Origin of the sequence: Thalassolituus marinus (assembly GCF_020320395.1) — a bacterium.
Classification (GTDB): Bacteria; Pseudomonadota; Gammaproteobacteria; order Pseudomonadales; family Oceanobacteraceae; genus Venatoribacter; species Venatoribacter marinus.
The window spans coordinates 1-55,206 of the sequence record NZ_JAEDAH010000010.1 but is presented as its reverse complement, the minus strand read 5'-3'; the positions used below and the strand labels follow the sequence as shown (position 1 = coordinate 55,206).

At 55.7% G+C, this 55,206-nt stretch carries 53 protein-coding genes; 20 read left to right on the top strand and 33 right to left on the bottom strand.

What is annotated here, in order from left to right:
* Window positions 1-175: 175 nt before the first annotated feature.
* Complete coding sequence (gene argH, locus I9W95_RS02670) at window positions 176-1,567, bottom strand: argininosuccinate lyase (protein ID WP_225671576.1); 1,392 nt, start codon at window positions 1,565-1,567, stop codon at window positions 176-178.
* A gap of 142 nt (window positions 1,568-1,709) precedes the next feature.
* Between argH and I9W95_RS18455 the strand changes: the two genes are divergently transcribed.
* Complete coding sequence (locus I9W95_RS18455) at window positions 1,710-2,774, top strand: sensor histidine kinase (protein WP_225671574.1); 1,065 nt, start codon at window positions 1,710-1,712, stop codon at window positions 2,772-2,774.
* On the top strand, window positions 2,771-3,508 hold the full coding sequence (locus I9W95_RS02660) for a LytR/AlgR family response regulator transcription factor (RefSeq protein ID WP_225671573.1): 738 nt from the start codon (window positions 2,771-2,773) through the stop codon (window positions 3,506-3,508). The genes I9W95_RS18455 and I9W95_RS02660 overlap by 4 nt, the downstream gene beginning before the upstream one ends.
* On the opposite strand, the gene I9W95_RS02655 is transcribed toward I9W95_RS02660, so the two are convergent.
* Window positions 3,509-3,775, bottom strand: a complete 267-nt coding sequence (locus I9W95_RS02655; protein ID WP_225671571.1) for a hypothetical protein — start codon at window positions 3,773-3,775, stop codon at window positions 3,509-3,511. It abuts the gene before it with no gap.
* Between the two features lie 197 nt (window positions 3,776-3,972).
* Here I9W95_RS02655 and I9W95_RS02650 point away from each other — a divergent pair, with 197 nt between their 5' ends.
* From I9W95_RS02650 to I9W95_RS02630, 5 genes are all read left to right on the top strand, one after another.
* Window positions 3,973-4,899 carry an ABC transporter substrate-binding protein gene (locus I9W95_RS02650; RefSeq protein WP_225671569.1) on the top strand — a complete coding sequence of 309 codons (927 nt, stop codon included), beginning with the start codon at window positions 3,973-3,975 and terminating at the stop codon, window positions 4,897-4,899.
* Entirely contained in the window at window positions 4,896-7,355 is a 2,460-nt protein-coding gene (locus I9W95_RS02645) for a putative bifunctional diguanylate cyclase/phosphodiesterase (RefSeq protein WP_225671568.1), read from the top strand. The genes I9W95_RS02650 and I9W95_RS02645 overlap by 4 nt, the downstream gene beginning before the upstream one ends.
* A 3-nt stretch (window positions 7,356-7,358) precedes the next feature.
* The gene (locus tag I9W95_RS02640) at window positions 7,359-8,270 is read left to right on the top strand and encodes a histone deacetylase family protein (protein WP_225671566.1); all 912 of its coding nucleotides are present in this window, start codon (window positions 7,359-7,361) and stop codon (window positions 8,268-8,270) included.
* Between the two features lie 143 nt (window positions 8,271-8,413).
* A complete protein-coding gene (gene cynS, locus I9W95_RS02635) occupies window positions 8,414-8,854 on the top strand; it encodes a cyanase (RefSeq protein WP_225671564.1) in 441 nt (146 codons plus the stop codon).
* Between the two features lie 112 nt (window positions 8,855-8,966).
* Window positions 8,967-10,004 (top strand): hypothetical protein, encoded by a 1,038-nt coding sequence (locus tag I9W95_RS02630; protein ID WP_225671562.1) that lies wholly within the window; start codon window positions 8,967-8,969, stop codon window positions 10,002-10,004.
* Window positions 10,005-10,009: 5 nt separating this feature from the next.
* Here the strand turns inward: I9W95_RS02630 and I9W95_RS02625 are convergent, their stop codons facing one another.
* On the bottom strand, window positions 10,010-10,936 hold the full coding sequence (locus tag I9W95_RS02625) for a LysR family transcriptional regulator (protein ID WP_225671560.1): 927 nt from the start codon (window positions 10,934-10,936) through the stop codon (window positions 10,010-10,012).
* A 119-nt stretch (window positions 10,937-11,055) separates the two neighbouring features.
* On the opposite strand from I9W95_RS02625, the gene I9W95_RS02620 reads away from it, so the two are divergent.
* Entirely contained in the window at window positions 11,056-11,925 is an 870-nt protein-coding gene (locus I9W95_RS02620) for a hypothetical protein (protein WP_225671558.1), read from the top strand.
* A gap of 53 nt (window positions 11,926-11,978) precedes the next feature.
* Window positions 11,979-12,821, top strand: coding sequence for a crotonase/enoyl-CoA hydratase family protein (locus I9W95_RS02615; RefSeq protein ID WP_225671556.1), 843 nt, complete (start codon window positions 11,979-11,981; stop codon window positions 12,819-12,821).
* Between the two features lie 891 nt (window positions 12,822-13,712).
* Here the strand turns inward: I9W95_RS02615 and I9W95_RS02610 are convergent.
* The 12 genes from I9W95_RS02610 to rsmG form a co-directional block, all read right to left on the bottom strand.
* Complete coding sequence (locus I9W95_RS02610; protein ID WP_225671554.1) at window positions 13,713-14,141, bottom strand: F0F1 ATP synthase subunit epsilon; 429 nt, start codon at window positions 14,139-14,141, stop codon at window positions 13,713-13,715.
* 59 nt (window positions 14,142-14,200) lie between these two features.
* Complete coding sequence (gene atpD / locus I9W95_RS02605) at window positions 14,201-15,595, bottom strand: F0F1 ATP synthase subunit beta (RefSeq protein WP_225671552.1); 1,395 nt, start codon at window positions 15,593-15,595, stop codon at window positions 14,201-14,203.
* 38 nt (window positions 15,596-15,633) lie between these two features.
* Entirely contained in the window at window positions 15,634-16,494 is an 861-nt protein-coding gene (atpG, locus tag I9W95_RS02600; protein ID WP_225671550.1) for a F0F1 ATP synthase subunit gamma, read from the bottom strand.
* A 59-nt stretch (window positions 16,495-16,553) separates the two neighbouring features.
* Window positions 16,554-18,092 carry a F0F1 ATP synthase subunit alpha gene (gene atpA, locus I9W95_RS02595; RefSeq protein ID WP_225671548.1) on the bottom strand — a complete coding sequence of 513 codons (1,539 nt, stop codon included), beginning with the start codon at window positions 18,090-18,092 and terminating at the stop codon, window positions 16,554-16,556.
* Between the two features lie 15 nt (window positions 18,093-18,107).
* On the bottom strand, window positions 18,108-18,644 hold the full coding sequence (locus I9W95_RS02590) for a F0F1 ATP synthase subunit delta (RefSeq protein WP_225671546.1): 537 nt from the start codon (window positions 18,642-18,644) through the stop codon (window positions 18,108-18,110).
* 11 nt (window positions 18,645-18,655) lie between these two features.
* On the bottom strand, window positions 18,656-19,126 hold the full coding sequence (locus tag I9W95_RS02585) for a F0F1 ATP synthase subunit B (protein WP_225671544.1): 471 nt from the start codon (window positions 19,124-19,126) through the stop codon (window positions 18,656-18,658).
* Window positions 19,127-19,179: 53 nt separating this feature from the next.
* Entirely contained in the window at window positions 19,180-19,407 is a 228-nt protein-coding gene (atpE, locus tag I9W95_RS02580) for a F0F1 ATP synthase subunit C (RefSeq protein WP_015488783.1), read from the bottom strand.
* 51 nt (window positions 19,408-19,458) lie between these two features.
* Window positions 19,459-20,358, bottom strand: a complete 900-nt coding sequence (gene atpB / locus I9W95_RS02575) for a F0F1 ATP synthase subunit A (RefSeq protein WP_225671542.1) — start codon at window positions 20,356-20,358, stop codon at window positions 19,459-19,461.
* Between the two features lie 23 nt (window positions 20,359-20,381).
* Window positions 20,382-20,750, bottom strand: coding sequence for an ATP synthase subunit I (locus tag I9W95_RS02570; protein ID WP_225671540.1), 369 nt, complete (start codon window positions 20,748-20,750; stop codon window positions 20,382-20,384).
* A gap of 206 nt (window positions 20,751-20,956) precedes the next feature.
* A complete protein-coding gene (locus I9W95_RS02565; protein WP_225671538.1) occupies window positions 20,957-21,868 on the bottom strand; it encodes a ParB/RepB/Spo0J family partition protein in 912 nt (303 codons plus the stop codon).
* 29 nt (window positions 21,869-21,897) lie between these two features.
* Window positions 21,898-22,677 (bottom strand): ParA family protein, encoded by a 780-nt coding sequence (locus I9W95_RS02560; RefSeq protein ID WP_225671536.1) that lies wholly within the window; start codon window positions 22,675-22,677, stop codon window positions 21,898-21,900.
* A 40-nt stretch (window positions 22,678-22,717) separates the two neighbouring features.
* Window positions 22,718-23,365 carry a 16S rRNA (guanine(527)-N(7))-methyltransferase RsmG gene (gene rsmG, locus I9W95_RS02555; protein ID WP_225671534.1) on the bottom strand — a complete coding sequence of 216 codons (648 nt, stop codon included), beginning with the start codon at window positions 23,363-23,365 and terminating at the stop codon, window positions 22,718-22,720.
* A gap of 239 nt (window positions 23,366-23,604) precedes the next feature.
* Here rsmG and I9W95_RS02550 point away from each other — a divergent pair, with 239 nt between their 5' ends.
* From I9W95_RS02550 to I9W95_RS02525, 6 genes are all read left to right on the top strand, one after another.
* Entirely contained in the window at window positions 23,605-24,768 is a 1,164-nt protein-coding gene (locus I9W95_RS02550; RefSeq protein WP_225671531.1) for a YbfB/YjiJ family MFS transporter, read from the top strand.
* A gap of 94 nt (window positions 24,769-24,862) precedes the next feature.
* Window positions 24,863-25,672 (top strand): DODA-type extradiol aromatic ring-opening family dioxygenase, encoded by an 810-nt coding sequence (locus I9W95_RS02545; protein WP_225671529.1) that lies wholly within the window; start codon window positions 24,863-24,865, stop codon window positions 25,670-25,672.
* A 74-nt stretch (window positions 25,673-25,746) separates the two neighbouring features.
* Window positions 25,747-26,331, top strand: coding sequence for a cytochrome b/b6 domain-containing protein (locus I9W95_RS02540; RefSeq protein ID WP_225671527.1), 585 nt, complete (start codon window positions 25,747-25,749; stop codon window positions 26,329-26,331).
* Window positions 26,332-26,381: 50 nt separating this feature from the next.
* Window positions 26,382-26,696: a PepSY domain-containing protein gene (locus tag I9W95_RS02535; RefSeq protein ID WP_225671525.1), complete on the top strand. Its 315-nt coding sequence runs from the start codon at window positions 26,382-26,384 to the stop codon at window positions 26,694-26,696.
* A gap of 8 nt (window positions 26,697-26,704) precedes the next feature.
* Window positions 26,705-27,376 (top strand): response regulator transcription factor, encoded by a 672-nt coding sequence (locus I9W95_RS02530; RefSeq protein ID WP_225671523.1) that lies wholly within the window; start codon window positions 26,705-26,707, stop codon window positions 27,374-27,376.
* Complete coding sequence (locus I9W95_RS02525) at window positions 27,373-28,734, top strand: sensor histidine kinase (protein ID WP_225671521.1); 1,362 nt, start codon at window positions 27,373-27,375, stop codon at window positions 28,732-28,734. The genes I9W95_RS02530 and I9W95_RS02525 overlap by 4 nt, the downstream gene beginning before the upstream one ends.
* A gap of 26 nt (window positions 28,735-28,760) precedes the next feature.
* On the opposite strand, the gene I9W95_RS02520 is transcribed toward I9W95_RS02525, so the two are convergent.
* From I9W95_RS02520 to I9W95_RS02470, 11 genes are all read right to left on the bottom strand, one after another.
* Window positions 28,761-30,314, bottom strand: coding sequence for a methyl-accepting chemotaxis protein (locus tag I9W95_RS02520; protein ID WP_225671519.1), 1,554 nt, complete (start codon window positions 30,312-30,314; stop codon window positions 28,761-28,763).
* Window positions 30,304-32,361 (bottom strand): putative bifunctional diguanylate cyclase/phosphodiesterase, encoded by a 2,058-nt coding sequence (locus tag I9W95_RS02515; protein ID WP_263866069.1) that lies wholly within the window; start codon window positions 32,359-32,361, stop codon window positions 30,304-30,306. Before I9W95_RS02515 ends, I9W95_RS02520 begins: the two co-directional genes overlap by 11 nt.
* 309 nt (window positions 32,362-32,670) lie before the next feature.
* Window positions 32,671-32,904 carry a hypothetical protein gene (locus I9W95_RS02510; protein WP_225671518.1) on the bottom strand — a complete coding sequence of 78 codons (234 nt, stop codon included), beginning with the start codon at window positions 32,902-32,904 and terminating at the stop codon, window positions 32,671-32,673.
* Window positions 32,905-32,969: 65 nt separating this feature from the next.
* On the bottom strand, window positions 32,970-33,683 hold the full coding sequence (locus I9W95_RS02505; RefSeq protein WP_225671516.1) for an ABC transporter ATP-binding protein: 714 nt from the start codon (window positions 33,681-33,683) through the stop codon (window positions 32,970-32,972).
* Between the two features lie 2 nt (window positions 33,684-33,685).
* On the bottom strand, window positions 33,686-34,888 hold the full coding sequence (locus I9W95_RS02500; RefSeq protein ID WP_225671514.1) for an ABC transporter permease: 1,203 nt from the start codon (window positions 34,886-34,888) through the stop codon (window positions 33,686-33,688).
* Entirely contained in the window at window positions 34,885-36,036 is a 1,152-nt protein-coding gene (locus I9W95_RS02495) for an efflux RND transporter periplasmic adaptor subunit (RefSeq protein ID WP_225671513.1), read from the bottom strand. Before I9W95_RS02495 ends, I9W95_RS02500 begins: the two co-directional genes overlap by 4 nt.
* On the bottom strand, window positions 36,033-36,641 hold the full coding sequence (locus I9W95_RS02490) for a TetR/AcrR family transcriptional regulator (RefSeq protein WP_225671510.1): 609 nt from the start codon (window positions 36,639-36,641) through the stop codon (window positions 36,033-36,035). The genes I9W95_RS02495 and I9W95_RS02490 overlap by 4 nt, the downstream gene beginning before the upstream one ends.
* A gap of 527 nt (window positions 36,642-37,168) precedes the next feature.
* Window positions 37,169-37,927, bottom strand: a complete 759-nt coding sequence (locus I9W95_RS02485) for a nucleotidyl transferase AbiEii/AbiGii toxin family protein (protein ID WP_225671508.1) — start codon at window positions 37,925-37,927, stop codon at window positions 37,169-37,171.
* Entirely contained in the window at window positions 37,927-38,862 is a 936-nt protein-coding gene (cysD, locus tag I9W95_RS02480) for a sulfate adenylyltransferase subunit CysD (protein ID WP_225671506.1), read from the bottom strand. The genes I9W95_RS02485 and cysD overlap by 1 nt, the downstream gene beginning before the upstream one ends.
* A complete protein-coding gene (locus I9W95_RS02475) occupies window positions 38,855-41,287 on the bottom strand; it encodes a YbcC family protein (RefSeq protein ID WP_225671504.1) in 2,433 nt (810 codons plus the stop codon). The genes cysD and I9W95_RS02475 overlap by 8 nt, the downstream gene beginning before the upstream one ends.
* Window positions 41,284-42,897, bottom strand: a complete 1,614-nt coding sequence (locus tag I9W95_RS02470; RefSeq protein WP_225671502.1) for an NADH-quinone oxidoreductase subunit L — start codon at window positions 42,895-42,897, stop codon at window positions 41,284-41,286. The genes I9W95_RS02475 and I9W95_RS02470 overlap by 4 nt, the downstream gene beginning before the upstream one ends.
* Before the next feature lie 111 nt (window positions 42,898-43,008).
* Between I9W95_RS02470 and I9W95_RS02465 the strand changes: the two genes are divergently transcribed.
* Window positions 43,009-43,893, top strand: a complete 885-nt coding sequence (locus I9W95_RS02465) for a LysR family transcriptional regulator (protein ID WP_225671499.1) — start codon at window positions 43,009-43,011, stop codon at window positions 43,891-43,893.
* A gap of 4 nt (window positions 43,894-43,897) precedes the next feature.
* Here I9W95_RS02465 and I9W95_RS02460 read toward each other — a convergent pair whose 3' ends face one another.
* The 6 genes from I9W95_RS02460 to I9W95_RS02435 form a co-directional block, all read right to left on the bottom strand.
* Complete coding sequence (locus tag I9W95_RS02460; RefSeq protein ID WP_225671497.1) at window positions 43,898-44,692, bottom strand: substrate-binding periplasmic protein; 795 nt, start codon at window positions 44,690-44,692, stop codon at window positions 43,898-43,900.
* Between the two features lie 50 nt (window positions 44,693-44,742).
* Window positions 44,743-44,976, bottom strand: coding sequence for a hypothetical protein (locus I9W95_RS02455; protein ID WP_225671495.1), 234 nt, complete (start codon window positions 44,974-44,976; stop codon window positions 44,743-44,745).
* Window positions 44,977-45,057: 81 nt separating this feature from the next.
* Window positions 45,058-45,357, bottom strand: coding sequence for a helix-turn-helix domain-containing protein (locus I9W95_RS02450; RefSeq protein ID WP_225671493.1), 300 nt, complete (start codon window positions 45,355-45,357; stop codon window positions 45,058-45,060).
* Entirely contained in the window at window positions 45,354-46,745 is a 1,392-nt protein-coding gene (locus tag I9W95_RS02445; protein WP_225671491.1) for a type II toxin-antitoxin system HipA family toxin, read from the bottom strand. Before I9W95_RS02445 ends, I9W95_RS02450 begins: the two co-directional genes overlap by 4 nt.
* A 246-nt stretch (window positions 46,746-46,991) precedes the next feature.
* Window positions 46,992-48,890 (bottom strand): tRNA uridine-5-carboxymethylaminomethyl(34) synthesis enzyme MnmG, encoded by a 1,899-nt coding sequence (gene mnmG / locus I9W95_RS02440; RefSeq protein WP_225671489.1) that lies wholly within the window; start codon window positions 48,888-48,890, stop codon window positions 46,992-46,994.
* A gap of 390 nt (window positions 48,891-49,280) precedes the next feature.
* Window positions 49,281-50,129: a hypothetical protein gene (locus I9W95_RS02435; RefSeq protein WP_225671487.1), complete on the bottom strand. Its 849-nt coding sequence runs from the start codon at window positions 50,127-50,129 to the stop codon at window positions 49,281-49,283.
* Window positions 50,130-50,361: 232 nt separating this feature from the next.
* Between I9W95_RS02435 and I9W95_RS02430 the strand changes: the two genes are divergently transcribed.
* Complete coding sequence (locus I9W95_RS02430) at window positions 50,362-50,910, top strand: TetR/AcrR family transcriptional regulator (RefSeq protein WP_225671485.1); 549 nt, start codon at window positions 50,362-50,364, stop codon at window positions 50,908-50,910.
* Window positions 50,911-50,918: 8 nt separating this feature from the next.
* A complete protein-coding gene (locus I9W95_RS02425; RefSeq protein WP_225671483.1) occupies window positions 50,919-51,587 on the top strand; it encodes a cupin domain-containing protein in 669 nt (222 codons plus the stop codon).
* 17 nt (window positions 51,588-51,604) lie between these two features.
* Here I9W95_RS02425 and I9W95_RS02420 read toward each other — a convergent pair whose 3' ends face one another.
* Window positions 51,605-53,125: a diguanylate cyclase gene (locus I9W95_RS02420; protein ID WP_225671481.1), complete on the bottom strand. Its 1,521-nt coding sequence runs from the start codon at window positions 53,123-53,125 to the stop codon at window positions 51,605-51,607.
* Between the two features lie 238 nt (window positions 53,126-53,363).
* Between I9W95_RS02420 and I9W95_RS02415 the strand changes: the two genes are divergently transcribed.
* Together I9W95_RS02415 and I9W95_RS02410 are read left to right on the top strand one after the other, a co-directional pair.
* A complete protein-coding gene (locus tag I9W95_RS02415; RefSeq protein WP_225671479.1) occupies window positions 53,364-54,215 on the top strand; it encodes a metal-dependent hydrolase in 852 nt (283 codons plus the stop codon).
* A 223-nt stretch (window positions 54,216-54,438) separates the two neighbouring features.
* Window positions 54,439-55,143: a hypothetical protein gene (locus I9W95_RS02410; RefSeq protein ID WP_225671477.1), complete on the top strand. Its 705-nt coding sequence runs from the start codon at window positions 54,439-54,441 to the stop codon at window positions 55,141-55,143.
* Window positions 55,144-55,206: the final 63 nt, after the last annotated feature.

The following is a 55,206-nucleotide window of genomic DNA, read 5'->3' as shown; positions in this document are numbered from 1 at the left end:
TTCAAGGGTAAACGAGCCAGAACAGCGCGAAGCGGGGAGATAGCCCGTCCGGCGAGAGGGGTAAGGCCCCTCTATGAGGACAAGAGGCCCGGAATATCCCACAAAAGTTCAAATGAAAATTTGTGGGACACTACTAGGTTGATACCGGGCTTTTTTGTTCGTAACCGAAAGCGGATTAACGAGCGTCGATCAGTGCTTTGGCACGTGCTGCTGCTGCACGAACCTGATTCGGTGCGGTGCCACCAATATGGTCACGAGCGGCTACCGAGCCTTCCAGCGTCAGAACGTCGAATACGTCAGCGCTGATTTCGCTGGAGAACTGCTGCAGTTCTTCCAGTGTCATTTCGCTCAGGTCTTTACCAGTCTGCACGCCGTAGGCCACCGCTTTACCAACGATTTCGTGGGCATCACGGAATGGAATGCCTTTGCGTACCACGTAGTCAGCCAGGTCAGTGGCGGTAGAGAAACCACGCTTGGCCGCTTCATACATAAACTCTTTTTTCGCCTGCAGGTGCGGAACCATATCAGCGAAGGCACGCAGCGAGTCACGCAGGGTATCGACGGTGTCGAACAGCGGCTCTTTGTCTTCCTGGTTGTCTTTGTTGTAGGCCAGCGGCTGGGATTTCATCAGCGTCAGCAGAGAAATCATATGGCCATAAACGCGACCGGTCTTGCCACGCACCAGTTCTGGTACGTCCGGGTTTTTCTTCTGCGGCATGATGGACGAGCCAGTGCAGAAGCGGTCAGGCAGATCAACAAACTGGAACTGCGCCGAGGCCCACAGTACCAGCTCTTCAGAGAAGCGTGACATGTGCATCATGATCAGCGACGCCGCGCTGGTGAATTCGATGGCGAAATCACGGTCGGATACCGAATCCAGGCTGTTCTCGGTTGGCGCGTCAAAGCCCAGCAGTTCTGCGGTGTAGTGACGGTCGATCGGGTAAGTAGTCCCAGCCAGTGCTGCTGCACCCAGCGGCATCTGGTTAATACGCTTGCGACAGTCCTGCAGACGGTCAAAGTCGCGGGTCAGCATTGCGTTCCAGGCCAGCAGGTGATGACCAAAGGTCACTGGCTGCGCAGTCTGCAGGTGAGTGAAGCCCGGCATAATGGTGTCGGCTTCTTTTTCTGCCAGTTCCACCAGGCCCTGTTGCAGACGGGTCAGTTCGGCGTTAATTACGTCGATTTCGTCGCGCAGGTAGAGGCGGATATCCGTCGCTACCTGGTCGTTACGGGAACGACCGGTGTGCAGTTTCTTACCGGTGATGCCGATTTTTTTCGTCAGCGCAGCTTCGATGTTCATGTGCACATCTTCCAGCGCCACTGACCACTCGAACTCACCACGTTCGATTTCAATACGAACCTCTTCCAGACCACGCAGAATATCGTCACGTTCCTGCTCAGTCAGAACACCCACTTTGCACAGCATTCTGGCGTGTGCGATGGAGCCCTGAATATCCTGACGGTACATGCGCTGATCGAAGGTTACTGACGCAGTGTAACGGGCAACAAAGGCATCGGTCGGCTCAGAAAAACGGCCACCCCAGGAAGAGTTGGTGGAATCAGACATAGAATCCTCGGTCCGGAATTTAAAAACGGCGCGAATTATAACCAGCCCGGGCCCGGCCTGTCGCCCGATTCGTGACTCATGCCCTTGCTCTGCAGGCAACGTCAGGACAGACTTGCAGCAAATAACACAACGGATACAGACCGTGGCACCGACATCACCGCAGAAACAACAGGATTTGCTCGAGGCATTCTTTCTGCCAGACCTGTGTAACACACGGGCGGTGATCATTTTACTGGGGCTGAGCGAAGCACTGGTACTGGCCCTGACCCTGATGGAAAGTAGTCTGCCGCAGATATCGTGGCAGCGCTTTGCGGTGATGTCCTTCTTTGTGCAATGGGTCTGTCTGTTGTCGGTGGCCCTGCTGTGCCAGCTGCGCCGGGTGCTGGTACGGTTATCCGTTATCCTTGCCTCGATTACCGCACTGATGCTGATCATGCTGGTAACCTTTGCCGTCAGTGTTGCCGGAGAACTGTTCTGGCCTGTAGATAACGGTGAGATTAACTGGCCTTGGGTGCAACGCAATGTACTGATCAGTTCAGTATTTGGCGCCGGCGCCATGCGTTACTTCTATGTGCAGAGCCAGTGGAAACTGAAAACCCAGGCAGAGCTGAAATCACGCCTGGCCGCCCTGCAAGCGAATATTCGTCCGCACTTTTTCTTTAACACCCTGAATACCGTCGCCTCACTGATCGCCATTGATCAGGACAAAGCCGAAACCATGCTGCTCGATCTGGCGCAGCTGTTCCGTGCAGTACTGAAAAGTGATGAGGCACGAGTGTCGCTGGCCGATGAAATCGAACTGGGGCGCCGCTACCTGACCATTGAACAGGTACGCCTCGGTGACCGCCTGAAGGTGCAATGGCAACTACCGCAACGCTTGCCAGCACTGCAGGTACCGCAGCTGATTCTGCAGCCGCTGCTGGAAAATGCGGTCTATCACGGCATCCAGCCGAGTCCGGATGAAGGCTACATCAACATTAATCTGAGCCAGGACGAACATAGCCAGCGCTGGCGGCTGAGCATCCGTAACAGCTGTCCGGCCGAGGGCAGTGACCACATTGGCAATCAGATTGCCCATGATAATATCCGCGCACGACTGGAAGCGATGGATGACCAGGCAGCACTGAGCATCAGTCAGAGCGGGCAGGAATACTGTGCCCAACTGACCCTGCCGTCTGCCCTGTTGTCAGATAAGGACACCCGATGAGCAACTACCGAATCCTGATTGTCGATGACGAACCACTGGCCCGTGAACGCCTGAAACGTCTGCTGCAGGAGCATGATGATTTTGTCGTCGCCGGCGAAGCCGCCAACGGCGATGCGGCGCTGTCGTGGCTGCGCATTCACGATGCAGATCTGGTGTTGCTGGATATTCAGATGCCCGGCCGCACCGGACTGGATGTCGCCAGTGAGATCGCTACTCTGCCGCAGCCACCCTTGCTGGTGTTCTGCACCGCCTACGATGAACACGCGCTACAGGCCTTTGCCGTGCGTGCCATTGATTACCTGCTGAAACCAATTCGCAAGGAAGATCTGTCACGGGCTCTGCTGCGCGCCGGTGAATGGCTGGGCAGCCGCAGCATAACTGACGTCGCGGCCACGGTAGGCGCACGCACGCACCTCAGCGCCCGTACCCACAACGGTCTGCAGCTGATTCCGCTGGATGACGTGTTCTATTTCATCGCCGACCAGAAGTACGTCAACGTGCACCATACCGAAGGTGACACGCTGATCGACGACAGTCTGAAACAGCTGGAAGACGAATTTACCGAGTTGTTCGTGCGCGTACACCGCAGTGCTCTGGTGGCACGTCAGCGTATTGAGCGGCTTGAGGCCCAGCCCGAAGGGGGCCACAAGGTCTTCCTGCGGGGGATGGAAGAAGGTGTGCCCGTCAGCCGACGCCATCTGGCGGACGTCAAACGGGTAATGCGCGGTCTCTGATCAGGAATCGCTGGCCGCACGACGACGAAACAGGCTGGCAACATTCACCACCTGCACAAAGCGGAATACCAGTACCGCATGAATCAGGCCGACAACGGCACCAAAGCCGTACTGTCCATCGCGCAGCACCTCAACCACCAGCATCGGCATCACCAGAATCGGGAACCATGCCAGATAGCGGTAAAAGAATTTCTCAAAGCCACTGACTGCGGCATTCTTCGCTGGGGTTTCAGTGGTCTCGCCACCGTTATTTTTGTTGTTTGCCATCGAGCAGATCTCCTGTCGCTGATATGACAGAGAACCACAGTTTTTCCCTCATCAGCCATTAGCCCTTGGTATAGATCAACATTGGCCATACTGACATAACCAACAGCAGGCACTAACACAGATCCACTGCTAGGCTTTAACCAGTATTAACGATTAACTGGTGCGTCGTGCGGCCTCTTGTTCTCTTGCTGATGTTTATGGCGTCTTCGCTGCTCTTACCGGGCTGTGATTCTTCGTCAGTTCCCCTTCGTCTGGGCACCAATGTGTGGCCGGGCTACGAGCCGCTGTACCTTGCTCGTGAGCAAGGCTACCTGAACCCTGACGATGTAAAACTGGTCGAGCTACCCTCTGCGACAGACGTCATGGATGCCCTGCGCCTGGGACACCTGGAAGCCGGAGCGCTGACACTGGACGAAGTGCTGACGCTGGTTGCCGAAGGAGAGCAGCTATCGGTCATTCTGGTGTTTGATATTTCCGCGGGTGCCGATGTGGTGATGGCTCGCACCGGTATTGAAGGTGTCAGCGATCTTGCTGGACACACCATCGCCGTAGAAACCACCGCCGTCGGAGCGCTGATGCTGAAGTCTGCGCTGGAGATGGGGGAGCTGAAAGCCGAAGACATAAAGGTTGTACACCTGCCTCTGACTGATCACCTTAAAGCGTTTCGTGCAAAGCGCATTGATGCAGCGGTCACTTTCTACCCTTACGCTGCCGATCTGGAAAAAGCAGGTGCACATAAGATCTTCGACAGCTCTGCTATCGAAGGTCAGATTGTTGATGTGCTGGCAGTCCGCAGTGATTTACTGTCGTCACGCAAACGGGATATTGAAAGTCTTCTTAAGGCCTATTATCAGGCGCTGGCTGATATCACCAATCACCCACAGGCCATGCTGCCGATGCTGAACAAGCGCCTGCAGTTAAGCGCAGAAGAAGTTCCGCATATTCTGGATGGTCTGATTCTGCCCGACTACAAGGCCAATCTGGAGTTGCTCAGTGGCCACCCATCAAAACTGGATCGCAGCGCACAGACGCTCAGTGAAGTAATGGCCAGGCAGCGCCTGCTGGCCAGACCACTGTTTATAGACAAACTGACCTTCAGTTTTGAGCTGGAGGGCATGCAATGAATACCCCACGTAAACGCTCTTCACTGCGCCGGGTACTGCATACCTGGTCAGCTCTGGCACTGGGGATTACCGCCATACTGGTCGGCTATTTCCTGTTCGAAGCACTTACCAGTCAGTTTTCAAATACCTGGCGCAGCAAACTGGAAGCTGAAATGACGTCGCTGCGCCTGACGCTGCAACATCAGCTGGCGGAATCCGACTGGAGCCTGGCGGACCAGAGCCTGTCCCGTATGGCGACCCGTCACCACGTAGAGCATATGGAACTGATCGTTGATGGCTACATTCGCCTGTCGACCAAACGCTCTGAGCTGGGCAAAGAATTTTTCCCGGAGTTACTGCCAGCGGGCATGACACTGCAGGGGGCTGAACTGCAATTGCAGCAGGATGGCGTCGATTTTTATGCCGTTCTGCCCATCGTGATTCGTACGGAACGACTGCGTGAAAACCAGCGCGGCTGGTTGATTGCTCACTACAACGCCCGTTTTCAGTACGAGGAATTACTGCACAACGCCATTCATAAGGTCTTTATCCTGATTGGCATGCTGGCACTTTACTCCCTTGGCCTGCAGCACATTGTACGAAAGCAGGTGCTTAATCCGCTGGCACGGCTGGTTGAATTCACCCGTTCGCTGCGCGACGGCCAACTGGGCAGTACCATTCATTCCAGTACCTCCACTGAGTTCTCCCATCTGGAAGGGGCATTCAATAGTTTAAGTCGCCACCTCAAGCACTCGGTCGATCAGATCCACGACCAGCATATGCGCGATCAGGCCTTTACCCGGGCGTTCCCGGACATGGCCTTCCTGATTGATAACGATGGCTATATTCAGGGTCGCTACGGTGCCGACAACAGCCCTATCCCGGAATTGAATCAGAATCTCTCCGGCGAATACTTTTCAGTCTGGGTCAGCCCGGAAGAAGCTGATGCACTGGAAGAGTGCCGGTTAAAAGCCATCACGCTGCACGACACTGTGATATCTGAGTTCCGACATCAGGACTTCTATGTAGAGTCGCGCCTGACCCCCCTGCTGGATGAATCGGACAGCAACAACATTCGTACCACCGGTGTGCTGTGGCTGATTCGTGACATCAGCGAAGTGAAGCGTAAGCAGCAGCTGATTGAATTTCAGGCCAATTTTGACTCCCTCACCAGCCTGGCCAACCGCCGTTTTGCCCTGCTGCATATTGATAAGAAAATGGCCCACGCCCGCCGCGCGAAAAAGTATGGCGCCGTGCTGTTTATCGACCTCGATCACTTTAAAAACATCAACGACTCACTTGGCCATCCGGTGGGGGACAAAATCCTGATTGAGGTGGGCGAACGCCTGAGCAAGGCCGTGCGCGACGAAGACCTGACCGCCCGCCTGGGCGGAGACGAGTTTCTGGTGTTGTTCGACGACATGGCCGACACCCCTGAAACCGCAGCGGCACTGGCACACGACAGTGCCGAGCGTCTGATGAATACCATCCGCCGTTCATACGCCATTGATATTCACACCTTCCATATTTCCGCCAGTATCGGTATCGCTATTTTCCCGGCCGATCAACTGGATGCCAGCGACCTGATCCGTCAGGCAGACACCGCCATGTATCACGCCAAGTCGCTGGGACGAAATGGTATCAGCCTGTACACCGACAACATGCAGCAGGAAACCCAGGACAAGCTGAACCTGTTCAACGACCTGTATCAGGCCATTCAGGACAAGGCTTTCACCCTGGCTTTCCAGCCGCAGATGAACGACCACGGCCAGATTACCGGAGCCGAGGCTCTGTGCCGCTGGACCAACCATGGCGTCACTGTGCGGCCGGATATTTTCATCGCCGCCGCCGAGGAGACTCGCCTGATTCTGCCGCTGGGTAGCTGGATTCTGCAGGAGAGCTGTCGGCGCCTGAAGCACTGGCGCGATCTGGGCTTACTGCCTCCGTCATTCCGTCGTCTGGCGGTGAATATCAGTCCGGCTCAGTTTATGGATGCCACCTTTGAACAACAGGTCATGGACATCCTGAATGAAACCGGACTCAGCGCTCATCTGCTGGAACTGGAGATTACCGAAAGTATCTTCCTTGGCGACAAAGCCATTATCCGCGAGAAAATGGATCGCCTGGCGAAGCTTGGTATCGCTTTCGCGCTGGACGATTTTGGCACCGGTTATTCTTCTCTGAGCTACCTGCAGAAGCTGCCACTACACAAGCTGAAGATCGACCGCTCCTTCATTATGGATATAGGCGATGGCCAGCGGCCGGCTCAGATCGTCGACTCCATTATTCAGCTCGGTCAGAACCTGCACATGAGCATTATTGCCGAGGGTGTGGAATCGGAACCGCAGCGCGACTATCTGCAGAAGCGTAGCTGCCTGGAGTATCAGGGCTATCTCTACAGCCCGCCGCTGACGGAAGCAGAGTTTCTGGAGTACATCAGGCACAATAGCGGAGAACACCAAACGCAGGATTTCTGAACCTTGCTACCGCTGGTCTACCATCCCAATTACTCGTGCCCGTTTCCCGACGACCATCGCTTTGTGATGTCAAAGTTTGTGCGTCTTTATCAGCACTGTTTGCACGAGGGTTTGATTGGTAAACACAACCTGTTTACCCCGCAAATGGCCAGCGTCGAAGACTTTCTGCTGATTCACGATGCTCAGTATCTCGCCGGCTTATGTGATCAGTCACTGGATCCGAAAGCCTGGCGGCGTATCGGCTTACCCTGGAGTCAGGGGCTGATCGACCGTACCTTTACCGCACCCAATGGTTCATTGCTGACTGCCCGCCTGGCACTGAAATACGGCCTGGCCAGTCACCTGGCTGGCGGCACACATCATGCGCACCGCGACTTCGGTTCCGGTTTCTGTCTGCTTAACGACCTGGCGTACACGGCAGCCACATTGTTGCAGAACGGCGAAGTGCAAAAGGTACTGATCTTCGATCTGGATGTGCATCAGGGCGATGGCACCGCCGCCATTCTGGCCAACGAACCGAACGCCTTTACCTGTTCGATCCACTGTGAGAAAAACTTCCCGTTCCGCAAATCCAGCAGCGATCTGGATATAGGTCTGGAGCGCGAACTGAAAGATGCCGAATATCTGGCCATTGTGGATAACACGCTGATGCGGCTACTGGATGAAGTTAAGCCGGACATCGTGCTCTACGATGCCGGTGCTGATGTCTGGGAGCATGATGAACTGGGTCATCTGAACATCAGCTGGGAGGGGGTACGCCAACGCGATGAGCTGGTGCTGACCCATTGCCTGCGCCGCCATATTCCGGTGATGACGGTGATTGGCGGTGGTTACGACAAAGACCACGCTCGCCTGGCTCGCCGCCACGCCATAGCCGCCGAAACAGCCGCCCACCTGTTCCCGCTATATCTGTAACTCAGCGTTATTCTGCAGAATGGCATTCCCTTTGCTCTATATCAGTGCAAACGGTCTGTAAGCACCTGCTGGTGCACAGGCTGCACCATCGGTGGGCGCAACGCTGGCGGCCGCCCCAAAACTGACTGCGGAGAATGCCTGATATGGATAAAGCGACCATGACCGAAACCATCATCGCAGCGAAGCTGGAAAAGCAGCTGAGCTGGGAGCAAATGGGCAAAGACCTGGGAATGTCCCCGGTATGGCTGACGTCGGCTTGTCTGGGAATGAACAGTGCACCGGCGGAAAAAGCTGCTGCCATCAGTGAATACCTCGGTCTGGGTAAAGATGTGGCCACCGCCCTGGCTGCCTACCCGACCAAAATCTGGGATCAGGCGGTACCAACCGACCCGCTGATCTATCGCCTGTATGAGGTTGTTGGTGTGTACGGCGAAACCCTGAAGGAAGTGATCCAGGAAAAATTCGGTGATGGCATCATGAGCGCCATCGATTTCTCGATGGAAGTCGACAAAATCGAAGACCCGAAAGGTGATCGCGTGCTGCTCACCCTTAACGGTAAGTTCCTGCCTTACAAAAGCTGGTAATCCGCCAGACTGCCACCGCCGCTGCGACATAACTGTCCGGCGGTCGGACAGGCATTTACAGAACGTTCGTGCCGGATTAGTCTTTTGCCTGAATAATAATAAGGACTCACCCGTGCGCTTTTTTTACGTTGCACTGCTGGCACTGTTGCTGGCTGGCTGCCCGCTGAACGACGACTCATCCGGTTCATCTTCCGCTACCGATAACGGCGGCCAGACCGACGATGGCAACGACAACAACACGGGTGGCGATTCTTCCGGCGACGGCGATAGCAGCGGCGGTGATGGTGATTCCGGCAGCGACGGTGGTACTACAACGCCACCCCCGGTTGACTGCAACTGGCAGGAACCGACAGAAGTCACGCCAACGGAAACACTGGGCAACACATCTGATGCAACGATTTACAGCCTTGATGGCTACAGTGAACGTAGCGATCTGAACAGCGATCTGACCGGCACCTGGGTACTTATCCATAAAGTCACCAGCAGCAGCGACAGCGCTAATACCCGCAATACCACCATTCTCGAACAGAAAACCCACTTTGTGATCCGTGATAATGGTGGTCAGCTGGAAGTGTCTGTGTGCAACAGTAATGGCAGTGGTTTCGAGGATCTGGAAGATACCAGCAGCGATTTCACCCTGCCGCTGTTCGGCGGTATTACCCAGCCCACGTTCAGTAAAACTTCCAACAGTCAGCTGACTGGCCAGGCCTTATCCGGCACAGGTATCAGTTACAGTAATCAGAGCACCCAGGCGATCAAGATCAGCGCTGCTACCAGCGCTTTTGGCCAGAGCACCCTGACCTTTGACGCGACAACCGAATCCAACGCCAATACATTCTGTTTCAGCCAGCGTCGCGAGCGCAGCATGCAGCAAGCCTGTACTGCAGACCCGCAGGATACCGAGCTGTCGCTGTACATGTTGCTGGGCACAGAATCCGGACAGCAAGGTCTGAGCTACCGCACGACTCCGTATTACACCCTGAATAACGACAACCAACTGATGCTGCAGACCACAACACCAGCCAGCAACAGCATCTCTGCGTCTGCCACCAGCGTCAGCATTAACATTTCACTGGATGATGCGAAGAAAGTAAGTACCGGCACACCGGCAGTAACCGGCTCTCTGGTCGGCAGCCTGACCCTGCCCTGAAGCGGTCAGCTGCGACGGGCCTCATTCATAAGCTGCGTGAGCTGATCACGCAGCCACATCACCGCGGGGTCGCGACTGGATTTTTTATGCCAGTACAGGTGCAGCTCCAGCGGCGCCAGCGACAATGGCAGTGGCCGCGTAATTAATCCGGGAAGCTGTCGCACCAGTTCATCGGCATAGCCCGACGGCAACGTCAGCAGCAAATCCGTCTGGCGCACCACCTGTGCTGCCGCAAAGAAGTTCTGGCAACGTAGTGCCACATCACGCACGCGACCGATACGGGTCAGGGCAAAGTCCTCAACCCCCGGGCCTTCGTTACGACTGGATACCAGTACATGACGGCTTTGCAGATAGTCATCCAGACTCCAGCCACCGACCGCAGCCACATGGCTGTCACGCATCATCACCACCAGCTGCTCCTGGCCAACAGCAGCATGCTCAATTTCATCCGACACCGGCAACAATACATCGGCAGCGAAATCAATCTGGCCGGACGATAGCGCACTTTCCATATCACGCCGTGCGATCCGCACACTGCGCACCTGCACCGCCGGCGCCTGCACATGCAGCCGCGCCATCAGTGGTGGCAGCGCCGACGACTCCAGCACATCCCGCGCGGCCAGCGTAAACACCCGATTCGATTGCGCCGGGTCGAAGTTCAGCCCTTCGGTCAGGGTCGACTCCAGATCCTGCAGAGCCGCACGTACACGGCCAACAATTGCCTTGGCCAGCGGTGTCGGTGCCACACCTTTGCCCGAGCGCTCGAACAACGGGTCATCAAAACGTTCGCGCAGACGCCCTAACGCATGACTCACCGCTGGTTGCGACAGGTGCAGACTCTCCGCCGCGCGCGTCAGATTGCCTTCGCGATAAATGGCATCGAACACCACGAACAGGTTGAGGTCGACGCGGGATAAATTGATGTTATGCATAATGGTGAGTCAGCAATATAAGCAGAGTGAATCATCATACGCCCCGGGAATTGCCCCGGCAAAAAACTGTCACATTGAATCGTTAGTATGTATCCACTCACGGACGAACCGGATCAATCATGCCCAAATTACATTTTACCCCTGCGCTTATTCTGACCACTGCCATTTCCCTGCTGGCCGGCTGTGCCAGCCACCGCCTCGGCCCGCAGGCTGTCTTTGTATCTGAGCAGGACAAGCAAGACCCACCACTGGAAATCTCCGCGGCTTTTCGCCAGGACCTGTGCAGTCCTAATGTCGCGTATGTCGCTGTCTCCATTCGCAATCCAGGCGATGAATGGCAGGAACTTCACAACCTAGAGCTGACATCACCGTACGCTACCTACTACGATGAAAATCAGTTCGATGTTCTCACCGGCCACGAGTTACTGGCCTGGGCCGATGCACTTGAACTGCAGAGCCGCCGTAACGAACACAATGCCGCTCTGGCACGCACAGCGGTGCGAAGCGTTTCACGACTGATGATGGCCAGCGATGAGCGTGGTGTTCAGGTTGCAGGTCTGGCCATTGCGGTTGGTGAAGCGGCCAACCGGGCCACCAACCGTGTGCGCCAGAGCATGCGCGAAGCCTCCATGCCGATCGGTGCCTCTTCCAATCATTTGTACAGTGACATCCTCACCATCCCACCGCGTATGGACCGGGTTTTCTGGATTACGCTGAAAGCCAGACCCGATGCACCATTGATGAGCTGGCTCAGTGCTGCCTACCTGGATCAGGCAGGCCAGTCCCATCAGTTCGTTGCACCACTGGATAACTGGGCCGAGTGCGGCTGGCAGGAAAAGCGTCGTATTGCTCTGCGCGACTGGGGCCGCGATAACGATCGGATCCCATACCGTCTCAACACCGACGGCAGTAAAGAGTTGTTGCGCTATGACACCACCCAGCTTGAGCGTCAGTATCAGCAGGCACGGGAAACGTTGAGCAGCAATTGACCCCTGCACGTCCCGGCTTTATCTTGACGGTGTCAACATACGAGGATTTCTGAATGTCTGCCTACGAGTGTTTTACCGTCGAGATCAAAGACCACATCGCCCACCTGCAACTGTCACGCCCCGAGGCCCTGAACTCCATGAACAAAGCGTTCTGGGTAGAGCTGCCGCAATGTGTGCGTGAGATCGAAGCCGCTGCAGAAGCGCGGGTCATTGTGATCTCATCAACCGGTAAGCACTTCTCTGCCGGCATGGATCTGGGGGTATTCTCAGATTCCAGTGCGCTGCCAATGGGTGGCGATCCTGGTCGTATGGGCGAGGCTCTGCGCCGCCTGGTTCTGGATCTGCAGGCCAGCCTGAGTTCTCTTGAGCAGGTACGCATTCCTGTACTGGCGGCCGTTCACGGCGGCTGTATCGGTGGCGCGCTGGATATGGTGTGCGCCGCCGACTCACGCTACTGCAGTGCTGATGCCTATTTCACCATCAAAGAAACCGAACTGGGCATGACCGCCGACGTCGGTACCCTGCAGCGCCTGCCGAAACTGATGCCGCAGGGCGTGGTACGCGAACTGGCTTACACCGGCCGTAAGTTCAGCGCTCAGGAAGCCAAAGCGCTGGGCTTTGTTAATGAAGTGTATGAATCACAGCAGGCGCTGCTGGACGGCGTGATGACCATTGCCGCGCAGATCGCTGCCAACTCGCCACTGGCGGTAAGTGGCTGCAAGGAAATGCTCAACTACAGCCGCGATCACAGCGTTGAAGACAGCCTGAAGTACATGGCCACCTGGCAGTCCGGCATGTTCCGTCCGGGCGACATGATGAAATCGTTCCAGGCCAAAGCGACAAAACAAGCGCCGGAGTTTGAGCCACTGCGCCCTATCAAGCCGTTATTTGAATGAAAAAAAGCCCCGCATTAGCGGGGCTTTTTCTTATCAGCGACGTCGACGCAAAACCTTCATTCGCAATAAGCCGAAACGAGGTTTTCTGTACCGCAATAATCTTAGTGTTTACCAAGCTTTTCGCGGATCTGCTGGCCATGGGTTGTGCATGCAGCAGGCTGCGGACTCCAGCACCTCCAATCAGAAATAAAAAAAACCGCGCTGTTTGCACAGGGCGGGTTTTTTCGCTTAAAACTAAGAAGCTTAGTGCTTACCCAGTTTCTCGCGGATCTGCTGGCCATAGGGTATGCACGCAGATGGCTGCGTATTCCAGCACTTTTCATTCCGGCATAAAAAAACCCGTACTGCAGAACAGTGCGGGTTTCTTTGCTGAAACAGGGAAAACTTAATGTTTACCCAGTTTCTCGCGGATCTGCTGGCCATAGGGTATGCACGCAGATGGCTGCGTATTCCAGCACTTTTCATTCCGGCATAAAAAAACCCGTACTGCAGAACAGTGCGGGTTTCTTTGCTGAAACAGGGAAAACTTAATGTTTACCCAGTTTCTCGCGGATCTGCTGGCCATAAGTTATGCACGCAGCACGCTGCGTAAGCCAGCAGGCATAAAAAAACCCCGCCGAAGCGAGGTTTTCTGTACCGCAATAATCTTAGTGTTTACCAAGCTTTTCGCGGATCTGCTGGCCATAAGTTATGCACGCAGCACGCTGCGTAAGCCAGCAGGCATACAAAAACCCCGCCGAAGCGAGGTTTTCTGTACCGCAATAATCTTAGTGTTTACCAAGCTTTTCGCGGATCTGCTGGCCATAGGGTATGCACGCAGCTGGCTGCAGCTTCCGGCAGATATAAAAAAACCCCGCAGAGCGGGGTTCTTTAACGATCGACTGTTTAAGCTTAGTGCTTGCCCAGTTTCTCGCGGATCTGCTGGATAGTACGCAGCTGCGCTGCGGCCTCGGCCAGCTGAGTGAGAGCGCGGGAGTAATCAAAGTCTGCACCCTGATTCTCGATCGCCTGCTCAGCATGTTTTTTAGCTTCCAGTGCAGCAGCTTCGTCGATGTCGTTTGCACGAACCGCAGTATCTGCCAGCACGGTCACCTTATTGGGCTGAACTTCCAGATAACCGCCAGAGACGTAAACAATCTCTTCTTCGCCGCCTTGTTTAACAATGCGGACCGGGCCAGGTTTCAGCGGGCTCAGCAGTGCTGCGTGGCCAGGTTCAATACCCAGATCACCCAGTGCACCAGAAGCCACAACGCGCTCAACCAGACCAGAGAACAGATTCTCTTCGGCGCTGACGATATCGCAGTGGACGGTAATCGCCATAGTCGTATCCTCATTCAGAGGAGGAGGCACTCAGCTTACGCTGAGCGCTCCCGCCCAAATTACATGTTTTTGGCTTTCTCGATAGCTTCGTCGATGGTACCTACCATGTAGAATGCCTGTTCTGGCATGTCATCGTAGTCACCATTCAGAATGCCCTGGAAACCACGGATGGTTTCTTTCAGAGACACGTACTTACCAGGCGCACCAGTGAAGATCTCTGCCACGTGGAATGGCTGAGACAGGAAACGCTCGATCTTACGTGCACGGGCTACCAGCTGCTTATCTTCGTCGGACAGTTCGTCCATACCCAGAATCGCGATGATGTCTTTCAGCTCTTTATAGCGCTGCAGAACACCCTGAACGCCACGAGCGGTGTCGTAGTGTTCGTTACCGATTACCAGTGGATCCAGCTGACGAGAGGTGGAATCCAGTGGGTCGATCGCAGGGTAAATACCTTTAGCCGCGATGTCACGGGACAGTACTACTGTAGAGTCCAGGTGAGCAAAGGTGGTAGCTGGAGACGGGTCAGTCAAGTCGTCCGCAGGTACGTATACGGCCTGGATAGAAGTAATAGAGCCTGTCTTAGTGGAGGTAATACGCTCCTGCAGAACACCCATTTCTTCTGCCAGAGTTGGCTGATAACCTACCGCAGATGGCATACGACCCAGCAGTGCAGATACTTCTGTACCAGCCAGTGTATAACGGTAAATGTTATCAACGAACAGCAGTACGTCTTTGCCTTCGTCACGGAACTTCTCAGCCATGGTCAGACCAGTCAGAGCTACACGCAGACGGTTGCCTGGTGGCTCGTTCATCTGGCCGTATACCATTGCTACTTTAGACTCAGCTTTGTTTTCCAGGTTTACAACACCGGACTCAGCCATTTCGTAGTAGAAGTCGTTACCTTCACGGGTACGCTCACCAACACCAGCGAATACAGACAGACCGGAGTGTGCCTTCGCGATGTTGTTGATCAGTTCCATCATGTTTACGGTTTTACCAACACCGGCACCACCGAACAGACCAACTTTACCACCCTTAGCGAAAGGACATACCAGGTCGATAACCTTGATGCCTGTTTCCAGCAGGTCGGTAGAGTTTGACTGCTCGTCAAAGCTTGGCGCTTTACGGTGAATGGAATAACGCTCTTTCTCACCGATCTCGCCGCACTCGTCGATCGGGCGACCGAGTACGTCCATGATACGGCCCAGAGTTTCGGTACCAACTGGTACAGAAATTGGAGCGCCAGAGTTAGTCACATTCAGGCCACGCTTCAGGCCTTCTGTGGAGCCCATCGCAATAGTACGGACAACGCCGTCGCCCAGCTGCTGCTGAACTTCCAGAGTAGTCTCAGTACCATCAACGGTCAGGGCGTCGTAGACCTTAGGTACATTGTCGCGTGGAAATTCCACGTCGATAACGGCACCGATGATCTGTACGATAGATCCGCTCATTTTCGGTTCCTCTTAAACTTAAACCTGTGATCCGGGCCTTAAACGGCCGCGGCACCGCCAACGATTTCTGAAATTTCCTGGGTAATGGCTGCCTGACGAGCTTTGTTGTACAGCAAATTCAGCTCGTTGATCATGCTGCCGGCGTTATCTGTGGCGTTTTTCATTGCCAGCATACGCGCGGCCTGTTCACAGGCGTTGTTCTCTACCACACCCTGATACACCTGAGATTCTACGAAGCGTACCAGCAGACCTTCGAGGATCTCTTTGGCATCTGGTTCGTAGATGTAGTCCCAGTGATGTTTCAGTGAATCGTCTTCTTGTGCCTTCAGGGGCAATAACTGCACCGCTGTTGGCTGTTGGGTCATGGTGTTCACAAAACGGTTATGGATGATGTACAGACGATCGATTTTGCCTTCGTCGTATGCATCAAGCATCACTTTTACCGCTCCGATCAGGCTGGACAACTCAGGAGCATCACCCAGGTGAGACTGGGAAGCCACTACGTTGCCACCAAATCCTGAGAAGAACAGACCGGCTTTGGAGCCGATAGCGGCGAAGTCAACTTCGACGCCTTTCTCTTCCCATTCTTTGGTTTGCTGTGCGAGGCGCTTGAACAGGTTGTTGTTCAGGCCACCACACAGGCCACGGTCGGAAGACACCACGATGTAGCCAACACGCTTAACGTCGCGGTCTTGCAGATAACGGTGACGATATTCAGATGTCGCATTCGCCAGATGGCCGATCACACTGCGGATCATATCCGCGTATGGACGGCTCTGTTGCATGCGCAGCTGAGCGCGACGCATTTTACTTACAGCAACTTTTTCCATTGCTGAAGTAATTTTCTGCGTGCTTTTTACACTCGTAATCTGCTCTTTAATCTCTTTTCCGACTGCCATAACTAAGCTGCCTTACGTTTGTGTGAATCTCGCTGGCGGCTTAGCCGCCAGCATGAGACTTACCAGGTCTGAGAGCTCTTGAATTTCTCAATACACTCTTTCAGGCCGGCTTCGATCTCACCGTTGTAGTCGCCCTTCTCGTTGATCTTAGCCATCAGTTCAGCGTATTCGCTGTTGGCATAGCTCAGCAGAGCGGCTTCAAACGCCTGGATCTTGTTCACTTCAACGTCAGACAGGTAGCCTTCGTTAGCAGCCAGGATCGACAGACCCATTTCAGCAGTAGACATTGGTGCGTACTGACCTTGCTTCATCAGCTCGGTTACCGCACGGCCGTGTTCCAGCTGTTTACGGGTTGCTTCATCCAGATCAGATGCAAACTGAGCGAATGCCGCCAGTTCACGGTACTGAGCCAGAGCCAGACGGATACCACCGCCCAGTTTCTTAATGATCTTGGTCTGTGCAGCACCACCTACACGGGATACAGAGATACCCGCGTTCATCGCCGGACGGATACCGGAGTTGAACAGGTTGGTTTCCAGGAAGATCTGACCGTCAGTAATAGAGATCACGTTGGTAGGTACGAATGCAGATACGTCACCACCCTGAGTCTCAATGATCGGCAGAGCTGTCAGAGAGCCGGTTTTACCTTCAACACCGCTTACGTTCTTAACGTAGTCAGCGTTCACGCGACATGCGCGCTCCAGCAGACGGGAGTGCAGGTAGAAAACGTCACCCGGATAAGCTTCACGGCCTGGTGGACGCTTCAGCAGCAGGGAAATCTGACGATATGCCCATGCTTGCTTGGTCAGATCGTCATAAACGATCAGAGCGTCTTCACCGCGATCCAGGAAGTACTCACCCATCGCACAGCCAGCGTATGGAGCCAGGAACTGCATTGCTGCAGGATCGGCTGCGCCAGCGGCAACGATGATGGTGTGATCCATTGCGCCGTGTTCTTCCAGTTTACGTACTACGTTAGCGATAGAAGATTGCTTCTGACCGATTGCAACGTAGATACACTTAACACCAGTACCTTTCTGGTTGATGATGGCGTCGATTGCCATGGCAGACTTACCAGTCTGACGGTCACCAATGATCAGCTCACGCTGGCCACGGCCTACCGGTACCATGGAGTCAACTGCCTTATAACCAGTCTGCAGAGGCTGATCTACACCCTGACGCGCAATAACGCCTGGTGCAACGCGCTCTACCGGAGCAAAGGTAGAAGTTTCGATCGGACCTTTACCGTCGATTGGGTTACCCAGAGTGTCGACAACGCGACCCAGCAGAGCTTCGCCAGTCGGTACTTCAAGGATACGACCAGTACATTTAGCGGTTTGGCCTTCAGCCAGCCCCTGGTAATCACCCAGAACTACCGCACCAACGGAGTCACGCTCAAGGTTCATTGCCAGGCCGTATACACCGCCTTCAAATTCAATCATCTCACCGTACATAGCGTCGGCAAGACCATGGATACGAACGATACCGTCGGATACAGATACGACGGTGCCCTCGTTCTGGGCTTGTGAAGTCACATCGAGACTTTCGATGCGTTTTTTGATGACTTCACTGATCTCGGATGGATTCAGTTGCTGCATGCATCGTCCCTCAAACTAGGATTTCATCGCTTCGGCTAATTTTGACAGCTTTCCGGTTACGGAACCGTCAATCACCAGGTCGCCTGCACGAATGATCGCGCCGCCAACGAGAGACTCGTCAACTTCACTGCTCAAACGTACATCACAGTTCAATTTGGCCTTCAGGGCCTGCGCCAGTTTGTCAGCCTGGTCACTGGTCAGTTCGTAGGCAGAAGTCACAACTACATCAACAGTGTTTTGCAGTTGGGCTTTCAGCTCTTCGAACAGAGCAGCAATTTCAGGCAACAGCGGCAGGCGCTTGTTTTCCGCCAGAACGGCTACCAGGTTTTTGGCTGCGTCATTCAGCTTGTCGCCACATACGTCAGTCAAAGCCTGCGCCTGCTGAGCGGCAGTCAGAGAAGGGTGCACCAGCACTTTCGCCATATCGGCATCAGCAGCAAATGCTGCCAGTGTCGCCAGGTCAGCAGACCAGGCATCCAGTGCGTTCTTCTCTTGCGCTTCAGCAAACACAGCTTTTGCGTATGGCCGAGCGAGAGTTGTTAATTCAGCCATGGCAACCTCGCTTACAGTTCGTCAGCAAGTTTATTCAGCAGCTCAGCATGAGCGGCTGCGTCAACTGACTTACCGAGAATCTTGGCTGCACCGGCAACGGCCAGCTCAGATACCTGCTTACGCAGATCTTCTTTAGCGCGGTTTGCCTCTTGCTCAACTTCTGCTTGAGCAGCAGCTACCAGGCGAGCACCTTCAGTACGAGCGGCTTCTTTAGCCTCATCGATAATCTGGTTAGCACGCTTGTTAGCCTGTTCGATGATTTCAGCAGCTTTTTCTTTGCTTTCACGCAGTTGGGAAGCGGCTTTTTCCTGAGCCAGTTCCAGGTCGCGTTCAGCGCGGTTCGCTGCGTCCAGACCATCGGCAATTTTCTTTTCACGCTCTTGCATGGCGCTCAACAGGTGAGGCCATACAAACTTCATGCAGAACCACACGAAGATGGCGAATGTGATGATCTGGCCGATCAGAGTCGCGTTAATGTTCACGCCAGAGCCCTCATGTTCATTGATTAAGGAAGTTCGTTCTTAAAAATGAACCCTTAGGCAGCGAACATCAGGTACAGACCCAGACCAACACCGATCATTGGCACGGCGTCCAACAGACCTGCGATCAGGAACATCTTACCTTGCAGCATTGGACCCAGCTCAGGCTGACGTGCAGTACCTTCCAGCAGACGACCACCCAGCAGACCAAAACCGATAGCTGTACCCAGAGCACCCAGACCGATCATCAGAGCCGCAGCCAGGAATACCAGACCTTGTTCCATAATTTTCTCCAAATAGAAGTAGTTAGTTAAAGTGAGTTAAGGGTTAAAAAATTAATGATCTTCGTGCGCCATGCTCAGATACACGATGGTCAACATCATGAAAATGAACGCTTGCAGTGTGATCACCAGAATGTGGAAAACCGCCCAGCCCCATTGCAGGACACCACCCAGCAGACCCATGAATGCGCCAGCAGAGAACATGAGTGCAATCAGGATGAAGATCATTTCACCCGCATACATGTTTCCGAACAGTCGCAGACCCAGGGAAATCGGTTTGGCAATCAGTGCAACAGATTCCAGGAAGAAGTTAACCGGGATAAAGATAGCCTGTACCACAGGGTTCTTGGCGTTAAACGGGTGCAGCGTCAGCTCGCCCACAAAACCGCCAATACCTTTGATCTTGATGGAATAGAAGATCATCAGTGCGAATACAAACAGAGCCATACCCAGTGTCACGTTCACGTCAGTGGACGGTACAACTTTCATGAAATGAACGCCGAACAGACCGAAGATGGACGGCAGAACATCAACCGGGATCAAGTCCATGAAGTTCATCATGAAGACCCAGGTAAAAATAGTCAGAGAGAGCGGAGCAACCAGAGCGCTGCGGCCGTGGAATGCTTCCTTAACGGTGCCATCGATGAACTCAACGGTCATTTCTACAAAGTTCTGGAAGCCAGTCGGCACTGCAGTGCTGGCTTTTTTAGCCGCACGCCAGAACAGGAACATAATCAGGGCGCCCAGGCCGAATGACCAGCCCATGGAGTCAACGTGGATTGCAGAGAAACCCATGTCAGCAGCTTCCTGCTTGGTGTGGGCCATAGTCCAGGTTGCTTCAGTCAGCTCAGTTTCAGAGCCATCTTCGTTATGACGAACATAACCTGCCGGCAGCTTGCCGTAGGTGAGGTTAGTCAAATGGTGCGAGATATACTCTTGGGAGTTACCAGCCATTGTTCACTCTCAATTTCAAAGGTTTATAAATTAGCAATCTTTGCTGAGGCCAGATGCCCCAACTGCACTGTTATGAAGCCTGCAAACAGTGCCAGAACATTCAGTGGCTCGACGCGTTGGAAGATGACACCAAAACACAACGCCGTGAGCACAAACTTCCAGGACTCCCCCTGGTAAAACGACTGCACCACCTGAGCGGCAGCCCTTGCTCCTGTGTAGCGGAATGCTTTCCAGATGAAATAAGCATTCGGCAGTGCGCAGGTTAAGCCACCCAGTAACGCCGATTTCGCGGCCGTCGGGCTGTGCAGCAGTCCCAGAAGAGCAACCAGACACGTGAGAAACAATTGTAAAATCACGATCCGGTAGGCCGGAGGACGTGGTATGCCAGCCATCCCGAGCCTCACTATTGGTTCACTTACTGCAACAGGCTATTTTAAAGCGGCCGTGATTATATGGGCTGCCCCCGCCGTCTTCAACCGAAACCGGGGGCAAAACGATAATAATTCGTCTAAGGAAGCTGACGCAGGTCAGAGTGTGAAGAATTGTCAGGAACCCGGACGGTTTATCCGGGTTTAATCAGGCAAAATGAGCGGATTAGTCACTTAATGTGAGCAAGAATACCATCCAGCTCATCCAGGGTAGTGTAGTTGATCACCAGTTTGCCTTTGCCTTTAGCAGAATGCTGAATAGCGACCTTAGCGCCAAGACGATCACCCAGCATGCGTTCAAGCCGCTGAATATCCGGATTGGCCTTAACCGGCGCTTTTTCGTCAGCGCCATTTTCCTGCATGTGACGCACCAGCGCTTCAGTCTGACGAACCGTGAGCGCACGACTCACTACCTGCGCCGCGGCTTCACTTTGCAAGCCACCGTCTAAACCCAGCAGGGCGCGAGCATGCCCCATCTCGATGTCACCATGCTCGAGCAGGGTTTTTACATCGTCATTGAGGTTCATCAGGCGCAGCAGGTTAGCCACCGTAGCGCGGTTTTTACCGACAGCCTCAGCCACTTCCATCTGCGTCAGCTCAAATTCGTGCTGCAGACGGTAAAGCGCATTGGCCTCTTCCATCGGATTGAGGTTTTCGCGCTGGATGTTTTCGATCAGTGCCATAGCGATAGCTGCTTCATCCGGCACATCACGAATAAGAGCAGGTACACGGTCAAGCTGAGCGAGCTGGGATGCGCGCCAGCGGCGTTCACCAGCAATGATCTCGAAACGGCTGTCGTCAGAGGCCAGCGGGCGCACCACAATCGGCTGCATCAATCCCTGCGCTTTAATAGAAGCAGCCAGTTCTTCCAGCGCTTCCGGCTGAATATCCTTACGCGGCTGATACTGGCCCGGCTGAATCCACTCAACCGGCAGGTGACGCAACTCGCCATCCTTAACAGCAGCAACCGGCAGATCGCTAACAACTTCTTCGTCGTCCACAGCGGTAGCCACCGCAGAAGCACGGGAGCTGGTCAGCAGGGCATCCAGGCCGCGACCCAGGCCGCGTTTCTTCTTTGTCATGCGTTCTTAAACCTTATTCTTCCGGCGTTTCAGGCCCGGGCCGCCTGTCGCGTACGGCGGTTCATCTCACCGGCCAATGCCAGATAAGCCACCGCGCCGCGGGATGATTTGTCGTAATTCAGTGCCGGCAGACCGTGGCTTGGTGCTTCTGCCAGACGCACGTTACGGGGAATAACCGTGCCATACACCTTGTCACCGAAGTGGCTCATTAACTGCGCCGAGACATCAACGGTCAGGCTGTTGCGCGGGTCATACATAGTGCGCAGCAGGCCTTCGATTTCCAGTTTCGGGTTGAGCGTCGATGCAATGGACTCGACGGTCTGTATCAGTGCACTCAGACCTTCCAGCGCGTAGTACTCACATTGCATCGGAATCAGCACGCCCTGAGCAGCCACCAGTGCGTTCACCGTGAGCATATTCAGCGAGGGCGGGCAGTCGATCAGGATATAGTCGTAATCCGGGCGAACTTCGCCCAGCGCATCACGCAAACGGCTTTCCTTGCGTGACATTTCCATCAGTTCCACTTCGGCTGCCACCAGATCACCATTGGCTGGCAGCAGGTCGTAGCCTGCCGGATCAGTTTTCTGCACAGCCGCCGCAGTGCGGCACTTGCCGGTGAGAACGTCATACATCGACAATTCCAGGTCGTACTTGTCGATGCCGCTGCCCATCGTGGCATTGCCTTGTGGGTCAAGGTCGATCAGCAGCACGCGGCGCTTGGTCGCCACCAGCGAGGCGGCCAGATTAACCGCCGTCGTGGTTTTTCCGACACCACCTTTCTGATTCGCAATAGCCAGAATTTTGCTCACGATACTGCTTCCTTAAATTGGCTGCTGCAGCCGGTCATTATTACTCTGTACGCGGACGGATACGCAGTAAATGGCGTTCTCCGTCGACATCCGGCACCGTCAGCGTGAAGGTTTCTTCGACGACAAAATCCTGCTCAATATCCCGGATTTCATCATCCGGATACTGGCCTTTCATTGCCAGGAAACAGCCATTTTCAGCCCGCAGGTGCTGACACCAGTGCGTCATGTCTGCCAATGAGGCAAACGCGCGACTGACAATCATATCGAACAGTTGCGGCGGATTATATGCTTCGACCCGATCGTTCACTATGGTGATGTTATTCAGCCCCAGCGCTGTGCGTGCCTGAAACAGAAAACGGGTTTTCTTGCCGTTGCTGTCGAGCAGGGTGAACTGTTTATGCGGATTCATGATCGCCAGTACAACCCCGGGTAAGCCCGGGCCGGTACCCACATCAATAATGTTGTCCACATTCTGCACATACGGATGCACCGCCAGACTGTCGAGCAGGTGCAGACTGACCATGCGTTCCGGTTCGCGAATGGCAGTCAGGTTGTAGGCTTTGTTCCACTTCTGAAACAGGCCGAGGTATGCCATCAGGCTGTCCTGCTGCGCCGGGGTGAGCTCAATCTGCATCGCCTGCGCACCACGCACCAATTGTTTGGTGAGGGCATCACTGTAAGGAATCATGACGTATCCACCTGGGGCCCACCGCCAGGTTCCGGCGGGCAGAATGAAAGGCGCGGATATTAACATAAACGTTGGCTTGAGGCTTGAGGCTTGAGGCTTGAGGCTTGAGGCTTGAGGCTTCTGGCTTCTGGCTTCTGGCTTCTGGCTTCTGGCGTCCGACCTCCGACGTAAAAACCAAAGTCTTGCTGTACCCGCGCGACAGTCGCTCTATCATGCAGGCAGTTAATAAGGAGCACACCATGTCATCTGCCCAGCATCAGCCAGCCTCCCACTGGTGGCCTATTCTCGCTGCCGCAACCGCACTGATTGTCGTACATGGTTTCGGCCGTTTCGTGTACACCCCGTTACTGCCACTACTGGTCGATGATGGCTTACTGAGCCTGAGTCAGGCCGCAGCTCTGGCTACCTGGAACTATGTTGGTTACCTGCTCGGTGCCATGCTGGCCTTATTTGCTTACCAGCGCGGACTGGGGCAACGGACACTGATGACTGGTTTGTTGCTGAATGCCCTGATCACCATCGCTCAGGTGTGGACCAGTGACTTTAACGCACTGGCAGGCTTGCGCCTGGCCAACGGTATTACTAACGGTATCGTCTTTGTGCTGGCGCCAGCGCTGGTGCTGGAATGGCTGGCAGAGCAGGGAAAATCTCAGCTCAGTGGTCTGATGTATCTGGGCGTAGGCACAGGCCTGATTATTTCCAGCCTGCTGGTCGACGTCAGTGCAGGTAGCCTGAGTGGTGCCCAGCGCTGGATTCCCGCGGCACTGGCGGCACTGCCTCTGGCGCTGTGGAGCAGCTGGTACCTGCACCGCCTGCCAGGCCATGCCCCGGTCAGAGGCAGCGATGACCATTCCGCACTGTGGGACAGGGCCAGTACGCCGCTGTTTCTGGCCTATGCCGGTGCCGGACTGGGTTACATTCTGCCGATGACCTTTCTGCCTGCGGTGGCCGCCGACTGGCAGCTGACGATGACACCCAGCACCTGGTTTGTTGTTGCCCTGGCATCATTGCCCTCCACCTGGCTGTGGAATCATCTCGGTGCTGCCATCGGCGATAAGCAGGCACTGCTGTGGAACTACGCGATACAGGCCGCCGGCGTGGGCGCGATTCTGCTGCTGCCCGGCTCGCTTGCTGGCTTATGGCTGTGTGCCATTCTGGTGGGAGGAACCTTCCTTGGCGCCGTACTGCTGACGCAACGACTCGCACGAACCTTGCACCCGCATCAGGGGCCGCGCCTCAGTGCAGCGCTGATTGCGCTCTATGGTTTCACCCAGCTGCTGGGCCCATGGCTGGCGAAAGTCGGTATTGAAGGTGGCGCCAGTCTGTCATCGACCTTTATCTGGGGACTGGCGGCACTGCTGTGGGCGTTCGTGCTGATGCTGTGGGTGCCGCACAAACGCTGATTCAGCGACAGTCTGTTGCCGCATACTTACCCCGGGGTAATCAACACCCGGGCGTAGCCGCCGCTACACTGTTGGCATTCATCGGAGATCAGTTATGCAAGAACAGCCTTCTTTATACATTCCCCATGGCGGTGGCCCCTGCTTCTTTATGGAGTGGCCCGGTGACCCGCATCTGTGGGACAACATGGCCGCCATGCTGCGCTCCATTCCCGGCCGCCTGCCGCGCAAACCCGACGCCATACTGGTCATAACCGCGCACTGGGAAGAGGCGGTGTTTACCTTCACCGGCGCCCCGCAGCCGCGGCTGGAATATGACTATTACGGCTTTCCGGCGCACACCTATGAGCTGACCTATAAAGCCCCGGGCGCCCCACAGCTGGCACAGCAGGCCGCCCGGCTTCTGACCGATGCCGGCATTGCAGCGACGGTGGATCATCAGGCGCCCTGGGATCACGGCGTGTTCATCCCGCTGAAAGTGGCGTTCCCGGAGGAAGACATCCCGGTGCTGGCCATGTCGCTGAAAAGCGGCCTTGATCCGGCCGACCATCTGGCCGCCGGACAGGCGCTGCAGAGCCTGCGGCAGCAGAATGTACTGATCATCGGCAGCGGCCTCAGCTACCACAATCTGCGCGCATTCTTTAACCCGGCCAGTCAGGCCGACAACGACGCCGCCGAAGCCTTCGATGACTGGCTGATGCACGCCGTGGGGCAACCCGATACCGGTCGCCAGGCGTTGCTGCAGCAGTGGAGCCAGGCTCCCGGTGCCCGCCGTGTTCACCCACGGGAAGAGCACCTGCTGCCCCTGATGGTGGTGGCCGGTGCCGGCAGCGACAGCCCCGGCCACGTGTTCTACCGCGAAGACATTCTCGGCAAAGCAGTATCGGCCATTCAGTTTGGCGACTGAAAAACCCGCCGGCCGTTAAGGTTGGTTTAAGCATGACTCCCCTAAGCTGACCACCGTCACTGAGGAGAGCTGTTATGAACCAACCCACCCCTGTTACCACAACCACCGTCTGGGACCCGCTGGTGCGGGTATTTCACTGGTCGCTGGTGTTGTTTTTCTTCACCGCCTACCTGTCGGAAGATGTCTCCGATACCGTCCATGTCTGGAGCGGTTACGCCGTGGGCGGTTTGATCGCCTTCCGCCTGCTATGGGGCCTGATCGGGACGAAACACGCCCGCTTTACCGACTTTGTGCGCTCACCGCGTGCGGTACTGGCCTATCTGAAAGCCATTCCGGCCGGCAAGGCACCGCGCTATCTGGGCCATAACCCGGCCGGTGGTGCGATGGTGATTGCCCTGTTACTGAGTCTGACCGGCACCATCGTGTTCGGCATGGCGACGCTGGGCGCGCACGATCAGGCCGGACCGTTAGCGGGTACCTGGCTGGCCTCGTTTAACGACCATACACTGAAAGAAATCCACGAGTTCTTTGCCAACAGCACGCTGGTGCTGGTGTTCCTGCACATTGCCGGCGTGTTGTTCAGCAGTCTGCACCACCGTGAAAACCTGGTGCGCTCCATGATCCACGGCCGTAAACAACGCCGTGATAACGACCACTGACACTGGCTGTAAGCCGGTAACCAAACCATACTGACGTCCCGGAGGACATTATGAAAACACTGTTATCCATCACCGCCGTAACCGCCGCTCTGACCACTGGCGCCTTCAGCTTGCCGGTACTGGCTGGCGACGACTTCAGCGCGGAAGAGATTCAGCAGCTGGTCAGCGCTGGCATCGTACAACCGCTCGACAGCCTGCTGCAGGCCAAACCCCTGACCGGCAAACTGCTCGACAGCGAACTGGAACGCGACGACGGCCGCTGGGTATACGAAGTGAAATGGCTGGATGAAGAAGGCCGCCGCCATGAAACCGAGATCGACGCCAATACCGGCAAATGGCTGGACGACGACATCAAAAAACGCTGAGACAGCCGATGAAACTGTTGCTGATCGAAGATGACCGTAACTTAACCGACGCCCTGCAGCCTGTGCTGCGGGGCGCTGGCTATGCGGTAGAGCTGGCCCATAACGGTATCGACGGTGAATTTCTGGGCAACGAGTTACAGCCCGACCTGATTATTCTTGACCTGGGTTTGCCCGGTAAAAACGGCCTGGAAGTGCTGCGCAGCTGGCGCGCTGCCGGCAACCGCACTCCGGTGCTGATTCTGACCGCCCGCGATGCCTGGCATGAGCGCGTCGATGGCCTGAAAGCCGGCGCCGACGACTACCTCGGCAAACCCTTTCACACCGCCGAGCTGCTGGCGCGGCTGGAAGCCATTGGCCGGCGTCATCAGGGCCAGGCCAGCAATGAACTGCACTGGCGTGGGGTTACCCTCAACACCGACAGCCAACAGGCCACCACCGCCGATGGCCGCACTCTGCCACTCACCGGCATTGAATTCCGACTGTTGCGTTATCTGATGCAGCACCCGCAGCAGGTACATTCCAAAACCAGCCTCAGCGAGCACGTCTACGAAGAAGACCAGCTGCGCGACAGCAATGTGCTGGAGGTGTACATCAACCGCCTGCGGCAGCGCTTTGGTAAAGACTTTATCGAAACCCGGCGCGGGCAGGGTTATCAGTTAGCGCCGGAGGCCACCGCATGATGTCGATTCAGCAGCAGCTGCGCCGCCATTGGCTGATCAGCCTGCTGGCATTGATGCTGCCGCTGTTGCTGCTGGCCGATTACGGTGTGCGCCAGATGGTGGGACACTATGTGCTCAGCCGGCTGCAGCACGATGCCGACAGCCTGATAGCCGCCTTACAGCGCGACCCGCTAAGCGAAACGTGGCAGCTGCAGGACAACCGGTTGGGTACCGTCTATCAGCGCGTCTATTCCGGCCATTACTACAGCATCCGCAGCGACCAGTTATTGCTGAAAAGCCGCTCGCTGTGGGACAAAGCGCCGCCTGACCTTAACCTGAACAGCGGCGAGCAGCGCGACTGGACGCAACCCGGTATCGATACCGGCAACCACAAGGAAGTGTGGCTGAATCTGGCGCTCGGCATGACGGTGGATAACCAGCCCTTTACCCTGTGGCTGGCCGAAGACATCAGCGCCCAGCAACGGCAGCTGCTGTATTACCGGCTGAGTGCACTGACCCTGCTCGGGCTGACACTGACCGTGCTGCTGCTGATTCAGCGCCGGCAACTAAGCCGTGCCTTTGCCCGCCTGCAACCCCTGCAACAGCAGCTGCGCGAGCTGCGCTTTGGCGAGCGCGACAATCTGGGCGCGGCCAGCGGCCAGTACCCGCAGGAAGTGCAACCGCTGGCGGAAGAAATCGACCGCCTGCTGCAACAGCTGCAACAACGGGTGGGGCGTTCCCGCAATGCGCTGGGCAATCTGGCCCATGAAATGAAACGCCCGCTGCAGCAACTGCAGTTGCTGGCCGAACAACTCAGCCCACAACAGCAACAGCAGCAGCGCGAGGTGCTGGCACGCCTGCAAACACTGATTCAGCGCGAACTGAAACGGGCGCGCATCGTCGGCGTCGCTTCGCCCGGCCGGCACACCAAACTGGCCGATGAACTGCCCACCCTGCTCGACGTGCTGCAACGCCTGTATCCGCAGGTGCAGATTGAGGCCAGCTACGAACCCGACGCCATCCTGCCGCAAGACCGTGACGATACGCTGGAATTACTCGGCAATCTGCTCGACAACGCCTGCCTGTACGGCGGGAACCGGGTGCAGCTGAGCATCCGCAATCAGGCTGACGTGTGGCAGATTCAAGTGTGTGATAACGGCCCCGGCATTACTGAAGAACAACGCCAACACCTGCTGCAACGCGGCACCCGGCTGGATGAAAGTGGCCCGCAGGGCAGCGGGCTGGGGCTGGCGATTGTGCAGGATATTGTCAGCAGCTACAGCGGCACGCTGGCATTAAACGCCAATACCCCGCAGGGATTATGCGTCGCCATACAGCTGCCCGCACTGACCATTACGCCGCTGCAGCCGTTTGACTGAGCGGCGGTTTAGCGACCGGCCAGCGACTATTGGCGGAACCGGTTAACCAGTTCATGCAGATCATCCGATACTTTTTTCGAGCGGCGCAGACTGCCGGCGCTTTCTTCCGTACGCGCCAGACTGTCGCTGGCCAGCCGCGAAATTTCTGCCACCTGACCATTCACATCCTGCGACACCAGCGCCTGCTCCTCGACCGCAGTGGCCATTTGCTCGGCCATTGCCGAAATTTCCACTACCGCCGCGGCAATCCCGCTGAGCATCTGCTCGGCTTCCACCACCTTCTGCAAACCGCTGTCGGCATCGTTGGCACCGGCATGAGCAATATCAACCGACTGCCGCGCCTGTTGAGTGAGGGCCGAAACAATCTGAGCAATCTCCTGCGCCGATTCGCGGGTGCTGGCAGCCAGCATACGCACCTCGTCGGCCACAATCGAAAAGCCGCGGCCATGCTCACCGGCCCGGGCCGCCTCAATCGCCGCATTCAGTGCCAGCAGATTGGTCTTTTCTGAAATCGCCTCAATGCTGCTGGCGGCCCGGTTAATATCCGCTGTTTGCTGCGACAGGTTTTCAACCGCAGCACCGATCTCACCGACGGTATCGCGTAAATGCTCAATCGCCTGACGGGTGGTTCTGGAAACCTCACGGCCTTGCTCCGCCAGCCCGGATGACTGTTCCGCCCGGGCGGCCGTTTCCTGCACGTTGTTGGATATTTCATGAATCGCCCGCGACATTTCACTCATGGCGGTGGCCACCAGATCAGTCTGATGGCGCTGTTCGGCAATCGCACCCCGCGCCTGTTCGGATTGCTCCAGGCCAATGGCCGACTGTTCCGCCACCTTTACTGATGCATCTTCAATACGCGTTAAAACGGCATCCAGATGGGAGCGCAGACTCATCACCCCGACCATCAGCTGACCGTTGATACCATGCTCGTTGGTATAGGATCTGACCGCCAGCGGATGCATAAAAGCGCCATGTAATTCAGCACGGATGAGATGCATATCACGCAGATAATGGCGATATTGCCAACCACCATAAATAAGCAAGGCAATAATCAACCAAATAGTACTGGCCAGTGGCGATACCAGCATACCGAAGGCAATGGCCGGCACAATCATCGCCAGCGCCATCATTAACTGACGCAGGTACAGCGGTACAGAGAACAGCCGGCGTTTGGCATTGACCTGCTGATACAGCTTTTCTGCCCGCGCCACGTCGGCACGCGACGGCCGGCTGCGGACCGACTCGTAGCCCACCACCTTACCGTTTTCGGTTACCGGCGTAACGTATGCACTGACCCAGTAATGGTCACCGTTTTTACAGCGATTTTTAACCATCCCCATCCAGGGCCGGCCGGCTTTAAGGTGATTCCACATCACCTCAAAGGCTTCCGGAGGCATATCCGGATGGCGTACCAGATTATGGTCCGCACCGATCAGCTCTTCGCGGCTAAAACCACTGATTTTCTCGAACGCCAGATTGCAGTGCTGAATAACACCGTTCAGATCGGTTGCCGAAATAAGCTTTTCGTTATCTTCGAAGTGCCGCTCGTTACCCGTTACTGAGCCGTTATTTTTCATAAATACCCCATCCCTGACTGCAAACATCAGTCATTTCAAACTGCTTGAGTACTTCATCGGCAGGTGCCGGTTTTCCTAACAAATAGCCTTGCCCGTAGTCGCACCCCAGCTCCTGCAATAAAACCAACTGATTTTCTGTTTCAATGCCTTCGGCCACCACCCGCAGATGAAATACCCGGGCCACATCCAGAATTGCTTTTATCAAAGTAGCGCCTGCTGGCGTTTCCAGATCATCAATAAAGGATTTATCAATTTTTAATTCATCGGCCGGAAGATTCTTAAGATAAGACAACGACGAATAACCGGTACCGAAGTCATCAATGGCCACCTCTATCCCCAGAGCCCGCAAACGACTGAGGTTATCCGCAACATGGTCACTATCGCTCATCAGTACACCCTCGGTGACTTCCAGGCAAAGAGTGCGCGGGTCGACACGATAACGCTGCAGGTTTTCCTCAATAAAAGCCGTCAGCTGTGGATCATTAAAATGGCTGGCAGTAATATTAATGGCGATATGCAGGCAACCTGCAGACCGATGTTGCCGTAAAGGCAGATGAATGTTGATCAGCTCCATCACTTTCTGGATAACATAGCGATCTAACTGTTGCCCCAGTACGGTTTGCTCGGCCACCGGAATAAATTCGGCGGGGGATACCGTACCCAGCACCGGATCCTGCCAGCGCAGCAGGGCTTCATAGCCAGCCACCCGTTCTGTGCCCAGGTCGTACTTGGGTTGTAAAAAAATGCTCAGCCGAGCATCCGTGACAGCATTGCGCAAACCTTGTTCAATGTCGAGCTTACGACGTAATTCCGCATGATAGGATTCGTCGAAATAACTGCAGGGACGGTGTTGTTGGCGACTGTTCAGCAAGGCAGCTTCCGCCAGCTCCGGTAACCGCTCCGGGCTGCGGGTATCCTGTGGGTATAACGCAACGCCCATCAGAATCTGCAAATTCACCTTGGTTTGATCACCCAATTCATAAGCATTCGCCAGCACCGCCTGTAACTGATTCACCAGGCACTCGGTATGTTGCTCACTGTCGATAGGAACCAGTAGTAAAAAATCATCACCACCAGGCCGGCAGACCACGATCCGCTCATCAGTGACCGACTGGATACGGGCCGCCGCCTGGCGAATTAAAGAGTCGCCGACGGCAAAACCAAAACGATGATTAATCAGATTGAAATTTTCGCAATCAATACAAATTAACGCGTAGCGACCGCTACTGTTGACCAGGGTTTTCAGGTAATCATTCAGACCTTTCTGATTCAGAAAGCCGGTTAATTGATCATGATTCAGCAAAAATTGCGCGCGATCGATGGCGGCATCGCGCTCGGAAACATCAATACCAAAACCCTGTAACTCGAGACCGTATTTATCAGAGTGAGGTAAGCGCCGGAACGTCCAATCGACCAGTACCGGCTGCTCGGCACCTTTCATAGAAATTTTCAGAGTAATCTGTTCAATTTCAGAATGGCTCTGAAACAGCGATATCAGTAACTGCCGGAACGATTCGCCGTCACCCGCCACCAACTCATCAATGGCCAGCCCCACCAGGTCATCGCCAGCCACGCCCAGCACCTGACTGAACGACAAATTAGCAAAGGTGACCCGCAGGTCCTGATCAAGGCGGCACACCAGTTCTGACTGATATTGAATAATTTCACGGTAACGCTGCTCAGCCATCGCCAGGTGCTGCAAGGCATCGCGGTGCGCGGTCAGATCATGGCAGATGCCAACAAAGAAGGATTTGCCGTCAATTTGCGCCTCCCCCACCGACAAACGCATCGGGAACCGCGAACCGTCTTTACGCTGGCCTTCGACATCCCGCCCCTTGCCGATAATGTGCGGCTGACGAACAACCTGATAACGGGCCAGATGCTGGTCATGGTCTTTGGCATAACGGGCCGGCATCAGCACCGTGACATTACGGCCGATGACTTCGTCGGCGGCATAACCGAACAAGCGACTGGCGGCTGGAGAAAAATGGCGGATCAATCCCTGATCATTAATAACGATGATCGCATCAGCAGCGGCATTCATCATCGCTGCTGATAAACGGTCGAGGTAATCATGCAGGAACCTTCACGCCTCAATAATTGACAGTTTTAACAAAAACAATGTGAGCAAGATCACAAAACAGATTATAAATGCTTTACAAAAATTTGATCACTAATTTTGTGTATTAACTGATCAGGATTTTCAAAAAAAATGGCCCAGAACAAGGTGATAACGGGAATAACGGGAAGATAACTTCAGGGATAAAAAAGAAATAAAAATATCAATAAAGCGCCAAATCCGGGGGCGCCCGGCCAGCAGTCAGGAAGAATTGATGACAATAAAAGGGCAGGGTGGTCAGCAGCCGCGGGTAACCACCAGCTCGTCCTTGCTGATGTTGCGTTGCTCGAAGGTCAGGTTGTACTGCACCTGATGCAGAATGTCTTTTTCCGTACGGCGCTGCGCTAGCCGCGCCAGCAGCTCAGTAAATAACAAATCTTCCAGATACGCCTTGTTCAGCATTTTTTCCTGCGCCGCCGCATCGTCCAGTTGCTGCAATAACGTATTGATCAGGCGTTGCTCACCACTCATGGGCATATCCTCTGTCATGACCGAAGCAGTGTGGCAGGCCGCGGCCGCTGTTGGCTTGACCCGCATCAAGGCGGGCTAAGCGCCCGGCCTTCACCGGCTTCTTCATGAGTAACCCCATCACGGATATGGTAAATACGCTGGAAGGTGGGAATGATTTTTTCATCGTGCGTCACCACGATAACGGCGGTTTCAAAGCGTTTGGCCATTTCGTTAAGAATACGGATAACGGCCATGGCGCGTACCGAATCCAGCGGTGCGGTGGGTTCATCGGCCAGAATCACCGGCGGCCGGTTGACCAGCCCGCGGGCAATGGCAACCCGCTGTTGTTCGCCACCGGATAATTGCGATGGCATGGCTTTGGCGCGGTGCTGCACATCCAGCGCGGTCAGTAATTCCAGCGCCCTGGCCCGTGCCTGAGCATCCGGCATACCGGCCAGCATCGGCAGCAGGGCGACGTTATCGGTAACATCCAGAAACGGAATCAGGTAGGGGGCCTGAAACACAAAGCCAATTTTGTCGCGCCGCAGCGCCCGCAGATCGCGGACTTTCCAGCCGTTATCAAAGATAACGTCATCACCCAGCGTCATGCGTCCGGCGGTGGGGTCGATCACTGCCCCCAGGCATTTCAGCAGGGTGCTTTTACCGGAACCGGATGGCCCGATCAGGCCCACAACTTCGCCCGGCTCCACCCGCATATTCACGTCTTTCAGCGCCAGAAAGGCGGTGTCACCGCTGCCATAACGCTTGGATAAGCCCTCAATATGAATACCTTTGGCCATGCTCAGCCTCCTATGGCTTCAGCCGGGTCAACGTTCAGCGCCATCCGGATTGCCACCACACTGGCCAGCACACAGATAACCATAACGGCGAGAAAACCCAGCATCGAATCGATGGGCAGCAACAACACGTATTTGGGAAACATGGGGGCCGCAAAGGTTGCGCTGATTTTACCCACCACAAAACCGATCAGCCCCAGAACCATTGCCTGCTGCAGAATCATGCCGGCAATAGTGCGGTTACGGGTGCCGATCAGCTTCAGCACGGCAATTTCACGGATTTTATCCATGGTTAAGGTGTAAATAATAAAAGCAACAATGGCCGCGCTGACCAGCGCCAGAATGACCAGAAACATGCCGATCTGCCGCGACGACGTGGCAATTAATTTACCGATCAGAATGGCTTCCATTTGCGGCCGGTCATACACCGTCAGGTGCTTCCAGCGGCGGATCGGTTCAGCCACGTCATGGGCGCTGACACCCGGCAGAAGCCGTACCAGCACCGCATTAACAGAGGGGTTATGGGTTTGTGACGCGGTTACCGCTTCCAGCAACCCCGGTACCGCCGGGCGGTTAAACTGCGGATTGGCGGCGGTACTGCGGCGTTGCCTTAAAATAGCGTCGTTGTCTTTCAGAAACTGCGCTTCCTGCGCATCCTTGAGCGGAATAAACACCATCGGGTCGCCACCGGAAGATACCATCCGCCGGGTTAACCCCACCACCTGATAACGGTGGCGGCGAATGGTGATTTCATCCCCCAGCGTAAAGCCGGTGGCGATATCGGCCACGGCCTCGTAATGGCCGCGGGTAATCTGCCGGCCCGCCAGCAAATAGGGTGGCCAGCCCGGTATTCCCGGACCACCGGCATGAACACCCACCACCATGGCCCGCACATCCCGCTCAGCCTGACGCACCTGCATGGTGAGGTAAGTGACATTCACCGCGTCAGCCACACCGGGCATAATGCGGACACTGCGCCACAGGGTATCGGGAATACCGGATGATTCGGCGTAAGGCCCCAGAGTGTCCTGTTGCACCACCCATAAATCGGCCCCGCTGTTATCCAGCAGTACCTTGCCATCATCCACCATGCCCCGGTAAACACCGGCCATGGTCAGGGTAACGCCAATCAACAGGCCCAGCCCGATGCCGGTAAAAATAAATTTGCCCCAGGAATGCAGAATATCGCGGCCGGCTAAGCTGATCATGGCTGCTGGCCTGTCAGCTGATCGGTAATATCGATACGGGTGCCGGCACTCAGCACTTTCTCGCTGTACAGTACCACCTGATCACCCGCCGCCAGCCCCTGCAAAACCTGGACATGGCCCTGCAGATCGCTGCGGCCCAGCTGCAACGACACAAACTCCAGCCCGCCGGCCTGATATTTCCAGACTCCGCGCTGGCCTTTATAACTGCGCACAGCTGCATTGCTGATAACCGGGGTGGCCGGCAGGGCCGCCAACTGCACCGTTACTTCGGCCAGTTCCCCCACCGGTGGTAACGCCGGCGGCAAGGTTGTGAACGCAACCTTGGCCAGCAGCTCTTCTGTGATTTCGTCGGCCAGCGGCTCAATGCGTAATACCCGGCCGTTTAACAAGCTACCCGGGGCAGAGCGCAGCACAATCTCTGCCGGTAAACCGGCTGCCAGGCCTTCGGCACTGACCTGATCGAAACGGGTATGCACCCACAGACTGGCCGGATCAATAATTTCAACCACCGCCTGACCGGCCAGCACCGTGGTCCCCGGATCAAAATGACGCGCCACCACCAGCCCGGCCGCCGGTGCCAGCAAACGTAAGTGATTACGCTGTGCCTGCAAGGCTTCCCGTTCAGCCTGCAACCGCAGGGTGTCTTCTTTGGCCGCGACCAGTACGGCCTCGGCCACCGCCAGTTCCTGACGTTTCAGTGCCGCCACTTCTTCGCTGGTACTTTGTATCTGCAACAGTGCGTCGTAGCGCCTGACCTGAGCACGGGCAAAATCACGACTGGTCTCCGCTTTGCGCAGATTGGCTTGTGAGCTTTTGACACCGGCCTGCAACGCTGCCAGACGTTCATCCAGGTCGACGCCATCCAGCTCGCCCAGCAACTGGCCTGCGCTCACCCGGTCGCCGACATCGGCATTCAGCGTGGCAATACGACCGGGCACCGTGGCACCAATCCGGTAGGTATAACGGGCCTGCACGGTGCCAATGCCAAACACGGCCGGCGTAATTGAACGGGATTCCACCGTACTGACCGTTACCTTAACCGGTGCCAGCGGGCCAGAACGTGCACCAACATAAACAAACAACGCCAGCAACGGCAGTACCACCACCAGCACCGCCAGAGTGCGGGCCTGAAGACGCGGAAATGTCATATCGACCTCGCAATACCACGACGATATAGGGCAAAAACCCCGGGAGCGGCGCTGCGGATACGGGCCGGATCGCCGGCGATTAACGCCTGCATTACCAGCCCTTGCAGCGCACCAATAAATGCAACCGAGGCAGCGGCAATATCCAGCCCGGCATCCAGCTCACCCTGTTCGATACCCGCCTGTAACCGTTGCCGCAGCCGCTGCGAATAGTGACTGAGCAGTTTTTGGGCAATTTTTTTCGGCAAGGTCATACCCGGGCGCTGCAACTCGCCGAACAGCATACGCGGCACGCCAGGGTGCTCGGTTACAAACCCAACATGGGCCATAAATATGGCTTCCAGTGCCGCCAGAGGTGAATCACAACCAGCGGCGGCGTTATCAACCCGGGCCAGTAAATGCTCGGCCACCCAATCCATAACCGCTTCCAGAATGGCATCTTTACTGGGGAAATGACGAAACAACGCGCCCTGGGTTACGCCCATCTGCCGGGCAATGGCGGTGGTACTGATATCGCCAGGGTTCTGTTCTGCGGCCAGTTGCACAACCGCCTGAACCGTTTCGGCCCGCCGTTGTTCAGCAGAGAAGTGCCGGGATGGAGTGTCCATAGGGGAATCCAAAAGATAGTAAGTTATTACTATCTTAGTGATATTCTGAAAAAGCGCAATCTGCGGAGAGCAGCGCCGCTGCATATTCCACAGAGCAACGTCGATGCCCCAGGAAGTAGCAAGCCCCCTGCGTTCCGGCAGGCGCTGGAGCAACTGATTCGCTTGGCACAGGCTGAATACGGTACCGATCCGGTGGTGACTTACAGCCTGTTCATGCTGGGTTGGAAGAAAACAATTTGCCCGCTGGGCTGGCCACGCAACTGCGCACAACGCTCAGCGTATTAAGTCGCACGCTGCTTGTTGGCCCGGTACAGCACGCCGCACAGGGCGACATGTTTTGCTACGACAAGACGCGAAAGCTTGTGTTGCTGGAGGTCGATTTGTGGCGGGAGTTTTGTTTATCCGGCTCCTCATTGGTGATCACAGTTTCTATAGTTTGACGTGAGCGTAGCGCGCCATTTGAAGAGCGCGCGGAGGGGATGCTGAAGAAGGCGATATGATCGTGATGCCAGGCGTACAAAATGATTTCAGACCAACCGATCAGTAAGCCGGTCTAACCATTGAGTACCATGGGTGAGACTCATATCTAGGGCAAAAGCTGCCCTGTTGGATTGGTTTACCACCAGGTGTTTAATGATGTATTGACGGGTTGGCTCTGCTGATACGTCAGCTATTTCAATCCCCAGAAGTTCAGCGGAAGCCATGTCCTCATCCCAGTCGCAACGTTCCATGTGCCCATCTTCGTAAAGACGGCTCAGGATAGAAGGTATTTTGGCGTAGTTCTGCAGGATGTAGCAGATGTCTGCAGCGTCCTTCTTTCTTAGCTCAAGGTCCCGTTCGGTCCATGCGACCATCTTAAGAATGATCATGGCGACAGGATTTGCGACCTTAACCAAGCACTCAGGAGCCTGCGTGATCTTTACTTGCCATGCCTGATGCAGTGCTTCCACAAAGCCCAGTGTCGACATTTTAAAGTCACCATCAGGTGGCCAGCTGATGTCGTGATGCTCATCAACCACGTTACCGAAAGGCAGAATGTCCAACTCCCAGGGCAAGTTGTCTGAATCGACGAAGCCCAGCCGGTAACCGCTGAGATCCGCCGCCAGCATGGCTTTCAGGCGCACCACTTCCGGCGCCGGCGCAGGCCGTTCGATCTCGCCGGAAAAGGTGCCCAGCCGGTCGGTATCCCAATGTTCAATGCTGACCACGCCAATGCCTTGCCCACGCAGCGCCGCCGCCAGCAGCGGGCCCTTGCCATGACGGGTCAGCAATGCGGCGACCATCATCAGAAATAGCCCTCACGCTTTTTCTTTTCCATCGAACCGGCCTGATCGGCATCCAGCAGCCGCCCCTGGCGTTCACTGGTGCGGGTAGTGAGCATTTCTGCGACGATGCCTTCTACTGTGGTGGCGTGGCTTTCGACCGCACCGGTCTGTGGATAACAGCCCAGCGTGCGGAAGCGTATCCAGCGCGGTTGCAGAGTCTGCAGCTCACGCTCTGACAGGTAGGGACGCATACGCTCATCGTCGAGGGCGAGAATCTGACCGCTGGCGTCATCCACCCAGCTCAGCCGTTCGGCGGCAAAGTAGAGCGGTACGATGTCGATGTTTTCTTTCAGGATATAGAGCCAGATATCCAGCTCGGTCCAGTTCGACAGCGGAAACACCCGCACCGATTCGCCTTTGCGGATCTGGGTGTTGTAGATCGACCACAGCTCCGGCCGCTGGGCTTTGGGATCCCAGCCATGGCTTTCGCTGCGCACCGAGAACACCCGCTCTTTGGCACGCGATTTTTCTTCATCGCGGCGGGCGCCACCCAACGCGGCGTCAAAGCGGTAATAGTCCAGTGCCTGTTTCAGCGCTACGGTTTTCATCTGGTCGTTGTATTTTACCGAGCCGGATTCCACCGGATGCACACCCGCAGCCAGCGCCTCTTCGTTAGTGCGCACCAGAATCTGCAGCTGATGTTCGGCGGCCAGCCGGTCACGGAACTGGGCCATTTCGGCAAACTCCCAGGTAGTATCCACGTGCAGCAGCGGCAACGGCACCCGGCCGGGGTAAAACGCCTTGCGCGCCAGATGCAGCATGACAGTGGAGTCTTTGCCGATGGAGTAGAACATGCAGGGGTTATCAAACACCGCGACGACCTCACGGATAATGTGAATCGCCTCGGCTTCCAGCCGCTGCAGATGGCCCATACGCCCGGCGAGGAGATCAGTCATGGCCTGACTCTCCTTCTGGCTCTGCCTTTGTATCCTGCCATGCCCCCTGATACAGACGTGCGGCCACGCCGTTATCATCCAGCCGGAACAGGTACAGCCAGTCGTTATCCACCAGCTGGCGCACGCTTTCATGGCGGGCAACGATAGCGGCGATGGCCTCAGCCGGCGCCTGAATGTAGACGCTCAACCGCAGTGGCTGATGCATCCATTGCTGGCCATCGTGTACTGATTGCAGCGGCAGCCCTATGCGCAGATCACCGCCGTTGCCTTCAAATACGCCGAGATTTCCCCCCACCACGTTGTGCAGCACTTTGTTGCCACTGCCGTACTTCAGCGAGTCGGTGACCGAGGCGTTGTACTGCATATTGATCCAGTGGGTCACCACCATCGGTGCGGTGATGATCTGCTCGAGGACACGGAAACCTTCGTCGTCCTGCCAGCGGTAGTCGTGCAGGAAGGTGCGGCCACCGAAGTTCAGGCCACGGGTACGGCTGCGCGGCGCGACTATAAAGGCACTGTTGCCCGCCAGCCCCCATTCAGGGCGAACTTCCGACCAGTCGTAAGCGCGTTGCTGCAATGCCTGATCCAGCTGTTGTGGCTGATTCAGCACAGCGTTATCGCTCAGCCCCAGCCGTGGCGCGCGTTCGCGCTGGGCCAGCAGAGTCGCGTCACTGAGCCAGCCAGCGATATTCTGCTCAACGGCGTCAAAGCAGTGGATATGATCTGTGGTGGTATTGTGCAATGCGGCGACAAAGCGGGTGCTATGCGGGATCAGCTGGCCACGCTCAGCCAGAGCCTTACGCACCCCCTCATCGTTCAGCAGCTGGGCCAGTACCTGCACGTTAAGCGCACCGGTCTGCCCACCACAGGCACCGCAGTCCAGTCCTGCAGCATGCGGATTATTCGTAGTATGGCTGCCATGGCCGACCAACAGCACCAGCGGAGCCAGACGTTTCAGCCCCATGCTGTGCAACACGCCGGCCACCAGATCTGTTTTTTCCGCCAGCGTCAGCGGCCGCTCACCCTGCCACAGGGTCCACTGGCCGCTGTGGGGTAAATCGTTCAGCGGATGTTTATCGCGCGTCAGACCAAAGGTGCGACGCAGCAAACGTGCGGCATAACTCAGTCCGCTGGCTTCTACCATAGTGAACGATGACGTGGCACCGCGGCTGAAGTCATACCAGGCCGACTCTTTAAGCTGTTGCGCGCGACGACTCTGATCCAGTGCCTGGGCGCTGTGGCCGCCTTCACTGACACAAATAGTCGGTGCCAGTAATCCCGGCAACTGCGGCCGACTGATATCCGTGCCCACCGGCGTATATGCCAGTGGCAGGCCAAAGAATCCGGCGAAGCCCAGTGTCTGGATGTCAGGACTGCAAGCCTCCAGTGCACGGCGCATTACCTCGGAACGCACATCGATGCAGAACACTGCCTGCAGCCGCGGTTGGGTGCGACTAAGCGGGCGTGGCTTCGTCAGCAGCAGCTGCTCCTGTTGCTGGCGCGCCAGCTCGGCGGCACGCTGCCAGACCCACAGCGGTTTCTGTGTCCGGGCATGCTGTTGCAACAGCTGTGCTAACTGCGGCAGCTGACCGTACCACTGCTCGCGCAGGCCCTGTGCTGCTTTGCCATGACGCATCTGCCAGTGACGCCACAAAGCCAGTTCCCAGCCCAGTCGAATGGCCAGCAGTTGTGGCAGTAAATCCTCACTGCCGCCTGCCAGTGCCGCTTGCCAGCGCTGATATGCAAACCAGGATGCCCAACCATTAATATCGAGCAGCAGCGCATGACTGTAGGCTTCGATCTGCTCAGCAGAGTTCAGCCCCAGTTCATCCAGTGCGATCAGAATCAGCGCCTGCGGATCGTCCGGCAGCTCACGGAAGGCGCGGTTAAGGCCCGGTTCACCCATCAGAATGGCGATACCACGGTCACTGCGTATCTGCTTTACCCAGCTCAGATACAGCGCGGCAGAGGGCTCTTGCACCTGACAAAAATCCGCACAGAACTGACTGATCTGATGAGTAATTTCGTCACGCCAGGCCATCTGATGCTGACGGTCTCGAGCACTGTCCAGCCAGTCTGAGACATTGTGCCAGTGGCCATCCGCCGGGCGTTGCTTTAACGCTTGCAGCAAAGCATCGCAGTCTGCGCGCTCACCCAGTAACTCAGCCGCCTGAAGCAGATGCTCCGAGCTGATCACACTGCGGCGCCACAACCCGGCATAGTAAGCAGCAGGCATCAGGCAGTGCACCCGCCCCAGTGCTTCGAGTCGCGCCGCGACCTCTGCGAATGGCTGGTTGCGCATTTCCCAGAACGGGTTAACGGCAATCTGTTGATCCAGCGGCCAGCTCGGGGCAATGCGCTGACCGGCGGCTGTCACCGCAGCCAGCCGCGCAGAACATTGTGCGGATACTATCTGAACGCTCATAAACATTGCTCCTTGCGACCTTCAGCCGCTATTAACGTATTTGATGATGCTGTGGATAGCTGTTTGGGATTAGCCCGCAGCGGCAACCTGGCCGGCCACAGGCGCAGGGTCATGCGGGTAAACCACTCGTCCAGATACAACCCGGCAAACAGTGTTTGTGCTAAGCGCTGCACAAGCGGCCAGTGGCGGCGCCAGCGCAGCAGCCAGGCGAGCGCAAACAGCAGCGCAAACAGGGAGGTCAGCCACAGATCGATGGTGCCCAGCAACGGCGGACGCAACTCTGCTGCCAGGCCGCCACTCAACGGCTGCATCAGGGTTTTCAACAGGCTGTAGGCCAATACCAGTGAGGTGCTCAGCAGCAGGGTAGAAATCAGCCCTGCGCGACTCTGCGCCAACAGTGCTGTCAGTGCCAGTAGCACCAGCAACCAGCCACTGAGCATCTGCCCGGCAGGATGCAGCAGCACAGAGGCCATGGCGGCCAGAGTGACGATCAGTGCGGCTGGCAGCAATGCCAGCCACCAGTCGCGCAGCCCCGGTGCCGGACTAACCAGCAGCGATTGCTGAATGTGCTGCTGCACCGCAGCCCCCGAGCTGAGAAAAGCCCAGGCCTTATACGCCGAGTGAGCAAGCAAATGCAGCAATGCCAGCTCGACCATGCCGGCGGCACACTCAATCAGCATCAGCCCCATCTGCGCACTGGTCGACCAGGCCAGGCGTACCTTCACACTGATTCGGGTGGTCATAATCAGGGCTGCCAGCAAGGTAGTAAGACCCGCCACAACCAGCACCAGCCACTGCGCTGCCGGCACCTGTAAAAACAGCGGAGCAAACAGGATCAGCAGAAAACCGCCGAGGTTGATCACCCCGGCATGCAGCAGTGCGGATACCGGCGTCGGCGCTTCCACCACCTGAATCAGCCAGCCATGAACCGGCAGCTGAGCGCACTTAATCAGCGCGGTCAGGGCCAGCAGCACGGCGGCAAGCTGCTCATTCAGGCTGAGCGCTGCTGGCGCCTGATAAGCGCTGATAATGGTGTCGATGTTGGCCGTGCCGTGCTGTTGCCAGAGCAGGTAAAAGGCAACCAGCAGAGAAGTTTCCGCGAGCCGTGCCAGCAGGAACTTTTTATGCGCTGCCAGTGCCGCACGTGGACGTTCAGGGTAGAACATCAGCAACTGATGCAGCGCCAGACTGATGGCAATCCAACCCAGGGCAAACAGCAGCAAATGATTGCTGATAAACACCAGCGCCACCGCCGCCAGGGTCAGCAACAGCCAGCGCAGATAACGACCAAAGCCGGGGTCCGACGCCAGGTAGCGGCGCGAAAAACGCACAATCACCAGTGCCATCACACTCAGTAGCACCAGCAAAGTCAGTCGCAGAGGCTGATGGCTAAGCCAGGCGGATGGTTGCTCAGGTAACCACAGTGACAGAGCAATAGCCGTACCTGTCAGCACGGCCACGATGCTGGCAGCCAGCCAGGCAAAGCGCCAGCGCTGCTGTTCCGTGAGAGAGACACGCCGGCTACGCCAGCCCGCAGGAATTGCCGCAAGGATCAGCGTCAGCGGGATCGCCGCCAGAACACTGGCCAACAGCAGAGATGAAATACTCATGGTACACAACCTCAGGGGATTCAGTTCAGGTGTGCAGCCAGTATCTCTGCGTTGATAGCCGCCAGTAAAATAGATATAAATTCAGGAATCATTCACTTTTAGAGAACGATAGTGAGCCGCCTCAACTACCACCACCTCTACTATTTCTGGCGCGTGGCATCTCTCGGCAACCTGACCGAAGCCGCGCGCCAGCTGCATGTTTCGCAGTCGGCGCTGTCGGCGCAGATCCGTACACTGGAAGAAAGCATGGATACTCAGCTGTTTGAGCGCAGTGGCCGCCGTCTGTTGCTGACCGCTACCGGCCAGCGCGTACTGGGCTATGCCAACGACATATTCAGCCGCGGCGAAGAACTGGAGTCATTGCTGCGCCACGGTATCGAACCGGAATATCAGCAGCTGCGTATAGGCGTGCTGTCGACCATGTCGCGTAACTTTATTGAGGGCTTTATCGCGCCGCTGATCAGTCAGCCGAAAGTGCGCTTCAGCCTTCATGCGCGCGGTATGGCAAACCTGCTGGACGGCCTCAGTAACCATCAGTTCGATCTGATTCTGACCAACAGCAATGTCGCTGCCGATGGTCTCGATGGCCTGTGGCAAAGCCAGCTGCTGGCGCGCCAGCCGCTGGCCGTGGTCGGTCCACCGCAGCACAAACCAACCACTGATTTTCCCGAAGGCTACGCGGATAAACGCTGGGTACTGCCGGCCGCGCAGACAGAATTGCGCATGGCATTCGATGGCTTCTGCAGTCGCTGGCAGTTTGAACCGCAGCTGCAGGCAGAGGCCGACGACATGGCCATGCTTCGTCTGCTGGCACGAGATACCGGTGCTCTGACGGTGCTGCCAACGGTAGTAGTGAAAGACGAAATTGCTCAGGGCAGCCTGCAGGAGTACATGCAGTTGCCTAACGTCTACGAGAGTTTTTACGCCGTAACGGTAAAACGCCGTATAGTCTCGCCGGCGCTGACGACGTTACTGGCAGGAGCCAGCCAGGCCTGAGCCCCTAATCTTCATTCAGGTACTGACTGATCAACTGCTGCAGTTCACCAGACTTCAGCATCAACTCCAGCTGCTGATCAAAGGCCACTATCAGTTCGTTGCTGACGCTGCGACGACTGAACAGGACGTGGATATCCGAACGGTAGACGGTCAGCAGCGGTGTTACACGCAAATTGAGGCCATGAGTTCTGATCGCAGCAGCTGCGGAGTAGGGGTCGGTCAGAAAACCATCCATGCGCTGATGCTCCAGCTTGTGCAGATTTGCCAGATCGTCCCCTCCGGGCTGGACCAGGTGATAAAACTCCGGCAGCCGTGAAACCTGCTCAAACTCATCGCCATAAAAATAATCGCGGGTATGCCCCAGTGAAAACCCCTTATCGAGAAAAGCATGCAGCGAATCGACTTTGCCGAAGTGATCCCGTGTGCCTTTACGGACCAGAAGCTCTACCCGCTCGTCGCGATAGGGCACGCTGAAAGCTCCCCAGATATTGCGCTCTGCGGTGAGCGACGCTCCTCCGGTCAGATGCAGATCACCAGTCTCCAGTTCCAGCAGCAAGCGTTTCCACGGGCGTTCAACATAGTCGTACTGACAACCCAGACGCTCCAGCACACGGCTGATAACGTCCAGATCAAGACCAGTATAAGAACCATCGTCAGCCTGGTAGGTGTAGGGCAACCAGGGTTCATAACCAATACGAACTGGCTGCCGCGGACAGACATCGGCACGGCAGAGTGGCGACAGCAGCAGCGCAATGCTGGCCAGCACTATGGTTGAAAGACAGGCAGAGTGACGCAGCATCGGGTACCCCTCAGTCCCAGTTACTCCTAGCCTAGTCAAGAGCTGGAAAATCAGCACCCCCGCGTAACAACAAACTCATCCTTACTGAGGTTTCTCTGCTCGAATGTCAGGTGGTATTGCACCTGGTGCAGAATATCTTTTTCTGTGCGACGGGCGGCCAGGCGCGACAACAACTGCGTAAACAGAATGTCTTCAAGATAGGCCGCGTTCATTTTCGGATCTGCTGCCGCAGCAGCATCAAGCTCTGCCAGCAAGGTATTAATTATCTGTTGCTCACCGCTCATCTCATCATTCTCCAGCCTGTTTGTTATCAGTCTGGCAGCCTGTGGGCAAAGCAGCTTGATTCTCATCAACCCTGAAAGGTGTTATTTGTGCCGGTTTTGATAGATACGGGTCAGGCCCAGCCGTAAGCCAAACAATTTAAGTACCTGATTCACTGTCTGCAGCGTTGGGTTACCTTCATCGGCTTCAAGTGCTGCCAGTGTACGGCGCGAAATGCCGCAAAGCTGCGCAAATTCAGCCTGATTCAGCCCGGTTATGTGTTTGCGCAGAATCTTCAACGCAGCCCCCAGGGATAACTCCCCTGCTGCTGTTTCTGACTCCACCAGTGCCAGCAACTCGGTCCGGTTCAGGTCCTTTAACATCGGCTCTGCAGGCAAAGTCATGGTAACAATCCCCAGTTCTTCAGACGCTGTGCCGTATTCTGTAAGTCCAGCTTACCCGAGTGCAATGCCAGAACCTGTGCTGGTACCGCATAGTCCTGCGCCAGGCGTGGCAGCTGCTCAAGTTCAGCAGCCAGCGAGATTAATGATTGCCAGAGATCATCGGCATCCAGCTCCGCATGCACTTCAGCCGCTTCAGCACAAATGCCACGCCAGTTAAAGTCTCCACCCAGTTCATTCGCCGGCGACCAGCGGCTGGTACGGGTAATCCCAGCCTCATCCAACGCCATGGGGGCCAGGTCATAAACAGGTGCCAGCTCAATCCGATCTGCGTACCGCAACACCGAAGTATTACGGCCATGGTTATCGGTATTGCCCAGCAACACGTTCAGCAGATCGCGGCGCACATAGTCGGCCACCAATTCGGGAATGTCAGCCTGCTGACCATGATCAGTCCAGGCGGCAACCAGGGCCTGCAGGTATTCCCTGTGCGTGACACTCGCCCCGGGTTCGACAGAGCCCACCAGCGAATACAAAGACTCAACGCCCGGGCGCTCAATACCCGAAGAAACAGCACCCCGGTCAAAACGCGGTAGCCAGAGGCTCGGTTGGCTAATATCGTCGTCAGCCGAAACGCCAAAGTAGGCCATCTCTCCCCGGGTTCCTGCCCAATGCCATCGCGAACGACAAATGGTGTTAAACCCTAACCGTTGAGCGATGCGGTAATACGCCGCCTCGGTTTCCAGAATCAACAAATCGCTTGCTAACGGCCGCCCGGCGCTGGAACTCTGACGCGCAAACTTCACCAGAAAGAACTCCGCTGCCTGCTCATCCGGCAGACTGGCTTCCGGGTAATACAAGCCATCCTTACCCAATGTCAGCTGAAATTTGGGCGCTTCACCACCGGCACCGCTGGCACCCCCCACAGCAGCGCCGCATTCGCGGGCGTAATCCAGAAAGCCGGTATCGCGGCTAAGCACATCCGCCATGGCAAAACCTTTCGCTGGCGGCAGCTCTGCCGGGCAGGCTTCGCGCACACGCATATTGCCCACCGGTGCGCGGGTACCCTGTTTCAGCAAAGTGAAATCGTGTTTTGGATGTTCGGCACCGACCAGATTCAGCCGCTGCCCCCAGTAACGGCGGGCGGCGCCCATAGGCATGATATCCAGCAGAAACGCCGGCCAGTGCTCACATTCGTGGGGAAAGTAATCCAGCGGATAACGCAGGCTGACCAGCGCCGCCGGATTATGCTGAAAGCGCGCGATATAGGCCGCGTGATACTCCAGCGACACCGGGCCAGTCCGCCCGGCATCAGGATCATAAAAGGTCAGGCTACAGGCCGGATGCCACCGACCAGCAAGAAATACTTCCAGCGTTAATGTCTCTGCCATGCCCTGAAGCCCCGATGCGCAATTTACTGCACATTTTTTACGCCACGAAGAATAAAAATGCAATATTCTGCACAAAAATCCGGTTGCAGACATATTAAGTGCAATGTATTGCACAAATGATAGTTAGAGAGACTGACAATATGCTGCCAATAGCAGTATGCGATCTTCATAAAACAGAAAACCGCATAACACAGCTGGGTTATCCACAGGGCGTTATGCGGTTCGGGAGAGCTTAAGAATTAATCGTCAGGCCGTCATGCGGCTGACCATGTTCTTTTTCTTCAGGTGAATCAGAATCTGGCTGATCGCCGCCGGTGTAATACCGGAAATACGTGACGCCACACCCAGGGTTTCCGGACGCAGAGTGTTCAGCTTCTGCTTCACTTCGTTCGACAAACCGCCGATCACGTCGTAATCCAGGTCGTCTGGCAGCTTGGTGTTTTCATAGCGGCGCAGTTGCTCGATTTCCTCCAGCTGACGAGCAATGTAACCATCATACTTGGCCTGAATCTCGACCTGTTCGGCCACTTGCTGATTCTCTGCCGGCTCCCCTTTCAGACCAGCCACATCGGCATATTCCAGACCCGGACGCTTAAGCAGATCGTGCAGACTGTATTCGCGCGCAAACTTCGCCTCGCCTTTTGCTTCCAGCGTTGCGGCTTCGGCGCTGCCCGGCTGAATCCAGGTGGTTTTCAGACGCTGCGCTTCCACTTCAATCTGTTCTTTCTTGGCCGAGAACGCTGCCCAGCGCTCGTCGTCCACCAGGCCCAGCTCACGACCCACTTCAGTCAAACGCAGGTCGGCGTTGTCTTCACGCAGCACCAGACGGTATTCCGCACGGCTGGTGAACATGCGGTATGGCTCTTTGGTGCCCATGGTAATCAGGTCGTCGACCAGAACACCAATGTACGACTGATCGCGGCGCGGCACCCAGGCGTCTTTTTCCAGCGCACGCAGAGCGGCGTTGGTTCCGGCCAGCAGGCCCTGAGCGCCAGCTTCTTCATAACCTGTGGTGCCGTTAATCTGACCGGCGAAGAACAGGTTATTCACAAACCGGGTTTCGAGGCTGTGCTTCAGATCCTGCGGATTGAAGTAATCGTACTCAATGGCGTAACCCGGACGAGTGATGTGCGCATTCTCAAAGCCACGGATGCTGTGGATATATTCCAGCTGCACATCAAACGGCAGCGAGGTGGAAATACCGTTCGGGTACAGCTCGTTGCTGGTCAGACCTTCCGGCTCAACGAACACCTGGTGGCTGTCTTTATCGGCAAAGCGGGTGATCTTGTCTTCGATCGACGGGCAGTAGCGCGGACCGATACCTTCGATCACACCGGCATACATCGGCGAACGGTCGAGGTTATTGCGGATAATCTCGTGGGTGCGTTCGTTGGTATGAGTGATGTAGCAGTTAACCTGCTGCGGATGTTCTTCAACCGAGCCCATGAACGACATCACTGGCAGCGGGGTATCGCCTGGCTGCACCTGCATGACTGAGAAATCCACGCTGCGCGCGTCGATACGCGCCGGGGTACCGGTTTTCAGGCGGCCGACATTGAATGGCATTTCGCGCAGACGTTTGGACAGCGCAATCGACGGTGGATCACCGGCACGACCACCGGAGTGGTTTTCCATACCAATGTGGATAAGTCCGCCGAGGAAAGTACCGGCGGTCAGCACCACGGTGGTGGCGTGAATGCGCATATTGGTGTTGGTCACCACACCGCAAACCGTCGAGCCGATACCATCGCCCTGTACGATCAGGTCGTCACAGGCGGCCTGGAAAATATCCAGGTTTGGCTGGTTTTCCACGATGTTGCGGATCGCAGCACGGTAAAGCTGGCGGTCAGCCTGGGCGCGGGTCGCACGTACCGCCGGACCTTTGCGGCTGTTAAGAATACGGAACTGAATACCGGCTTTGTCGGTAGCACGCGCCATGGCGCCGCCCAAGGCATCAATCTCTTTCACCAGGTGGCTTTTACCGATACCACCGATGGCCGGGTTGCACGACATCACACCTACGGTGTCGGTGTTATGCGTCAGCAGCAGGGTCTTACAGCCAGTACGTGCCGCAGCCAGCGCAGCCTCCGTACCAGCATGGCCACCACCCACGACAATGACGTCATAACGAACCGGATAATCCACAACTCACCTCAGAATGCTGTTTATGCCAGCGGGGAATGCCGCCGGATAGAAAAGGGCGCGAAGTATATCAGTCTTGTAACCCAGGTGTCAGCCTGATGGACAAATTTTAACCAACATAGTTATACAGTTTATCCACAAGCCTTTTTTATTTGTTAAGAGATTTTATGAACATCTGTGGTTTTTATTAAAAAAGCCTTTAAAAACATGAAGATGAAAAGTGTATAAGTCTGTTTATAATTGTGCGTAAGTTAATCCAAAAGAATTAGGCGGGAAACTATTCAGGCACTTATCGCAGCTTCCGGGCAGGAATATCAAAGGTTAATCACAGACTTATACACAAAGCGAATACAAAAAAGGCGCCTCTCGGGCGCCTGTTTTCAGCAGTGACTCTTACACCGCAGTGTCGTCGGTCGTCGTGTCATCTGTCGTATCATCGGTAGTGGTGTCATCCGTAGTCGTGTCGGATACCGGAGCGGTGAATATCATAAACAACAGATCGTTGTTCTTACGCAGATACACCTCCAGATTGCCGTCTGCATTCACAGCCGCGTAACCGCTGGCATCTGTTTCGTTAAAGCCTGCGCAGTTTTTCCGTTCGATCAGGCTGACGGCATACAGTGCCTCAGTTTCATCCAGCAAAGTAATCTCACCTTCAAAGGTACAGCCGCTGCCATCGGTGCTGATACCTTTATACGATGCCTTGCCAGTTAATGGTTGCACATAGAATTCGTAGCCGGTCGCTGTCCACTTGCCGGCCAGATTGTCGAGATCAGAATTATTCGACCAGGTGCCATCATCTTCCAGCAGGAAGCTGCCGGTGAGGGTGTCATTTTCATAGTCACCGACCAGCGTGTCATCGTCTGCAGTACTGCTGAACAACAGACCGCTCAGGTTGTAGTCTTCACTGGGGCCATCAGCCACGTACTGGTTGCCCGTGGTATCCGCTTCGGTCAGGGTGTAGGCGGTTAACGCAAAGGTAGCGCGACTGGTATCGTCATTGAGCAGCACTGTACCGTAGTAGCCGTTGGTTTCGTCCAGCGCGTACACGTTACCGTTGTACACCAGCACGCGCAGGTCTCCGGCCTGGTCAAACTGACCATCCCAGAAGCCATTCAGAGCCACAGTGGGGTCATTAACCTTGTCACCCTGTTCATTGGTAACGTCGTTTTTATCTTCTTCTGCAATGCAGCCCGCCAGCACAGCAGCACCGGCGATAATCAGTATGGGAAATAGGCGCACGGCCGACTCCTGCTATAAGTCTTCTATAAGCATAGCAATCGGCCAGTAAAGCGGAGTCTTGAGCGTTTTTTTCCTGCTATTGCCGAAGCAGAGCTCGCCAACAGCAGATTCGCGGCATCGGCCTGGAAGAACAGATTGTTGCGTTTTTCCGCACCTGTTATCAGCGATAAGACATTGTCATCTAACGGCCGTTAGATTAGTGTTTGCAGCAGTCATAAACGAGCACCCCATCATGAGTGATACCCGTCAGCAGCTGAAACAGATTGCTACCGAACAGATTCGTCGCCACACCCTGCACGCCGCCAGCTTCCGTGAAATGGGTAAGGTACTGGGGATAAAAAGCAGCTCGGTGCATTACCACTTCGACAACCGTGACGCCCTGCTGCAGGAGCTGGTTAGCGACTACGAACAGGATTTCTTTGCCCGCCTTGAGGAATGCTGTGCCGATATCAGCAGCCCTCGCCAGCGTCTGCAGCAACTGGCCGGGCTGTTTATCGACAGTCATCAACAACAGCAGCAGTGTCTGTGCCTGGCCTTTGCAGCTGCCGGCGATGAAGCCAGTGCAGAACAACGCCTGGCGGTGCAGCAGTTCCTGCGCCGACTGGAAGAGTGGGTGGAAGACACTCTGTTACGTGCGCACCTGCTGCCACTGGCCCGCCCGGAGCTGGCGCGGGTTATCGTCAGCGCGCTGGAAGGAGCGCTGCTGCTGGATCGCGATCAGCCACAACCGCTGCGTCTGCAGGCGACCAGCCAGTGGCTGTCGACCCTGACCCGTCTGTAGGAGAAACTATGAGCCGTAATCCGACGTTTCAGCCCATCAACATGGATCGCAGCAAAGTGGTGGTTATCCGCCCGGGTGATCAGCCCTGGCTGCGCGCGCCACAGGCGCCGGTTGAGCGCCGGCCACTGGAGCGAGAAGCACCGGAGCACGGTCAGACCACCAGTTTTGTGCGCTATCTTGCCGGTGCCCGCTTTCCACAGCACAACCATCCGCTGGGCGAAGAAATTCTGGTGCTTGAGGGTGTCTTCAGTGATGAAAGCGGTGATTACCCGGCCGGCAGCTATCTGCGCAATCCCCCGGGTTCTGCACACGCGCCATTTTCAGAGCAGGGCTGTCTTATTTTCGTCAAACTCAACCAGTTTGCCGAAGATGACCTTACGCCGGTACGCATCCGCCCCGAACAGCAGCAATGGCGACCAGGCATTGGCAATCTGAGCGTGTGTCCGCTGCATGAGCATCAGGGTGCCAGTACCGCACTGGTACACTGGCCAGCCGGAGAAGTGTTTCAACCGCACCGCCACTGGGGTGGCGAAGAGATTGTGGTGATCAGAGGCTGCTTCCGCGATGAGCACGGTGATTATCCTCAACACACCTGGCTGCGCAGCCCGCATATGAGTGAGCACTATCCGTTTGTCGACGAAGAAACGCTTATTCTGGTGAAAGTCGGGCATCTGTAACGCCCGCGCGGCAACGATCAGGCGCGAACGCAGTTGCGCCCTTCTTCCTTAGCCTGATACAGCAGTTTATCGGCGCGACGCAGAGCATCAGTGGCATCGCTGTCACCTTCCTGAACCTGAGACACACCTATGCTGATGGTGATTGTGAGGTTTGCAGATACCGGCGTAACTTCAACCTGGCGGCGAATCCCCTCCGCCAGTTGCAGCGCTTCCTGTTCCCCGGTGTGCACCAGCAGCAGGAACTCTTCGCCGCCGTAACGTGCGACGACGTCCGTTTCGCGCAATGACGATTGCAGCAATTGTGCGATATGGATCAGCGCCCGATCGCCAATGGCGTGACCAAAGGTATCGTTTACCTGTTTGAAATGATCAACGTCGACCAGCATAACCGTGTAAGGCTGCAGCTGACGGCCAAAACGAGCGTACTCCTGCAGCAATTGCTCGTCCGCTGCCAGGCGATTCGCTAACCCGGTCAGGGCATCGCGCCGGGCCAGCGACTGCAGTTCAAGATTCAGCTGCACCAGCTCAGACGTGCGCTCTTCTACCAGATTTTCCAGCTGGTTGTTGGTTTGCTCAAGTTTCTGTCGGGCTTCTTCCAGACTCGCTTCTGCACGCTTGCGCTGAGTGATATCACGGATGCTGCCAATAAGGCGCACCGGCACGCCATCTTCATCAAACTCAGCGACGCTGCCACGACTGCGGACCCAGATAACCTTACCGTCTTCACGCAGAATACGGTGTTGCGACTCGTAGTCGCCCCCATGCGCTATAAACTGCCCCATACTCTGTTCGACGCGCTCACGGTCTTCCGGGTGAATACGGTCCAGAATAAAAGAATCTGATACCTCGAAGTACTCGGGTTCAAAGCCAAAAATTTCCGGCAGATGACTGTTATGCGAAATCAGGTTGTTGCGCAGATCCATCTCCCAGATACCTTCGCCAGAAGCAGCCATCGCCTCCAGGTAGCGGCGTTCGCGAGCGGCAATTTCATTGTTGGCCCGCTTAAGATCAGTGACGTCATTGGCGATAATCAGCACCGATGGGATCTTCTTCGGGCCAAACAGCATCGGCTTCTTAAGCGCCATATAATGGCGGACGTCGCCATCAGGCATAGTCAGGCTGACTTCCTCGCGCAGGGTTTCGCCACCGGCTTCCCAAACCCCCTCGGTGCTGGCCTGATAAAAGCGTAATAGCTGGGGGTCGCTGACGAAATCAGCATCGCAGGCCCCGACCATGCGCCCCGGCGTTGTGCCCATCAGCCTGGCGATGGCTTCGTTGGCCAGCAGAAAGCGGCCGTCCATATCCTTAACGGCCACAAACGCTGCCGAGGAATCGAGTATCTCGCGCATCAGTTTGCGGTAACTGGCAGGACCACCCCAGGCTTCGGAAGCGCTACCCGCATCGGGTTTGCGCGGCCCCTGTGCGCCACAGCCCTCGCAACAGGCACACCAGAGGTTTTCTGCAGGCACGACAACGACCCGTTCGCTTGCGCAGAACGGGCAGGCGCTCAATCCCCTGCTGACGACCTCAGTTGCCACCACATTCACCATCGATAGTACGGAATATCTGTAGTTTAGCTTGTGCACAGATACTAAAGCCAAATATCGGGTTAAATCGTGACCTGAGGTCACTCAACGTCAGAATGGCCTGAATTCACCCCATAAAGTTGTCATTCGATCACCTGTCGATTCCGGGACCATCGTCCTATCCTGTTATGCAGAATGACAATAACCAGCGGCCACGATTCTGCCGCCATAAGAATTCATGAGGTGCGCGATGTCAGCACAACTACAGAATGCCAAAGCAATCAGCTCCAGCATTGAAATACCCGGTCGTAAAATGGAGTTCGACTTCGACGTCGACGATATCCCCAAGTACTGGTATGGCAATGATGCATTCCGCTCGACCTTCATGAATGCTCTGTCATGCCTGTTCCCGGAAGGTGAGCGCATGTTCATGGATGCGGTGCGCGACAACCAGCATAAGATCAATGACCCACAGCTGCAGAAGCAGATCAAAGGCTTTATTAAACAGGAAGCTATCCATGGTCATGAGCATGCACAGTACAACGACTGCATGAAGAAGTGGGGCTACCCGATCGACAGCATCATGCGCTTCGAAAAGAAAGAAAAGATCTGGATGAAAAAATGGTTGCCGGCTTCACGTCGCCTGGCCATTACCTGTGCGCTGGAACATTTCACTGCCATTATGGCGCATCAGATTCTGACCAATCCGGAATCCACTGAAGGTATGCATCCGCAGTTCAAGGAGATGTGGCGCTGGCATGCCATTGAAGAAACCGAGCATAAAGCGGTGGCCTTCGATGTTTATCAGGAAGCGATTGGCAGCTACTGGCTGCGCATCTTTACCATGCTGACAATTACCGTGCTGTTCTGTCTTCGTACCTCTGTGGTTCAGGCCATTTTCCTGTGGAAAGATGGCCAGCTGTTTAACCCTAAGGTGTGGTGGAACGGCTTCAAATTTTATTTCTTCAAGCCGGGCCTGGTGCCAACCATCTGGCGTGATTATCTCGATTACTTCCGCCGTGACTTCCATCCGTGGATGCACGACAACCGCGAGCTGCTGGCCAAATGGGAAGCAGAAGAGCAGAAGTATAAAACCGTGTAACACTCCCCCTTCAAGCCCCACTCTGTGGGGCTTTTTTCTGATCTGCCATTTGTCCGCAATTTCAATTCCGCACCCAGATCAGTGAGCCTTTCCACAATCAGATACTCATGTCAGACCTATTACACTGATAACCGAAACTTTAAGTTCGGGTAAAGCGTTATAGATCAACTAGTCTGCCCCCCATAAAATTCCCCCTGCAAAGTTGAATTAAACACAGATTTTTATGGGCATCGTCGAGTTTTCATCCGCACAGGGGCAAAAGATCCAGACCTTTATCCGCACCAATCAGCAACGCGAACGTAGTGCAGTGCTGCAGGCGGGTAAGTTAATTCTTGATCATAAGCCATCGACAGTAACCTACTGCAAAGATGGAAAAACCATCATTAAAGTTATTAAGCCACGTAACTGGAAAGAACGAGCGAAGCTTTTCTGGGGACATAGCCGGGTACATAAAGAAACCCGTGGAGCCCGAATTTTTAACCAGCTGGGGCTGAAAACTCCGGACATATACGAAATGGGTATCGCCATTCCGTTCTTCTTTAAATCTGAGTATATCGGCTATTACGTAATGAGCGACCTCACTCAGAGGGGATTGGTGCCTGTACTCGATCTGTTCTGCCGTTCAGATACAAGCAATGAGATGCGTATGACTCTTCTGGCTAATATATGTGATGGTCTTAAGCGTCTGAGAAGTCGCAATATCGTTTTCACTGACTTTCATTTGTCCAATGTCTTCAGTGATCCGGAAGGTAATATTACCTGGATTGATACCGGCGTTAGCTACTACTTCAGTCATCGAAAGATGTACTCAAAACTGAAAAGCTCGGTAGTGCGTCTTATGCAGTACCACAAAGACTTCTGTTTTCACCCGCATGAAATGAGTTACATAAAAAAGGAGCTGCTGGGTACTGCTGTCCCACAGTTTTAAAGATATCGGTTTTCTATAAACGACTTTTAAATCCGCAATGCCTGCTGCCTCCCAGGGGAACTT

Excerpts from the sequence above, each read along its gene's own strand:
- argH (WP_225671576.1), bottom strand. The coding sequence starts at position 1,567 with ATGTCTGATTCCACCAACTCTTCCTGGGGTGGCCGTTTTTCTGAGCCG.
- I9W95_RS02660 (WP_225671573.1), top strand. The coding sequence starts at position 2,771 with ATGAGCAACTACCGAATCCTGATTGTCGATGACGAACCACTGGCCCGT.
- I9W95_RS02655 (WP_225671571.1), bottom strand. The coding sequence starts at position 3,775 with ATGGCAAACAACAAAAATAACGGTGGCGAGACCACTGAAACCCCAGCG.
- I9W95_RS02650 (WP_225671569.1), top strand. The coding sequence starts at position 3,973 with ATGGCGTCTTCGCTGCTCTTACCGGGCTGTGATTCTTCGTCAGTTCCC.
- I9W95_RS02645 (WP_225671568.1), top strand. The coding sequence starts at position 4,896 with ATGAATACCCCACGTAAACGCTCTTCACTGCGCCGGGTACTGCATACC.
- cynS (WP_225671564.1), top strand. The coding sequence starts at position 8,414 with ATGGATAAAGCGACCATGACCGAAACCATCATCGCAGCGAAGCTGGAA.
- I9W95_RS02625 (WP_225671560.1), bottom strand. The coding sequence starts at position 10,936 with ATGCATAACATCAATTTATCCCGCGTCGACCTCAACCTGTTCGTGGTG.
- I9W95_RS02620 (WP_225671558.1), top strand. The coding sequence starts at position 11,056 with ATGCCCAAATTACATTTTACCCCTGCGCTTATTCTGACCACTGCCATT.
- I9W95_RS02615 (WP_225671556.1), top strand. The coding sequence starts at position 11,979 with ATGTCTGCCTACGAGTGTTTTACCGTCGAGATCAAAGACCACATCGCC.
- I9W95_RS02610 (WP_225671554.1), bottom strand. The coding sequence starts at position 14,141 with ATGGCGATTACCGTCCACTGCGATATCGTCAGCGCCGAAGAGAATCTG.
- atpD (WP_225671552.1), bottom strand. The coding sequence starts at position 15,595 with ATGAGCGGATCTATCGTACAGATCATCGGTGCCGTTATCGACGTGGAA.
- atpG (WP_225671550.1), bottom strand. The coding sequence starts at position 16,494 with ATGGCAGTCGGAAAAGAGATTAAAGAGCAGATTACGAGTGTAAAAAGC.
- atpA (WP_225671548.1), bottom strand. The coding sequence starts at position 18,092 with ATGCAGCAACTGAATCCATCCGAGATCAGTGAAGTCATCAAAAAACGC.
- I9W95_RS02590 (WP_225671546.1), bottom strand. The coding sequence starts at position 18,644 with ATGGCTGAATTAACAACTCTCGCTCGGCCATACGCAAAAGCTGTGTTT.
- atpE (WP_015488783.1), bottom strand. The coding sequence starts at position 19,407 with ATGGAACAAGGTCTGGTATTCCTGGCTGCGGCTCTGATGATCGGTCTG.
- atpB (WP_225671542.1), bottom strand. The coding sequence starts at position 20,358 with ATGGCTGGTAACTCCCAAGAGTATATCTCGCACCATTTGACTAACCTC.
- I9W95_RS02570 (WP_225671540.1), bottom strand. The coding sequence starts at position 20,750 with ATGGCTGGCATACCACGTCCTCCGGCCTACCGGATCGTGATTTTACAA.
- I9W95_RS02565 (WP_225671538.1), bottom strand. The coding sequence starts at position 21,868 with ATGACAAAGAAGAAACGCGGCCTGGGTCGCGGCCTGGATGCCCTGCTG.
- rsmG (WP_225671534.1), bottom strand. The coding sequence starts at position 23,365 with ATGATTCCTTACAGTGATGCCCTCACCAAACAATTGGTGCGTGGTGCG.
- I9W95_RS02550 (WP_225671531.1), top strand. The coding sequence starts at position 23,605 with ATGTCATCTGCCCAGCATCAGCCAGCCTCCCACTGGTGGCCTATTCTC.
- I9W95_RS02545 (WP_225671529.1), top strand. The coding sequence starts at position 24,863 with ATGCAAGAACAGCCTTCTTTATACATTCCCCATGGCGGTGGCCCCTGC.
- I9W95_RS02540 (WP_225671527.1), top strand. The coding sequence starts at position 25,747 with ATGAACCAACCCACCCCTGTTACCACAACCACCGTCTGGGACCCGCTG.
- I9W95_RS02535 (WP_225671525.1), top strand. The coding sequence starts at position 26,382 with ATGAAAACACTGTTATCCATCACCGCCGTAACCGCCGCTCTGACCACT.
- I9W95_RS02530 (WP_225671523.1), top strand. The coding sequence starts at position 26,705 with ATGAAACTGTTGCTGATCGAAGATGACCGTAACTTAACCGACGCCCTG.
- I9W95_RS02525 (WP_225671521.1), top strand. The coding sequence starts at position 27,373 with ATGATGTCGATTCAGCAGCAGCTGCGCCGCCATTGGCTGATCAGCCTG.
- I9W95_RS02520 (WP_225671519.1), bottom strand. The coding sequence starts at position 30,314 with ATGAAAAATAACGGCTCAGTAACGGGTAACGAGCGGCACTTCGAAGAT.
- I9W95_RS02515 (WP_263866069.1), bottom strand. The coding sequence starts at position 32,361 with ATGATGAATGCCGCTGCTGATGCGATCATCGTTATTAATGATCAGGGA.
- I9W95_RS02510 (WP_225671518.1), bottom strand. The coding sequence starts at position 32,904 with ATGAGTGGTGAGCAACGCCTGATCAATACGTTATTGCAGCAACTGGAC.
- I9W95_RS02505 (WP_225671516.1), bottom strand. The coding sequence starts at position 33,683 with ATGGCCAAAGGTATTCATATTGAGGGCTTATCCAAGCGTTATGGCAGC.
- I9W95_RS02500 (WP_225671514.1), bottom strand. The coding sequence starts at position 34,888 with ATGATCAGCTTAGCCGGCCGCGATATTCTGCATTCCTGGGGCAAATTT.
- I9W95_RS02495 (WP_225671513.1), bottom strand. The coding sequence starts at position 36,036 with ATGACATTTCCGCGTCTTCAGGCCCGCACTCTGGCGGTGCTGGTGGTG.
- I9W95_RS02490 (WP_225671510.1), bottom strand. The coding sequence starts at position 36,641 with ATGGACACTCCATCCCGGCACTTCTCTGCTGAACAACGGCGGGCCGAA.
- I9W95_RS02485 (WP_225671508.1), bottom strand. The coding sequence starts at position 37,927 with ATGATGGTCGCCGCATTGCTGACCCGTCATGGCAAGGGCCCGCTGCTG.
- cysD (WP_225671506.1), bottom strand. The coding sequence starts at position 38,862 with ATGACTGATCTCCTCGCCGGGCGTATGGGCCATCTGCAGCGGCTGGAA.
- I9W95_RS02475 (WP_225671504.1), bottom strand. The coding sequence starts at position 41,287 with ATGAGCGTTCAGATAGTATCCGCACAATGTTCTGCGCGGCTGGCTGCG.
- I9W95_RS02470 (WP_225671502.1), bottom strand. The coding sequence starts at position 42,897 with ATGAGTATTTCATCTCTGCTGTTGGCCAGTGTTCTGGCGGCGATCCCG.
- I9W95_RS02460 (WP_225671497.1), bottom strand. The coding sequence starts at position 44,692 with ATGCTGCGTCACTCTGCCTGTCTTTCAACCATAGTGCTGGCCAGCATT.
- I9W95_RS02455 (WP_225671495.1), bottom strand. The coding sequence starts at position 44,976 with ATGAGCGGTGAGCAACAGATAATTAATACCTTGCTGGCAGAGCTTGAT.
- I9W95_RS02450 (WP_225671493.1), bottom strand. The coding sequence starts at position 45,357 with ATGACTTTGCCTGCAGAGCCGATGTTAAAGGACCTGAACCGGACCGAG.
- I9W95_RS02445 (WP_225671491.1), bottom strand. The coding sequence starts at position 46,745 with ATGGCAGAGACATTAACGCTGGAAGTATTTCTTGCTGGTCGGTGGCAT.
- I9W95_RS02430 (WP_225671485.1), top strand. The coding sequence starts at position 50,362 with ATGAGTGATACCCGTCAGCAGCTGAAACAGATTGCTACCGAACAGATT.
- I9W95_RS02425 (WP_225671483.1), top strand. The coding sequence starts at position 50,919 with ATGAGCCGTAATCCGACGTTTCAGCCCATCAACATGGATCGCAGCAAA.
- I9W95_RS02415 (WP_225671479.1), top strand. The coding sequence starts at position 53,364 with ATGTCAGCACAACTACAGAATGCCAAAGCAATCAGCTCCAGCATTGAA.
- I9W95_RS02410 (WP_225671477.1), top strand. The coding sequence starts at position 54,439 with ATGGGCATCGTCGAGTTTTCATCCGCACAGGGGCAAAAGATCCAGACC.